The sequence below is a fragment of the Mycobacterium sp. IDUB_19 genome (assembly GCF_055419445.1).
In genome coordinates, this window is the sequence record NZ_JBVAXR010000005.1 from 1 (window position 1) to 57671 (window position 57671).

The 57671-nt window shown below is 65.0% G+C and carries 51 protein-coding genes and 1 tRNA gene (1 of these 52 running past the window's edge); 25 read left to right on the plus strand and 27 right to left on the minus strand.

Annotated elements, in window-relative coordinates:
• The first annotated feature begins 254 nt into the window (after positions 1-254).
• On the plus strand, positions 255-1085 hold the full coding sequence (locus ACZY0B_RS06305; protein WP_463763180.1) for an LLM class F420-dependent oxidoreductase: 831 nt from the start codon (positions 255-257) through the stop codon (positions 1083-1085).
• Positions 1086-1129: 44 nt separating this feature from the next.
• Here the strand turns inward: ACZY0B_RS06305 and ACZY0B_RS06310 are convergent, their stop codons facing one another.
• Complete coding sequence (locus tag ACZY0B_RS06310) at positions 1130-2908, minus strand: NAD-binding protein (RefSeq protein WP_463763181.1); 1779 nt, start codon at positions 2906-2908, stop codon at positions 1130-1132.
• Between the two features lie 313 nt (positions 2909-3221).
• On the opposite strand from ACZY0B_RS06310, the gene glnA reads away from it, so the two are divergent.
• Positions 3222-4658, plus strand: a complete 1437-nt coding sequence (glnA, locus tag ACZY0B_RS06315; protein ID WP_463763182.1) for a type I glutamate--ammonia ligase — start codon at positions 3222-3224, stop codon at positions 4656-4658.
• A 96-nt stretch (positions 4659-4754) separates the two neighbouring features.
• Positions 4755-5042 carry a DUF732 domain-containing protein gene (locus ACZY0B_RS06320; protein WP_463763183.1) on the plus strand — a complete coding sequence of 96 codons (288 nt, stop codon included), beginning with the start codon at positions 4755-4757 and terminating at the stop codon, positions 5040-5042.
• A gap of 42 nt (positions 5043-5084) precedes the next feature.
• Here the strand turns inward: ACZY0B_RS06320 and ACZY0B_RS06325 are convergent, their stop codons facing one another.
• Positions 5085-6407: a cytochrome P450 gene (locus tag ACZY0B_RS06325; RefSeq protein ID WP_463763184.1), complete on the minus strand. Its 1323-nt coding sequence runs from the start codon at positions 6405-6407 to the stop codon at positions 5085-5087.
• A gap of 214 nt (positions 6408-6621) precedes the next feature.
• On the opposite strand from ACZY0B_RS06325, the gene trhA reads away from it, so the two are divergent.
• From trhA to ACZY0B_RS06340, 3 genes are all read left to right on the plus strand, one after another.
• Entirely contained in the window at positions 6622-7314 is a 693-nt protein-coding gene (gene trhA, locus ACZY0B_RS06330; RefSeq protein ID WP_463763185.1) for a PAQR family membrane homeostasis protein TrhA, read from the plus strand.
• A gap of 82 nt (positions 7315-7396) precedes the next feature.
• A complete protein-coding gene (locus ACZY0B_RS06335; RefSeq protein ID WP_463763186.1) occupies positions 7397-9469 on the plus strand; it encodes a glycoside hydrolase family 172 protein in 2073 nt (690 codons plus the stop codon).
• Positions 9466-10359 carry a DUF808 domain-containing protein gene (locus ACZY0B_RS06340; protein ID WP_463763187.1) on the plus strand — a complete coding sequence of 298 codons (894 nt, stop codon included), beginning with the start codon at positions 9466-9468 and terminating at the stop codon, positions 10357-10359. The genes ACZY0B_RS06335 and ACZY0B_RS06340 overlap by 4 nt, the downstream gene beginning before the upstream one ends.
• Here ACZY0B_RS06340 and ACZY0B_RS06345 read toward each other — a convergent pair.
• A complete protein-coding gene (locus ACZY0B_RS06345; RefSeq protein WP_463763188.1) occupies positions 10356-10988 on the minus strand; it encodes a DUF732 domain-containing protein in 633 nt (210 codons plus the stop codon). The genes ACZY0B_RS06340 and ACZY0B_RS06345 overlap by 4 nt on opposite strands.
• 39 nt (positions 10989-11027) lie before the next feature.
• Entirely contained in the window at positions 11028-13913 is a 2886-nt protein-coding gene (locus ACZY0B_RS06350; protein ID WP_463763189.1) for an MMPL/RND family transporter, read from the minus strand.
• A 368-nt stretch (positions 13914-14281) separates the two neighbouring features.
• Between ACZY0B_RS06350 and ACZY0B_RS06355 the strand changes: the two genes are divergently transcribed.
• From ACZY0B_RS06355 to ACZY0B_RS06365, 3 genes are all read left to right on the plus strand, one after another.
• The gene (locus ACZY0B_RS06355; protein WP_463763190.1) at positions 14282-16579 is read left to right on the plus strand and encodes an SDR family oxidoreductase; all 2298 of its coding nucleotides are present in this window, start codon (positions 14282-14284) and stop codon (positions 16577-16579) included.
• A 9-nt stretch (positions 16580-16588) separates the two neighbouring features.
• Positions 16589-16984, plus strand: a complete 396-nt coding sequence (locus tag ACZY0B_RS06360) for a DUF4267 domain-containing protein (RefSeq protein WP_463763191.1) — start codon at positions 16589-16591, stop codon at positions 16982-16984.
• Positions 16985-17095: 111 nt separating this feature from the next.
• Positions 17096-17923, plus strand: coding sequence for an LLM class F420-dependent oxidoreductase (locus ACZY0B_RS06365; RefSeq protein ID WP_463763192.1), 828 nt, complete (start codon positions 17096-17098; stop codon positions 17921-17923).
• Between the two features lie 2 nt (positions 17924-17925).
• Here ACZY0B_RS06365 and ACZY0B_RS06370 read toward each other — a convergent pair whose 3' ends face one another.
• Together ACZY0B_RS06370 and ACZY0B_RS06375 are read right to left on the minus strand one after the other, a co-directional pair.
• Positions 17926-19326: a protein adenylyltransferase SelO gene (locus ACZY0B_RS06370; protein ID WP_463763368.1), complete on the minus strand. Its 1401-nt coding sequence runs from the start codon at positions 19324-19326 to the stop codon at positions 17926-17928.
• Positions 19327-19420: 94 nt separating this feature from the next.
• Positions 19421-20665: an HNH endonuclease gene (locus ACZY0B_RS06375; protein ID WP_463763193.1), complete on the minus strand. Its 1245-nt coding sequence runs from the start codon at positions 20663-20665 to the stop codon at positions 19421-19423.
• Positions 20666-20770: 105 nt separating this feature from the next.
• Here ACZY0B_RS06375 and ACZY0B_RS06380 point away from each other — a divergent pair, with 105 nt between their 5' ends.
• From ACZY0B_RS06380 to ACZY0B_RS06390, 3 genes are read left to right on the plus strand one after another with little or no spacing between them, the layout of a single operon-like run.
• Positions 20771-21643: an LLM class F420-dependent oxidoreductase gene (locus ACZY0B_RS06380; protein WP_463763194.1), complete on the plus strand. Its 873-nt coding sequence runs from the start codon at positions 20771-20773 to the stop codon at positions 21641-21643.
• A 35-nt stretch (positions 21644-21678) separates the two neighbouring features.
• Positions 21679-22305, plus strand: coding sequence for a GNAT family N-acetyltransferase (locus tag ACZY0B_RS06385; protein ID WP_463763195.1), 627 nt, complete (start codon positions 21679-21681; stop codon positions 22303-22305).
• Positions 22306-22330: 25 nt separating this feature from the next.
• Entirely contained in the window at positions 22331-23389 is a 1059-nt protein-coding gene (locus ACZY0B_RS06390; protein WP_463763196.1) for a hypothetical protein, read from the plus strand.
• A gap of 26 nt (positions 23390-23415) precedes the next feature.
• Here ACZY0B_RS06390 and ACZY0B_RS06395 read toward each other — a convergent pair whose 3' ends face one another.
• The 3 genes from ACZY0B_RS06395 to crcB (ACZY0B_RS06405) are packed head-to-tail and all read right to left on the minus strand — an operon-like array spanning position 23416 to position 25279.
• On the minus strand, positions 23416-24513 hold the full coding sequence (locus ACZY0B_RS06395; RefSeq protein WP_463763197.1) for a DUF190 domain-containing protein: 1098 nt from the start codon (positions 24511-24513) through the stop codon (positions 23416-23418).
• Positions 24510-24884, minus strand: coding sequence for a fluoride efflux transporter CrcB (gene crcB, locus ACZY0B_RS06400; protein WP_463763198.1), 375 nt, complete (start codon positions 24882-24884; stop codon positions 24510-24512). Before crcB (ACZY0B_RS06400) ends, ACZY0B_RS06395 begins: the two co-directional genes overlap by 4 nt.
• On the minus strand, positions 24881-25279 hold the full coding sequence (gene crcB, locus ACZY0B_RS06405; protein ID WP_463763199.1) for a fluoride efflux transporter CrcB: 399 nt from the start codon (positions 25277-25279) through the stop codon (positions 24881-24883). The genes crcB (ACZY0B_RS06400) and crcB (ACZY0B_RS06405) overlap by 4 nt, the downstream gene beginning before the upstream one ends.
• Positions 25280-25359: 80 nt before the next feature.
• On the opposite strand from crcB (ACZY0B_RS06405), the gene pgm reads away from it, so the two are divergent.
• Positions 25360-26991: a phosphoglucomutase (alpha-D-glucose-1,6-bisphosphate-dependent) gene (gene pgm, locus ACZY0B_RS06410; protein ID WP_463763200.1), complete on the plus strand. Its 1632-nt coding sequence runs from the start codon at positions 25360-25362 to the stop codon at positions 26989-26991.
• Positions 26992-27107: 116 nt separating this feature from the next.
• A tRNA-Ala gene (locus ACZY0B_RS06415) sits at positions 27108-27180 on the plus strand.
• 215 nt (positions 27181-27395) lie between these two features.
• On the opposite strand, the gene ACZY0B_RS06420 is transcribed toward ACZY0B_RS06415, so the two are convergent.
• A complete protein-coding gene (locus tag ACZY0B_RS06420) occupies positions 27396-28517 on the minus strand; it encodes an NAD(P)H-dependent amine dehydrogenase family protein (protein ID WP_463763201.1) in 1122 nt (373 codons plus the stop codon).
• Between the two features lie 59 nt (positions 28518-28576).
• Between ACZY0B_RS06420 and ACZY0B_RS06425 the strand changes: the two genes are divergently transcribed.
• Positions 28577-29011 carry a hypothetical protein gene (locus ACZY0B_RS06425; protein WP_463763202.1) on the plus strand — a complete coding sequence of 145 codons (435 nt, stop codon included), beginning with the start codon at positions 28577-28579 and terminating at the stop codon, positions 29009-29011.
• Between the two features lie 6 nt (positions 29012-29017).
• Here the strand turns inward: ACZY0B_RS06425 and ACZY0B_RS06430 are convergent, their stop codons facing one another.
• The 3 genes from ACZY0B_RS06430 to ACZY0B_RS06440 are packed head-to-tail and all read right to left on the minus strand — an operon-like array spanning position 29018 to position 31593.
• Positions 29018-29635, minus strand: coding sequence for a TetR/AcrR family transcriptional regulator (locus ACZY0B_RS06430; protein ID WP_463763203.1), 618 nt, complete (start codon positions 29633-29635; stop codon positions 29018-29020).
• 10 nt (positions 29636-29645) lie between these two features.
• A complete protein-coding gene (locus tag ACZY0B_RS06435; RefSeq protein WP_463763204.1) occupies positions 29646-30719 on the minus strand; it encodes an NAD(P)H-dependent amine dehydrogenase family protein in 1074 nt (357 codons plus the stop codon).
• A 10-nt stretch (positions 30720-30729) separates the two neighbouring features.
• Positions 30730-31593, minus strand: coding sequence for an SDR family NAD(P)-dependent oxidoreductase (locus ACZY0B_RS06440; RefSeq protein ID WP_463763205.1), 864 nt, complete (start codon positions 31591-31593; stop codon positions 30730-30732).
• A 101-nt stretch (positions 31594-31694) separates the two neighbouring features.
• Between ACZY0B_RS06440 and ACZY0B_RS06445 the strand changes: the two genes are divergently transcribed.
• From ACZY0B_RS06445 to ACZY0B_RS06465, 5 genes are all read left to right on the plus strand, one after another.
• A complete protein-coding gene (locus ACZY0B_RS06445; protein WP_463763206.1) occupies positions 31695-32858 on the plus strand; it encodes an NAD(P)H-dependent amine dehydrogenase family protein in 1164 nt (387 codons plus the stop codon).
• A 360-nt stretch (positions 32859-33218) separates the two neighbouring features.
• Positions 33219-34352, plus strand: a complete 1134-nt coding sequence (locus ACZY0B_RS06450) for a glycosyltransferase (protein WP_463763207.1) — start codon at positions 33219-33221, stop codon at positions 34350-34352.
• The gene (locus ACZY0B_RS06455) at positions 34349-35371 is read left to right on the plus strand and encodes a glycosyltransferase (protein WP_463763208.1); all 1023 of its coding nucleotides are present in this window, start codon (positions 34349-34351) and stop codon (positions 35369-35371) included. The genes ACZY0B_RS06450 and ACZY0B_RS06455 overlap by 4 nt, the downstream gene beginning before the upstream one ends.
• Positions 35368-36864: a glycoside hydrolase family 130 protein gene (locus tag ACZY0B_RS06460; RefSeq protein ID WP_463763209.1), complete on the plus strand. Its 1497-nt coding sequence runs from the start codon at positions 35368-35370 to the stop codon at positions 36862-36864. Before ACZY0B_RS06455 ends, ACZY0B_RS06460 begins: the two co-directional genes overlap by 4 nt.
• A 70-nt stretch (positions 36865-36934) precedes the next feature.
• Complete coding sequence (locus ACZY0B_RS06465) at positions 36935-37297, plus strand: hypothetical protein (RefSeq protein WP_463763210.1); 363 nt, start codon at positions 36935-36937, stop codon at positions 37295-37297.
• Between the two features lie 6 nt (positions 37298-37303).
• On the opposite strand, the gene ACZY0B_RS06470 is transcribed toward ACZY0B_RS06465, so the two are convergent.
• The 6 genes from ACZY0B_RS06470 to ACZY0B_RS06495 all read right to left on the minus strand — a co-directional run bounded on the left by ACZY0B_RS06470 (position 37304) and on the right by ACZY0B_RS06495 (position 44438).
• Positions 37304-38554 (minus strand): hypothetical protein, encoded by a 1251-nt coding sequence (locus ACZY0B_RS06470; RefSeq protein WP_463763211.1) that lies wholly within the window; start codon positions 38552-38554, stop codon positions 37304-37306.
• Positions 38554-39903, minus strand: a complete 1350-nt coding sequence (locus ACZY0B_RS06475; protein ID WP_463763212.1) for a hypothetical protein — start codon at positions 39901-39903, stop codon at positions 38554-38556. The genes ACZY0B_RS06470 and ACZY0B_RS06475 overlap by 1 nt, the downstream gene beginning before the upstream one ends.
• Positions 39903-41546 (minus strand): ABC transporter permease, encoded by a 1644-nt coding sequence (locus ACZY0B_RS06480; RefSeq protein WP_463763369.1) that lies wholly within the window; start codon positions 41544-41546, stop codon positions 39903-39905. Before ACZY0B_RS06480 ends, ACZY0B_RS06475 begins: the two co-directional genes overlap by 1 nt.
• 35 nt (positions 41547-41581) lie before the next feature.
• The gene (locus tag ACZY0B_RS06485; protein WP_463763213.1) at positions 41582-42976 is read right to left on the minus strand and encodes a condensation domain-containing protein; all 1395 of its coding nucleotides are present in this window, start codon (positions 42974-42976) and stop codon (positions 41582-41584) included.
• Positions 42977-43287: 311 nt separating this feature from the next.
• Positions 43288-44238: a pyridoxamine 5'-phosphate oxidase family protein gene (locus ACZY0B_RS06490; protein WP_463763214.1), complete on the minus strand. Its 951-nt coding sequence runs from the start codon at positions 44236-44238 to the stop codon at positions 43288-43290.
• 14 nt (positions 44239-44252) lie between these two features.
• Positions 44253-44438 carry a hypothetical protein gene (locus tag ACZY0B_RS06495; protein WP_463763215.1) on the minus strand — a complete coding sequence of 62 codons (186 nt, stop codon included), beginning with the start codon at positions 44436-44438 and terminating at the stop codon, positions 44253-44255.
• A gap of 203 nt (positions 44439-44641) precedes the next feature.
• On the opposite strand from ACZY0B_RS06495, the gene ACZY0B_RS06500 reads away from it, so the two are divergent.
• Positions 44642-45517 carry an HpcH/HpaI aldolase/citrate lyase family protein gene (locus tag ACZY0B_RS06500; protein WP_463763216.1) on the plus strand — a complete coding sequence of 292 codons (876 nt, stop codon included), beginning with the start codon at positions 44642-44644 and terminating at the stop codon, positions 45515-45517.
• Positions 45517-46323 carry an SDR family oxidoreductase gene (locus ACZY0B_RS06505; RefSeq protein ID WP_463763217.1) on the plus strand — a complete coding sequence of 269 codons (807 nt, stop codon included), beginning with the start codon at positions 45517-45519 and terminating at the stop codon, positions 46321-46323. The genes ACZY0B_RS06500 and ACZY0B_RS06505 overlap by 1 nt, the downstream gene beginning before the upstream one ends.
• Positions 46324-46343: 20 nt before the next feature.
• Here ACZY0B_RS06505 and ACZY0B_RS06510 read toward each other — a convergent pair whose 3' ends face one another.
• From ACZY0B_RS06510 to ACZY0B_RS06520, 3 genes are read right to left on the minus strand one after another with little or no spacing between them, the layout of a single operon-like run.
• The gene (locus ACZY0B_RS06510; RefSeq protein WP_463763218.1) at positions 46344-46847 is read right to left on the minus strand and encodes an SRPBCC family protein; all 504 of its coding nucleotides are present in this window, start codon (positions 46845-46847) and stop codon (positions 46344-46346) included.
• Positions 46848-46857: 10 nt separating this feature from the next.
• Positions 46858-48369, minus strand: a complete 1512-nt coding sequence (locus ACZY0B_RS06515) for a class I adenylate-forming enzyme family protein (protein ID WP_463763219.1) — start codon at positions 48367-48369, stop codon at positions 46858-46860.
• A complete protein-coding gene (locus ACZY0B_RS06520) occupies positions 48362-49180 on the minus strand; it encodes an amidohydrolase family protein (protein WP_463763220.1) in 819 nt (272 codons plus the stop codon). The genes ACZY0B_RS06515 and ACZY0B_RS06520 overlap by 8 nt, the downstream gene beginning before the upstream one ends.
• A gap of 163 nt (positions 49181-49343) precedes the next feature.
• On the opposite strand from ACZY0B_RS06520, the gene ACZY0B_RS06525 reads away from it, so the two are divergent.
• Positions 49344-51530: an acyl-CoA dehydrogenase gene (locus ACZY0B_RS06525; protein WP_463763221.1), complete on the plus strand. Its 2187-nt coding sequence runs from the start codon at positions 49344-49346 to the stop codon at positions 51528-51530.
• 204 nt (positions 51531-51734) lie between these two features.
• Positions 51735-51926 carry a long chain fatty acid-CoA synthetase Faa4p gene (locus ACZY0B_RS06530; protein WP_463763371.1) on the plus strand — a complete coding sequence of 64 codons (192 nt, stop codon included), beginning with the start codon at positions 51735-51737 and terminating at the stop codon, positions 51924-51926.
• A gap of 34 nt (positions 51927-51960) precedes the next feature.
• Here the strand turns inward: ACZY0B_RS06530 and ACZY0B_RS06535 are convergent, their stop codons facing one another.
• The 3 genes from ACZY0B_RS06535 to ACZY0B_RS06545 form a co-directional block, all read right to left on the minus strand.
• The gene (locus ACZY0B_RS06535; protein ID WP_463763222.1) at positions 51961-52566 is read right to left on the minus strand and encodes a hypothetical protein; all 606 of its coding nucleotides are present in this window, start codon (positions 52564-52566) and stop codon (positions 51961-51963) included.
• A gap of 42 nt (positions 52567-52608) precedes the next feature.
• Positions 52609-55098, minus strand: coding sequence for a glycogen/starch/alpha-glucan phosphorylase (locus tag ACZY0B_RS06540; protein WP_463763372.1), 2490 nt, complete (start codon positions 55096-55098; stop codon positions 52609-52611).
• Between the two features lie 186 nt (positions 55099-55284).
• The gene (locus ACZY0B_RS06545; protein ID WP_463763373.1) at positions 55285-55998 is read right to left on the minus strand and encodes a cysteine peptidase family C39 domain-containing protein; all 714 of its coding nucleotides are present in this window, start codon (positions 55996-55998) and stop codon (positions 55285-55287) included.
• 85 nt (positions 55999-56083) lie between these two features.
• On the opposite strand from ACZY0B_RS06545, the gene ACZY0B_RS06550 reads away from it, so the two are divergent.
• Positions 56084-57034, plus strand: a complete 951-nt coding sequence (locus tag ACZY0B_RS06550) for an alpha/beta fold hydrolase (RefSeq protein WP_463763223.1) — start codon at positions 56084-56086, stop codon at positions 57032-57034.
• On the opposite strand, the gene ACZY0B_RS06555 is transcribed toward ACZY0B_RS06550, so the two are convergent.
• Both ACZY0B_RS06555 and ACZY0B_RS06560 read right to left on the minus strand, forming a co-directional pair.
• A complete protein-coding gene (locus ACZY0B_RS06555; RefSeq protein ID WP_463763374.1) occupies positions 57006-57329 on the minus strand; it encodes a DMT family transporter in 324 nt (107 codons plus the stop codon). The genes ACZY0B_RS06550 and ACZY0B_RS06555 overlap by 29 nt on opposite strands.
• Positions 57330-57450: 121 nt before the next feature.
• On the minus strand, positions 57451-57671 hold the final stretch of the coding sequence (locus ACZY0B_RS06560; RefSeq protein WP_463763224.1) for an HD domain-containing protein. It continues 415 nt past the right edge of the window; only the last 221 of its 636 coding nucleotides appear in the window; the start codon falls outside the window, past its right edge; its stop codon occupies positions 57451-57453.

The following is a 57671-nucleotide window of genomic DNA, read 5'->3' on the forward strand; positions in this document are numbered from 1 at the left end:
TGAGACTGCAGAAATGTTTCGTAACGGCCAGCCCGAAGACATTTCCTTACTTCCGGACATCGGCGAAGCGCTGTAGTCCTCCCCTGAGTCGCTCTCTCGACCGGTGTCCACAACGAACACCCTCGCGCCAGAGGCCAGTGTGGCTAGTGTGACAACGGCAGACCAGCCGTTGGCCCCTCGGCGGAATTAGGGTCGTACGTGCGGGCGTTGGTTGTCGGCAGACGGCAGATCAACGGCGGCAGATAAGGGAGAGCATGAAATTCGGGATCGCGACCTTCGTCAACGACGACACTATCGACACGATATCCCTGGCACGCGCGATCGAAGAGCGGGGTTTCGCATCGTTGGTCATCGCCGAGCACACCCATATTCCGGCGAGCCGGGAGTCTGCCTATCCGATGGGGGGCGAGCTACCGTCGATCTACTACCGGACCCTCGACCCGTTTGTGACGCTGGCCGCGGTGGCTGCGGTGACCTCGTCCATCGAGTTGTTCACCGGGATCGCCCTGCTGATCCAACGCGATCCGATCATCACCGCGAAAGAGGCTGCCAGCATCGACCTGATCTCCGGCGGCCGCTTCGTGTTCGGCGTGGGCGCCGGCTGGAACATCGAAGAGTTGCGCGATCACGGCACGGACCCGAAAACGCGTGGCGCATTGCTCGACGAACGCATCGAGGCCATCAAGGCGCTATGGACAACTGAACCCGCCGAGTACCACGGCAAATACGTGAACTTCGACCCCGCCTACCTTCGCCCCAAGCCGGTTCAAAAACCGCACCCGCCGATCTTTATTGGCGGCGACTCGGATGCCACTGTCAAGCGGGTGATTCGCCATGGCGCGGGTTGGATATCCAACCCGCTCCCGATAGAGCACCTGACCAAACGCATTGATCAACTGCGCGAGGGCGCCGGACGCGATGTTCCACTGGCAATGTTCGGCACGCCGGCCGACCCCGACTATTGGCACGCTGCCGACGGCTTGGGTTTCGATCGACTAGCACTGCTGCTGCCCACCAAGCCGCTCGACGAATCGCTTCGGTTGCTCGATGAGTACGCCGCAAAGGTGGACAAGTACCGCGGGTAACAGTGGCATTCACGTCAGCTCGGCTGAGGACTGCTGCCAGTTCGTCAAGCGTCGGGGTCCGGCGCCCAGCGCGGCGGGCGTGCATCTGGCCTGGGTGACGACCGGGCGGCCGCCAGTGCCGCCGTGCGCTCACCGTTGATCGCGGTCAGCGGTGGAGGCTGGCCCTTGCGCAGCGTCGCGATCAACTCACGGTAAGGGCCGATGACGTAGACGGTGTCGCCGGCTTTCAGTCGGGCGTCACGACGAGGGCGTAGCCGAACCGGCCCTTCCGGTCGTGTGATCGCGATAACGCGCGTTTGGGTCGATAAATCGACCATCCGCAGCCCATCGAGCTCGCTGCCCGCCGCCACGAGCATCCCGCCCACCATGAAGGAACGCTGCCCGACCCAAAACGTTCCGAGCACCTGCAGGCCCATCGCGGCGCCGATGAACCAGGGAGCCGCGAGGTCGACGATCGACCGCACATTTTCGAAGCCGAACCGCCGATTTATCGCCGTGCCCAGCGCGCGGCCTTGAACGCGCATCACGATCGGCACCTTGGTATCGGATCCCAAGATCTCGAGCAGGACGATCCCGGTCTCGATGTTCTGCATGTCGTGATGGGTCACCACTGTCACCCCGCGGGCGCGTTCGACGCGCGCCGATTCCAGTGTCTGGCGCATCGTCGAATCTCCGAAGATCACCGGCACGTCGAGTTCGGCCACGGTCGACAGGTAGCGGTTGTTCTCGTCCTGCTCGATGACCAGGACGTCGTATCCGGCAGCGGTCAGATCCCGCACGACGCGGATGCCCACCGAACCCAGTCCGACGACGACGACGTGACCGCGCATATGACGCGCCCGTCGGAGTCCGGCCGTTTGAACGAAGCGGCGGGACAGCAATAGGTCCGCAAGGAACGCGACGATAATCGCGGTGACGATCGCGCCGCCGAACATCAACGCGACAGCGAACAGTCGTAGTAACGCGGGTTGGTGGGCGAAGCTGAAATCGCCATAGCCCACGGTCGTAATCGTCTCGGAGGCGAAGTACAGGGCGTCGATCCACGACATCCGCGGGTTCCGATAGGTGCAGAACAGTACGGCTGTCGAGCCGAGCGTGAAGAGCAGCGTCAATGCCAACGAGGGAAGAAGCAGTGGGTTCATATCTTCGCGCATCGCGCGCGCGGCATCGATCGCGCGTCGCACCCGCGACTGGCTGGAACGGGTCGGGGTCGGCGGAGGCACGGCAAGGCCTCGGGCCTCCAATTCGTCTTTGACGCCGATCATCGAGGTCCAGTCGCCCTTGTACACGCCCAGATCCCGTCCCGGACAGGGCACCACCTCGCCGGGGGAAGGCGAATTCTTGCCATGGACCACCGCCACCGGCGCCAGGTCGCCGTAGATCTCGCGCAGAGTCCCTTTATGTGGTGCCTCAGCTCCCCAGACAACGAACTCGATGCCGGCCGTTTGGAACTGGTGGGCGTTGCGCGACAGCGCGGCTTCGATGAGGGATGGTGCCGCCAGGTCGGCGACATCCAAGATCGCGCCGGGGCCGTTAACGGCGGTCACCGCTTCGCGCAGCACATCGTTGGCCAGCCGTGCGACGATGCGCACGGTGGAGCTATATTCCCTTGCTAGCAAAGCTATTTCGAGGTTAACCGCATCATTGGGCCCAGCGCAGACGACGGCGCGCGCGCGATGCACCCCGGCGCCCAGGAGATCGGCGGCCGTGTTGATCTTGATTATCCGCGCGCCCGCGCCTCTTAGCTCCTCGGCGATCATCTTCGACAGCGCGTCGTCACCGCTAACGATGATTTCGCGATGAAATTGAAAGATCTCGGCCATTTCGCGGGGTCGCTTAGTACGTTCGTCGCCAGGGTCGATCGCGACAACTAGCCGACAGAGAACTGCCGTAACTGGTCCGGCTGTTCGCCATTCTGCTGTGGCTTTGTGCTCTGCGCCATGAATACTCCGACCTCTGCTGACACCAGCGCCCGCTGGCTCATATGACTATCGAGCACAACGCCGGATAGTGCCACCGGAGAGCGCAACGGCGTTGTCCTATTGAGGCGCAACAGGTTCGACTTGGGCTTGTCACGCAAACGAAATAGTTGAGGCGTAGAAAGCGCTGTCGCGCTACTAAGCAAAGGAGCATTTCTTGTCCGAAAAGACGCCCGACGACATCTTCAAGCTCGCCAAGGATGACAACGTTGAGTATGTCGATGTCCGCTTCTGTGACCTGCCAGGCACCATGCAGCACTTCACAATTCCGATTTATGTCTTCGACGAGACCGTGTTCGAGGAAGGGCTGGCCTTCGACGGCTCCTCGATTCGCGGGTTCCAATCGATCCACGAGTCCGACATGCTGCTGCTTCCCGATCCGGAAACCGCGACCATCGACGCGTTCCGTGCCCGCAAAACGCTCAACGTGAACTTCTTCGTGCACGACCCCTTCACCCTCGAGGTGTACTCGCGTGATCCGCGCAATGTCGCCCGCAAGGCGGAGAACTACCTGATCAGCTCTGGCATTGCCGACACCGCGTACTTCGGCCCGGAAGCCGAGTTCTACATCTTCGACTCGGTGAGCTTCGACTCGCGCACCAACGGCTCGTTCTACGAGGTCGACGCGACGTCCGGGTGGTGGAACACCGGAGCAGCGAGTGAGCCCGACGGCAGCCCCAACCTCGGCTACAAGGTCCGCCCCAAGGGCGGGTACTTCCCGGTCGCCCCCACCGATCACTACGTCGACCTGCGCGATGAGATGCTCACCCACCTGACCAACGCCGGGTTTTCTCTGGAGAAGGGCCACCACGAGGTGGGCAGCGGGGGACAAGCCGAGATCAACTACAAATTCAACACGCTGCTGCACGCGGCTGACGACCATCAGATGTTCAAGTACATCGTCAAGCAAACCGCTTGGCAGGCCGGCAAATCCGTAACGTTCATGCCCAAGCCGCTGTTCGGTGACAACGGCTCCGGCATGCACTGCCACCAGTCGCTATGGCAGGACGGCGTCCCGTTGATGTACGACGAGACGGGCTACGCCGGCCTATCGGACACCGCTCGGCACTACATCGGCGGGTTGCTGTACCACGCGCCGTCGTTGCTGGCCTTCACCAACCCGACGGTGAACTCCTACAAGCGGCTGGTTCCCGGCTACGAGGCCCCGATCAACCTGGTGTACAGCCAGCGCAACCGCTCGGCATGCGTGCGTATCCCCATTACCGGCAACAACCCGAAGACCAAGCGGCTGGAGTTCCGCTGCCCCGACTCATCGGGCAACCCGTACCTGTCGTTCGCGGCCCAGTTGATGGCCGGGCTGGACGGAATCAAGCACAAGATCGAGCCGCCGCCGCCGGTCGACAAAGACCTCTACGAGCTGCCGCCCGACGAGGCCGCAGAAATCCCGCAGGCTCCGACCCAGCTGGCGGCGGTGATCGACCGGCTGGAGGAAGACAGCGAATATCTCACCGAGGGAGGCGTTTTCACACCCGACCTGATCGAGACGTGGATCAACTACAAGCGCGACTACGAGCTTGCGCCGTTCAATCTCCGGCCGACCCCATACGAGTTCGAGCTCTACTACGACGTATAAAGCACGTGTCGTCGACAGGACAACGACGGCAATCTGTAGGAAAATGGTCGGGTGCGGGGGATTCTTGTGCTTGCGATATTTGCTGCCGTAGTTGCCGTGGCCGTGCCGGCCCAGGCCGATCCGGGGCCGGATGCGAACTTTCTGGCCGAGCTGAACAAGGCCGGCATCACCTATCAGACGCCGAGCGTCGCCATCGGTGTCGGCAAGAGGGAATGCGCACTGATGGACCAGGGCATTCCCGAGGGTGACGTCATCAAGACCGTGTCGGAGAGCAATCCGGCATTCAGGGGGGACGCCGCCGCCGAGTTCACGAACATCGCGGTGAGTGTTTACTGCCCTCAAGATGCCGGGCAGCCAGCTGCGCAGCTAGCGCCGGCTGTGTAGCCAAGGCTGATATCGCTGTGCGGCAAAGTATTTCGTAACCTGCTACGGGGTGGGGCTGACGGATTGGGCTTCTCCGGCCGGCCGCGCGCGCAATTCGGCCGGTAGGCGTTTGAACCCGTGCAAGGTCACCAGCTCGAGTGGTTTGGGCTGCTCACGCAGGCTCAGACTCGGGAACCGGTCGAACAAGGTGCGCAGGGCGATGACGCCCTCTACTCGTGCCAGGGCCGCGCCGAGGCAACCGTGTATGCCGGAACCGAACGCCAGGTGTTCTCGCGCGTTGGGTCTGGTGATGTCGAACCGTCCGGGGTCAGTAAAGACGCCTGGGTCGCGGTTGGCGCCGCCCATCAAAAGCACCAACATCGTCCCGGCGCGGATGTGCTCGCCGCCGATCTCAACGTCGCGGCGTGCGGTGCGTACGAGCATCTGCACTGGGCTTTCGAACCTCAAAATCTCCTCGATTGCGGCGGGCCACAGTCCCGGATCCTCGCGCAACAAGGCTAACTGCTGGGGATGCTCGAGCAGCAGGACGATTCCATTGCCGATCAGGTTCACCGTCGTTTCGAACCCGGCGCCGACCAGAAGTGCTGCATTCGCGGCGAATTCGCGGTGGGTCAGTTCGCCGCCGGCGGCCACCCGGCCGAAGGGATCGTCGCCCGAGTCGCCCGCACGCGCCCGTTCGATGAATTGTGCGGCATAGCGGTCGACCTCGCGCAGACGGTCGATGGCGTCGCGAAATGTCTTCCAGCTGGTACCGAAATCCAGCAGCGGCGCCAAGCTGTAGCCCCATTCGCGCACTTGCGGTCGCGCATCGATTGGTAGCCCGAGGATCTCGGCAATGACGGCCACCGGCAGTTCCGTCGCGAAGTCGGCGACCAGGTCGGGTTGCGTTTTGCGCTCCAAACCATCGAGCAGTTCCGCCGTGATCTCTTCAACTCGAGCGCCGAGCCTGTCGATGGCTCGCGGTGTGAAGCTCTGTGCGAATAGGCGCCGGTAACGGGTGTGATCGGGAGGATTCGTCATCACCATCGCCGGCCGCTCCACCGGATTGGGCAGGCCAGGATCTGTTCGATCCAGCAACGCCGGAAACGGCTGGGGGAGAGGCGCGTTGACGAGGTTGGTGGCACCGAACGCGGCGTCACGCAACACCGTACGGCAGATTTCGTGGTCGGCGCTTACCCACACGAATGGCCGCTGCACCAGGCGGCCCTGAGTTCTGATGTCTTCGACCAGCCGATACATCTCGTCTCCGCTGGCGCGGCCCAGCAGAAACCGGGCCAGCGGCTGTCCGCGGCGAGCCTGCACCGCCAAGAATGCGCGCGGCGCACCGTACCTCGCCATCCAGCGAGCCCAGATGCTCGTCCGCACAGCGATCCCTTTCGCACCAACGGTGAATCTTTGCCGGAACATATCACCGGTGTTCGTTGCGTCGCACCGAGACCGCGCCATCGCGTCCGGCGGACGTATTTCACAGGTGGGACATAGCCGTTCCTCACGCTAGGGGAGCACACTGTCAGCAGATCCAGATTGGCCGGGGGATGAAGAACGCGTTACGACAATCGAGCCACGGATTGGGGGGACCATGAATTACCAGATCGATTCGGTTGCTCAGCACGAGTCCCGCGTACCGGTCGGCCAAGACAGGCCTCGGCTGCGCGGTTGGATCCACCTCTACTGCGCCGTCGGCGCCTTCTTTGCGGGTACTGCGCTGGTGGTGCTGTCGTGGGCGCTGGAGTCCAAGCGCGCCGGGCACTCGACGCTGACATATACCTTGGCGATTGTGGCGATGTTCGCCGTCAGCGCCATTTACCACCGCGTCCACTGGGAGTCGGCCACCGCCAGAAAATGGATGCGACGGCTGGACCACTCGATGATCTTCGTGTTCATCGCCGGCAGCTACACACCGTTCGCGAGGCTGGACATGCCGCGCGGGACGGGATACGTGGTGCTGGCGATCGTGTGGGGTGGTGCGGTGGCAGGGATCGCGCTGACGCTGTTTTGGCCGTCAGCGCCTCGGTGGCTGGGAGTAGCGCTGTACCTGCTACTTGGCTGGGTCGCGATCTGGTACACGCCGCTGATCCTGCATAACGCCGGAGTGGCCGCGACCGTGCTGCTGGCTGTCGGCGGCGCGCTGTACACCATTGGTGCGGTGTTCTACGGGCTGCGCCGTCCCGACCCGTGGCCGAGGACCTTCGGCTATCACGAGGTCTTCCACGCTTGCACCGCAGTGGCCGCGATCTGCCAGTACATCGCCATTTGGTTCGCCGTCTTCTAGAAACGCCACCCGGGTTAGGGAAGCGATATCGCGTTTCAGAAGTGGCCTAGCCCAACGATTGCGGCAAGTAGCCTCTGTTGCTATGCCGGTGGCTGCTCGGGCGTTGTCCGCGATCTGCACATTACTGCTGGCTATCACCGGTGTCGGGGCAACAGGCAAGGCGCGTGCCGAGCCCGGCAGCCCGGGAGTGAGCGACAGGGTGGTGGGCTGGGACACCTACCGGCGACTGGATCGGCTGCCGTATCTGAGCGCCGACGCGCAGACGCTGCAGGTGTCGAGCTTCGACCGCAGCGGTGGGGATTTCGACATCTCCACGGGCAATAAGAACGGCAACGGTGGATGTCTGGCGCCCGGTGGCGCCGGCTGTGTGGTCGCGGAGGATCACGGTGCCGGAGAGGTCGATTCGATCTGGTTCACTCGCGACGGCGGCAACGTGCGTGCGATCGGCGCGATTCGCATCGAACTGGATGGCCAGACGGTGGTCGACGCTCCATTGCAGTCGTTGGTCGACGGTGCGCTGGGTGCGCCATTCGTGTGGCCGCTGGTCGCCAACGCCGCGCAGTCGCCGGGCGGTGTCTACGTCAAAGTGCCGATGCCGTACCGGCAGTCGATGCGGATCAGCGTCGCATCGCATTTGGAGTACTACCACGTCGACTATCGCCAGTTCTCCACCGCGGACGGCGTGAGTACTTTCTCGCCGGCCGACCGCGCGCTCGATGTGGTGGCCACTCTGCGGGCCGCGGGGACCAGGGACCCCAAACCAGCAGAACCCGCTGCGGCGCATACCAATCAGACCGTCGAGGTACCCGCCGGTGCTGGAACGACGATCGCGGAAGCGGCTGGGTCGGGCATGATCTCGGCCCTGCGCCTGCAGCTGCCGGAACCGACCGATCAACTCTTGACAGGTCTGCGGCTTCAGATCGAATTCGACGGTCAAACCATGGTCGACTCGCCGCTCGGGGAATTCTTCGGCGCGGGCCTGGGCGCCAACGACGTGCGATCGCTGATGTTCGCCGCAACCCCACAACCCGATGGGTCGTTGTCGTTCTCATGTTGGTGGCCAATGCCTTTCGCCCGCACAGCACATGTCACCCTGGTCAACACCACCGGCGATCCCGTGTCCGGAATCGACAGCGAAGTCGTCACCACTCCCGACCCACAATGGGCGCCCGCGTTGGCCGGCGGCAGCGCGGGCTACTTCACCGCGCGCTCGCACGCCGGACCAACGACGATCGGTCAGGACTGGTTGTTCGCTGATGAACAGGGCCATGGAAAATTCGTCGGCGTCAGCCACACCATCCGTGGTTCGAGGATCAAGACGTCGTTCGGCGACGACGCCCCGTACTTTCTCGAAGGCGCCGAACGCGGCTACACGGACGGTTCCGCATCGCCGCAGTGGTACGGCACCGGCACCGAGGACTTCTACGAGGGCGGTTGGTATTTCAAAGACGGCACCCGGTACAGCGACCCACTCACCGGCCAACCCGATCGACGTACGGCGACTGGCGGATGCGCGGACTACTGTGTCGTGGTCTACCGGCTGATGCTCGCCGACGCTGTCGGCTACCATTCCGCGCTTCGATTCGGCATTGAGCACGGCAAGCGCAACATGGTCCAACCCGACTACAGCTCAACGGCATTCCTCTACGCCCAACCGAACGCCACCACTACTCCCAACGACGACGTCACTCCCGGCGATCCCGTGAGTCGATTCGTGCACGGCTACACCGACACCGACGCTGACGACCAAGTACTGATCAGCCAATACGAGGGCAGCGACGATACCCGCCCCATCGCCGGATTGGTCCGCGCCACCCACGCCGCGATCACGTTCGGTGTCCACATCGATCCGGACAATCGCGGCGTCCTGGTGCGCCGCACCTCGGACCAGGAAATCGGTTACCAGTCAGCCGATGTCGCCGTCGACGGCGTGCCTGCCCGAAATTGGTTACAGCCACGCAGCAACGATTCACACCGCTGGCTCGACGACACCTACTTCGTGCCGGAGTCCCTCACCGCCGGCAAAAACCTCGTCACGATCACGCTCACACCCACCCCGGACAGCCCGCCCTGGACCGCCAGCCGCTACCACGTCGACACACTGACGGGGCCATCCCAGCGGGTACCCTCCAACGCCATGGCGGGGACGCGATGAGTGCAGGTATCTTCGGGCTCCTCGACGACGTCGCGGTTCTGGCGCGACTGGCGGCCGCCAGTGGCCGCGCGACAGCCAAGGCGGCCGGCGTGATCATCGACGACACCGCCGTGACGCCGCAGTACGTTCACGGCATCGCCGCCGAGCGTGAGCTGCCGATTATCAAGCGCATCGCGATCGGATCCCTGCGCAACAAGCTCTTTTTGATCCTGCCCGTCGCGATGTTGCTCAGTCAGTTCGCGCCCCGTCTGGTGACCCCGCTCCTGATGCTCGGCGCGGTCTATTTGTGCTACGAAGGCGCGGAGAAGGTGTGGGCGAGCTTCCGCGGTCATGACGCCCACGCGGCGCCGGCGGCCGAGGATGTCCTGGTGGCCGGGGCGATCCGGACCGACTTGGTGCTGTCCGCCGAGATCATGGTGATCGCCCTCAACGAGGTCGCCGACCAGGCGTTCGTGCCGCGGTTGATCATCCTGATCGTTGTTGCCGTGCTCCTCACCATTGCGGTGTACGGCGTCGTGGCCGTCATCGTCAAAATGGACGACGTCGGCTTGCACCTCACGTCGACTGCATCTCGAATCGGCCGGCGGCTCGGCCGGGGCTTGGTCGCGGCGATGCCCAGACTGCTTTCAGCGCTCTCGGGCACCGGAATGGTGGCGATGCTCTGGGTCGGTGGACACATCTTGCTCGACGGCAGCGATCACCTGGGCTGGCACGCCCCGCGGGGCCTGGTTCACCACGCCGAGCACCAGGTTGGCCATGCCGTCGATTCCTTTGGTGGAGCGCTGGCCTGGCTGCTCAACGCCGCGGTGTCCACGGTGATCGGGTTGATCGTCGGATTCGGGGGATTCGCCGTCGTAGGGCTGCTGTCACTGGCCCGGCGAGGTCGTTAGGGCCCGCTACCGACCAGGTTGCTGTTCTGCGGGCAGTAGGCGTGGACGGAGATGGTCACGTACGTCTCGGCGTCTTTGGCCAGCCCGGGGTTGCTCGTCCGGAAATCTGCGATTATCTGCTGCACCGTCATGCCCAGACGGATGTTCTCGCACACCATCTTGCCGTTGTAGATGGCGGCGTCGGGATTGGCGAACGAGATTCCCCGGTCGTTGAGGGACTGAACGTACTTGTTGTCCTGATCCGGTGTCGACACGATCGATGACGGGGCCGCCGTCGCTACCGGGCCGGATGTCGTGGGAGCCGGACTCGCCTTTGACGTCGGCACCGCGGTAGGTGAGGGTGCTGCGGCTTTCGGATGCGAGGTCAACAGCGAACGCCCCAAGACGATCGCGCCGGCAACCACGAGCCCGGCCGCGAGCAGAGCGGCGGCGGTCCGCCACGTCGACCGCCACGATCGGCGCTGGTTGGCCGCCTCGCGCGGGGTCTCAACGTCGTCGTCGCGGGACCACGCGAGGCCGGCCGAGTTCGCGGAAGTAGCGGCCTCGGGTTCCGCGGAAGTGGGCGCGGCAACGGTCTCGTGACCGCCCAGCCCGGCAGTCTTGTCGGTAGCTGGTACCGGCTCGGACATGACGGCCATGGTAGCGGCCGTGGACGACGACTCGGGGTGCTAGTCGGGCGCCCGCGTGCCGAGTAGCTCACGGACCTGCGGACGGGTGCCCTCAGACCGAAGCAGGAAACTGGCCGGCCGCGGGCGCACTCGCAGCGGCCACCAGAACCAGCGTCCCAGCAGCGCGGCGATGGACGGCGTCATGAACGCGCGCACGATCAAGGTGTCGAACACCAAGCCCAGACCGATAGTGGTCCCGATTTGGCCGATCACCCGCAGGTCGCTGACGACCATCGAGGCCATGGTGACGGCGAAGACCAGGCCCGCTGCCGTGACGACCTTGCCGGTACCGCCCATCGCCCGAATGATGCCGGTGTTGATACCGGCGGCGAGTTCTTCTTTCATTCGGGAGACGAGAAGCAGGTTGTAGTCGGATCCGACGGCCAACAGAATGATGACGGACATCGGCAATACGAGCCATTCCAACCCCAGCCCGATAATGTGCTGCCAGAGCAGCACGGACAATCCGATGGATGCCCCCAGCGAAGTCACGACCGTACCCACGATCACCATTGCCGCCACAAAGCTTCGCGTGATCATCAGCATGATCGCGAAGATGAGGCAGAGCGACGCAATCCCGGCGATCATGAGATCGTATCGGGAGCCGTCGTGCAGGTCTTTGTAGGTCGCCGAGACGCCGCCGACATAAATGTTGGTGTTCTCCAGGGGTGTCGACTTAAGCGATTCCTCGGCCGCGCGTTTGATCTGCTCCACACGCGCGATGCCTTCGGGAGTGGCAGGATCGCCGCGGTCCGAAATGGTCATGCGCGCCGCTTTCCCATCCGGCGACATGAACAGTCCCATGACCCGCTGGAAGCTGGGGTTCTGGAAAACCTCGGGCGGCAGGTAGAAGGAATCGTCGTTCTTCGCTGCGTCGAAAGCCTCGCCCATCTCCGTCGAGATATTGCCCTGTGAGTCGGCCTGGCCGATGATCCCGGTCATGGTGGAATGCATGGTCAGCATCATGGTGCGCATGCTCTTCATGGTTTCGATCTGAATCGGAAGCTCGGCGGCGAGCTTCGGCATCAGCACGTCGATCTTGTCGATATCCACCACAAGTTCGCCCAGCTTGTCGTTGATCTCGTCGATACCGTCGAATGAATCGAACAACGATCTGATCGCAAAGCAGACGGGAATGTCGTAGCAGTGCTTTTCCCAGTAGAAGTAGCTACGGATCGGCCTCAAGAAATCCTCGAAATTCGAGATCTGATCGCGGATTTCGGCCGTGATTCCCTGAACGTCATGTGTTTTGCCGGCCAGGTCATGGGTGACGGCGTTCAGCTCAAGAATCAGGTGGTACAGCGTTGTCGTGATTGCGATCGTTTTGTTCAGTTCATCGGCCTGCTTGAGCATGTCGTTCATGCGGGCCTTTTGGTATTCGAGATTGACCATCTGGCTCGCGTTCATCACGCCCAACCTGAACGGAATGGTGGTGTGCGCCATGGCGGTCCCCGAGGGGCGAGTCACAGATTGCACTCGGGAAACACCTGGAACCGCGAGGACGCCCTTGGCCAATCGCTCCAATATCAGAAAATCGGAGGGATTGCGCATGTCGTGATTGGCTTCGATCATTACGAACTCGGGCAACATCCGGCCCAGCGGAAAGTGCCGATTTGCGGCCGCATATCCCTGGTTGGTCGGGAGGTCATCGGGCAGGTACACGCGGTCGTGGTAGTTGGTGGTGTATCCCGGCAGCGCGAGCAGGCCGACAAGAGTGACGGCGCACGCTGCGGCGAAAATTGGCCCCGGCCAGCGGACGACCGCCGTGCCGATCCGTCGCCAGCGCCGCACCGTGATCCTGCGCCGGGGCTCGAACATGCCGAATCGGCCGCCGATGGCTAGGACTGCGGGAACCAGCGTGAGCGCAATCGCCACCGCAACCAGCATGCCCACCGCGCAGGGGATACCGATTGTCTGGAAATAGGGCATCCGGGTGAAACTGAGGCAGAAGACCGATCCGGCGATCGTCAAACCGGAAGCTAAGACAACCTTCGCCGTTCCGCGGTAGGTCGTGTAGTAGGCCGTCTCCAAGTCTTCGCCGGCCTGGCGAGCCTCTTGATAACGGCCGACGAAAAAGATTCCGTAGTCGGTTCCCGCCGCGATCCCGAGAGTGATCAGCAGATTGACGGCGAAGGTGGAAAGGCTGATGGCGCCGGCATTCCCGAGGAATGCGACGATCTGGCGCGCGACTTGCAGCTCTATCCCGACCATCAGCAGCACCAGGATGACGGTGCCAACAGAGCGGTAGACGAGAAGCAGCATGGCGAAGATCACCACCAGGCTCACGATGGTGACCTTGAGGATTGTCTTCTGCCCGCTGTGATTCAGGTCCGAAATGAGCGGGGCGGGGCCGGTGACATAGACCTTGACCCCTGCCGGAGCGGGCGTGCGCTCCACGATGTCGCGGACGGCATCGGCCGACGCGTTCGCCATGCTCGTGCCTTGGTTGCCGGCCAGCTTCAACTGGACGTATGCGGCTTTACCGTCCTCGCTTTGCGCGCCACCCGCCGTGACGGGATTGCCCCACAAGTCCTGGATGTGTTGCACATGCTTCGGATCGTTTTCCAATTGACGGAGCAACTGGTTGTAGTAGTGGTGAGCATCGTCGCCCAGAGGCTGCTGGCTCTCCAACACGATCATCGCCAAGGCGTCCGAATCGGATTCCTTGAAGTCTTGGCCCATGTGCTGCATCGCCTTGATCGACGGCGCATCTTTGGGACTTAGCGATACCGAACGCTCCTGCTCCACTCGCTCGAGCGAGGGCACGCCGATGGTCACGATGACGGTGAGGGCCAGCCACGCCAGGATGATGGGCACCGACAACCGATGGATCGTCCGCGCGACGCGGGGCGTACGACGCCCGCCGTCCACGCGTTGATCGGTCATGCGGCCCTCAGGCGGCAGGAGTTGTCGGCGTTCACGTCTGGTGCGATCACGGTTGACCACGCCATCCACCCCAGTGCGCCAGCAGCTGCTGTCACTATTGCTCGTCTCCTCTGGTGATGCAGTCGCCCCGCCCCCGAGAGCAGGTGATGTCAGGCAAGGCTTCCAAAGTCTCTCATTGATGCATCGGCGGCAACACGAAACCTATTACACCTGACCGTAGCGGCCTGGCGTCCCCCGCGCCCCACGGGGCGATGACCTGCGGTAACCGTATATGTCGATGAGTGGGATGGCGGCACCCCTGATGGACAAGTAAGTTCGCGGGCAGGCTAATCGGGGCTGTTTCCGCGCGGAGTTTGCGCGAGGACGGGATGTCAATGCATTGGGCGATCACCGGCGCGACCGGGTTTCTCGGGGTTCACATCCTGAGCGAACTCCTCCGCGGGGACGACACGTTCACCTTGCTGACCAGGCCGAAATCCGACGCGATCACCCGCATCTGCAAGGCTCTCCCGCTCGCGGTCACCGACGGGAAGGGGTGGACCGAGGACGAGCTGCGCGAAAGATTCACCGTCGTGCCGGTGGACCTCGCCGCGCCCAATCTCGGGTTATCGGATCAGCAGTTCCAGGACCTTGCCGACAGCGCTGACGCGATCTTGCATTGCGCCGGGATCATCGAGCTGGACGCCGACCTTGCCGACCTTCGCTGTACCAACGTCGGCGGTACCACTCGGATCCTCGAACTCGCCGAGGCCGGATCGCGGGAGCCGGACCTGTTCCATGTGTCGACCGCGTTCGTCGCCGGCCGGCGCCGTTCGGGCCTCATCTACGAGACCGAGTTACGGGATGACCAAGGCTTCGAGAACAACTACGAGATGTCCAAATTCGAGTCCGAGACGCTTGTGCGGGACTGGGCGCGGCGCACCGGGCGCCGGGTCGTGGTGCTGCGGCCCAGCGCCCTGATCGTCGAGCGGCCGCCCCATCCGGACTTCCCGCTGCACCCGCTTTCCTTTCTTTCGACGTCGGCCGATAGCGGGATGCGGCTGTTCTCGGTGTCCGGACGGCCGTTGCGCACCAACCTGTCGATGCGCCTGCGAGGTGATCTCAACGGCCACTTGAATTACATGCCGGCCGACGAGGCCGCTGACGAGATGGTCCGCCTGATGCGGCTGGCACCCAATGGCCTGACTACCTACCACGTCGTTCATCATCACGACGTCGCAGTGCAAACCCTGGTCGAACTTTTCAACGCGGTGTCTCCGATCCCCTTGACGCTGGTCGAGGGCCCGATCGAGAACCCCAATCTGCTGGAACGGCGCCTGCGGTGGGCCAGCGGATTCATGCCCTACCTGGAGCACAGCCGGACTTACGACACGACCGATGCGCGAGCGGTGATCGGCGAGCCGCATCGGCGGACCATCGTCGACTTCGACTATCTGCTGGGAAGCGTGGGACGGTACAAGCGATACTTCACGGTCAAACCCGAACCGCGTCAACCCCGCGAATCGGCTCCGGCGCTTGAACCCCTGGTATCCGTCGGGCGTCCCTTCGATCTGACCGCCCACAGCGCGGACGAGGTTCGTCCCATACGAGGGCTGACATTCATCGTCACAGTCGGACGAAGCGGATCGACCGCGCTGTCGCGAATCCTCGGCGCCCACCCAGATGTGCTCAGCCTCAACGAGTTCTACCTGTCGGTGCGCGCTTCGTCGGCGGCCGACCACGCACTGTCGGGTGAGCAGTTCTGGCGGATGCTGGCCGAGCCGCACCCGATCTTCGACTCGATGGTCCGGGGTGGTTCGGCCATGCCGGAGTTCATTTACCCGCGACTGCAGGGAACCCGTTTCGACGCGAGCACAACCGGGATCCCCGCGATCTCGATGATGACACTGCCGCATCTGACGTCGGACCCCGACGGCGTTTTCGACGCCCTTGCCGCGGAGGTTCCGACGTGGCCACAACAAACCTCGCGGCTGCACTACGAACGCCTCTTCGCTTGGCTCGCAACATATTTCGGTGGGACTGTGGTAGTCGAGCGGTCAGCCATGTCGCTGAGCAGCGTCCCGTGGCTACGCGAGACGTTCCCGGATGCGAAGTTCGTGCACCTATTCCGGAACGGTCCGGACACGGCGGTTTCGATGAGCGACCACACCGGATTTCGCTTGATGGCGCTCATTCAGGACGCGCTGGAGCTGCTCGACCTCGACCCGGAGCGTCGACACCCCGGTTTGCGGCTGGACCCGACGGCGATACCGATCGAGCTCGCCTCTCTGGTCGGTGACACCTGCGACGTCGACTACCTGATGGGTCAGAACATGCCCGTCAGCAGATTCGCCCGTATGTGGGGCGAGCTGATCGTCACCGGTGAAGCCGAGCTCGCCGACCTGCGCGCAGACCGTTACCTCCCGCTGTCGTACGCCGACCTGGTCGCCGACACACGATCGTCGCTGGCGCGGCTGGCGAGCTTCCTGGACGTCGACGCGGACCCGAAGTGGCTCGAATTCGGCGCCAGCGTTATCGACCCGAGGTTTACCGGTGCCTCTAACCGGTTGTCCGCAGAGGAATTACGGGCGGTCATCGACAGCTGCGCTCCCGCGGCGGCCCGACTTGCCGAACATGCCGTGCTGCTGGAGCCAACGAAATCGGGGCGGCCGGTTAAGACGCAGTAGGCTGCGGCCATGGCGATCGACCGTGCCGCGCTCATCGCGGGCAGTATCCGACTTGCTTCAGGTGTCCACTTTCTCGTCGATCCGCTGGGTGCGAACCGGCTCTGGGGCGACCCCGGTGAGCCGACGCCGACAGCCCGACTGCTGCTGCGATCGATGGGCTACCGCGATGCGCTGATCGGCGGGCTACTCGCGACGGCGGCGCTGCGCGGCAAGAACACCCGCGGCTGGTTCCTGGCGTCTGGTGGGGCCGACGCGGCCGATCTGCTTGGCGGGCTGAGTGTCCATCACGAGCTCAAGCGTTCACAGCAGCTGATCGGCCTGGGCGGCGCCGTCGTCGGAATCGGCGTTGGACTGTGGGGCGCGGCGCGGCCCGCGCCTAAAGCGGCGGAGACGCCGGAGGGCTGAGGCCCGGCACCGCGGCTGTCGCATGACCTCGGCCCACCCGGTATCTGATCCGGTGACACGCAAGCCTGGATGCGGTTGACTGGTGACCGTCAATCGGAGAGGGGAGCAAACGTGGGTTTCGGTGTCCTGACTTTTGTGACCGACGAGGGAATCGGCCCAGTGGATCTGGGCAGGGGACTCGAGGAGCGTGGATTTGAGTCGCTGTTCGTCGCCGAGCACACCCACATTCCGGTCGACGCAAAGACCCCTTACCCGTTGGGCGGTCCGACCCCACGCAAGTACCACCGGACTCTGGATCCGTTTGTCGCGTTGACTGCGGCGGCGGTCACCACCGAAAAATTGGTTCTGGGCACCGGTATTGCCTTGATCCCGCAGCGGGACCCGATCCTGACGGCCAAGGAAGTGGCGTCGCTCGATCTGGTGTCGCAGGGACGGTTTCGCTTTGGAGTTGGCGTGGGCTGGCTGCGTGAAGAGGTCGCCAATCACGGCGTCGACCCCTCGGTTCGGGGACGCGTGGTCGACGAGCGGCTGCGCGCGATGATCGAGATCTGGACGACGGAAAAGGCGGAATTCCACGGTGATTTCGTGAATTTCGACCCGATCTACAGTTGGCCGAAGCCGCTGACGAAGCCGTATCCGCCGCTGTACCTCGGGGGTGGGCCGGCGAGTTTCAAGCGCATCGGCCGGCTGAAGGCTGGCTGGATCGCGATGGCCCCCTCACCGGACGTGCTGTCGGGTCAGCTCGAAGAATTGCGCGCGGTGGCCGGCCACGACGTGCCGGTAATCAATATTCATATGGGTGAATCGACGGCGAAAGCCGTTGAAGGTTACCGTGATATCGGCGTCGAGCACGTCTTGGTGGAGCTGCCGACCGAGCCCCGAGACGAGACGCTTCGTCACTTGGATGGGTTGCAGGCGGAGTTCGCGAAGTTGACGTAAGGCTAAGTGCCACAGAAGGTTTGGTAAGTGCCGAAGTCATCGGGAGCAGGACTGGCGTAGCGTTCGAGGCCCGGCCGCTCGTCGTAGGGGGCGGTCACGGCGTCCAGGAGCTGCTCAAGGGGACCGAGATCGCCCGTCGTCGCCGCGGCCAGGGCCTCCTCGACCAGGTGGTTGCGCGGGATGTAGATCGGGTTGGCGCGATCCATCGATTCGGCGTCGGGGCCCAACGCGCGCCAGCGCGACATCCAGTCGTCGATGCCGGCGAGGTCGATGAACACACCGCGTGCGGGTTCGGCGTCGCCCCGGGCCGCGCGGCCGAGGTGCCGGAAAAACGAGGTGTAGTCGACGTGGCTTTCCTTGAGCAGGCGCAGCAACTCGTCGACCAACGCCGTGACGGCTCCGGCTTCGACGTTCGCGGGTAAGCCGAGTTTTGCGCGCATGCCGGACGACCAGGTGGCGTCGTATTCGGTTTGAAATACGCCGAACGCCTGCTCGGCGAACGCGACTCCCTCCTCGACGTTATCGGCTAGCAACGGAAGCAGCGCCTCGGCGAACCGGGCCAGATTCCACCCTGCGATGGCGGGCTGATTGCCGTACGCGTAGCGCCCCCAATGGTCGATCGAGCTGAAGACCGTGTCGGGGTCGTAGGTCTCCATGAAGGCGCACGGACCGTAGTCGATCGTTTCGCCGGAGATCGTGGTGTTGTCGGTGTTCATTACGCCGTGGACGAATCCGATCAGCATCCAGCGGGCGATCAATGAGGCCTGGCCGCCGACCACCAATTCGAACAGCGCGCGATACGGGTTTTCGGCCTCCGCCGCGCCGGGGCAGTGGCGGGCGATCGCATGGTCGGCCAGACGCCGCAGCAGGCCGACGTCGCGGGTAAGGGCGGCATATTGGAAGCTCCCGACCCGCAGGTGACTGCTGGCAACGCGGACGAGCACCGCACCCGGCAGCAGTGACTCGCGCTGCACGGGGCGCCCGGTGGCGACCACGGCCAACGAGCGCGTCGTCGGGACGCCCAGGGCGTGCATCGCCTCGCTGACCACGTATTCGCGCAGCATCGGGCCCACCGCCGCGAGGCCGTCGCCACCCCGCGCGAATGGCGTCGCCCCGGATCCTTTGAGGTGGATGTCGCGAACGCGTCCATGCTCGTCGGCCAGCTCGCCGAGCAGTAGTGCGCGCCCGTCGCCCAACCGCGGGACAAGGCCGCCGAATTGGTGCCCGGCGTAGGCCTGCGCTACCGGGACCGCGCCGCTGGGCAGCAGGTTGCCGGCGAGAAAGCGCAGCCCACTGGAACCCCGCAGCCAAGCGGCGTCAAGACCGAGCCCGGTCGCCAGCGGCTCGTTGAGCACAAGCAGTTGCGGGGCCGGAGTCGTCTCGGCCTCCCAGCGCACACCCATCTCGGGCAGCTCGCGCGCGAAGCGATCTTGCAGGGGGACGCTGATCTCCGAAGCAACACTCACCTCATCCAGACTACGGAGAGTTCGTCGCGACCTATGCGGCATGCCGAGCAAGTGCGACCCCGACTCGGACCTCGAGGTCGCTGAGCGTGATCGTTGGCGCGCGCGGTGGGGCACCGGACCGATATTTACTGCCCGTGGGGGTGGTGAATTCAGCTGTGTGAGTCTGGCTTTCGTCGATACTAGTGCTGACCCGCCAGCCGTCGCACTCTTTCGTGTAGTTGCAGCGCTCGCACGAGCCGAGGCAGTTGTCGGCGGTGGTTGGGCCGCCTTGGGCCCACGGCCGCGCATGATCGCGGTGCCGGATCGGCGCGTCGCAGTAGGGAGTCCGGCAACCTCGATCACGCAGCTCGATGAAGGCGGCCAGACCGCGGGGGAAAAGCCGCGCCCGCGATTCCATCGCCACCAGCGCTCCGGCGCGAGGATGCGCGTAGAGCCGACGCAGCGTCGCCCGGGAGCGCCGGTCGGCGACAGCGCTGCAGACCATTGCGCGGGCGACCGCTGCCGGGATCGGGCCATGCCCGCAGATCTCAGCCGGCGCGCTGTCACCGCCGAGCAGCGTCTCGTCCGAGATGACCAGATTGACGGCGATCGGAGTTGGGACGGCGGCGTCACGACCCGTCACCCGTGCAACCAGGGTGTCTGCCATCAGCTGTCCGCGTGAGCGCCCGTCGCCGCGGGTGTCAGCCTCGCGTCGCAGTGCCGCATACACCGAAACTCCTTGGGCTACCGGCAACAACGCGGTCAGGTACGTCATGGTGTCGGGCGCAGGCCGGATGGTAACCGTGCGTTCGTTCTCGGCCTTGGCCGCACGGTCGACGACCGCGTGCGGGTCCAACCGATAGGCGATCGCCTTCGCGGCGGCGGCCACTCGCGCGTTGCCCATTCCGTCCAGACCGGCCGGGTCACCGCACAATTCGGCATCCAACCGGCGGCGATCCTCGACGTCCAGGCATGCGCTCTCGCGCACGATCAGGGTGGCACGCCACTCGGACAGCGCCCCGGATTCCAGCGCCGCCAAGGTGTGCGGCATCTCGTGCACCAAGGCTTTGGCAAAGCCCAGATGCCGGCCGCCGCACGCGGGTGACTCCCTTCGCGCCAGGGCGATCTCGCCGGCCACACCGCGTCCGCGCCGCGCGGCCGGCACGCCGGCCGCTGCTTCGGCGACTCGACGTGCGGCGTCCAGGGCGGCCGCAGCGCGCGCCTGCTCCGCTGCCGCCGCAGATTTGATTCTCTCCAGCTCCGCTATGCGCTCGATCAACGCCAAATCATCGAACATGTGTTCGAGTATAGCCGACCGGACTGACGGAAACTTGGCGGAATCGCTGGCTGTGGATAACCGTTACTCAAGGGCCGCTGAATCTGCGCGTGGCACGATCGTGCGATGCAGTTCGGATTGCACGCTTTGGGAATCGGGGCCGGCGCCGATCGGGCGGTGATCGATGCCGTCGCCTCCTCGGCCGACGAATGCGGTTTTGCCACCCTGTGGGCGGGTGAGCACGTTGTCATGGTGGACCAATCCGCCTCGCAATACCCGTACTCCGACGACGGCGCCATTGCCGTTCCGGCGCAGGCGGATTGGCTCGACCCGATGATCGCGCTGGCGTTCGCCGCGGCGGCATCGTCACGGATCACCGTGGCGACGGGCGTACTGCTGCTGCCCGAGCACAACCCGGTGGTGGTGGCCAAGCAGGCCGCGAGCCTGGATCGGTTGAGCGGAGGGCGGCTGACGCTGGGCGTGGGCGTCGGGTGGTCTAAGGAGGAATTCGCCGCTCTTGGAGTGCCTTTCGAGCACCGCGCGGCGCGCACGGCCGAATACGTGGCCGCGATGCGTACGTTGTGGCGTGACGACGTCGCGTCGTTCGACGGGAAGTTCGTCGGCTTCGACTCGATTCGGGTTAATCCCAAGCCTGTTCGCGATCGCCGCATCCCGATTGTGTTGGGGGGCAACAGTGATCCGGCGCTGCGGCGCGTGGCGAGCTGGGGAGACGGTTGGTACGGTTTCAACCTCGACGATGTGGCAGCGGTGCGCGATCGCGTCAGCCGACTGGATCGACTTTGCGCCGAGTCCGGACGCGACCGTGCTGAGCTGCGGTTGGCAGTGGCACTTCGCAATCCGCGCGATAGCGACGTCGGCGCGTTAGCTGAATTGGGGGTTGACGAGCTGGTTTTGGTCCAGACCCCGCCCGACCGTGCGGACACGGTCGCCGGATGGGTCGCCGCGCTGGCCGATCGGTGGATCACGAATCGCGGCTAGGCGCTGGGAGAATGGGGGTAGTCTCCCCGGAAGACATGAGTGATCCTGAAGTGATCCTGCCCCGGCAACTGACCGACATCAGCGCCGAGGTCCGCAATGTCGCGCCGCCGCCGATACCGCAACTGCCTGAGCCCTACGGCTTGCGTCTCGCCGATCCGGACGCCGATGCCGAGTTGATCTCCGAGTGGATGAACCGACCGCACCTGGCCGAATCATGGGAGTATCCCTGGCCGCCGGAGCGCTGGCGCCGTTATCTGCGTGCGCAACTCGACAGCGACTTCTCCCGCCCCTTCGTGGCCGGCCTGGACGGGGTAGACCGCGGATACCTCGAACTCTACAGGGCGGCAAAGGATTCCATTGCTGCCAGATATGACTACGACCCATACGATCTGGGCTTACACGTCGCGGTAGCCGACTTGGGGTATCTGAGTCAGGGGCACGTCAGCTACTTGCTGCCGCACCTGTTGGTCAGCATCTTCGAACTTGAACCGCAATGTCGCCGGATCATGTTCGATCCCGACCACCGCAACATCTTGGCGCGCAAGTTCTGTGAGCGCGGTGGCTGCGCGTACCTCGGCGAGCACGATATGTCCAACCGGCGGATGGCACTGTATGTGCTGCCTCGTACGCCCGATGATGTGCCCCGGTCCCGCGAGAGCTGACCCGTCTCTGCGAAAGTGGGTGGCCATGTGGGCTCGGCTGGTGGTTGCGCCGTGGTGGCTGCTCTGGCTGGTGAATGCGGCAACGTTCACGGTCACGCTCGTCGTGATCTGTGTGCTCGGCTTCTCCGGCTTTGCCGCGTTGGGCTGGACGTGGCCATTGCTGTCGGTCCTGGGCTTCAGTGTGGTCACGACCTTGCTGATAACGCTTTCCCGGCGCCCGATACAGCAAAGCTACGCGCGGACCGTGGCCGGATTGAGCCTGCCGCAACGCTCGCAAGCCGTCAGGGCGCTGCGGCGTGGTGAGGCCCCCTCCGATCCGGCGGTCTTGGCGGCCGCCATCCGCATCGGCAACCTCTCGATGGCTTACCAGCGGCGGGTGCCGCCGTGGCAGAAGAGGCTGGCCTGGTGCGTGCCGCTGCTGTGGGTGGTGGCGGGGGTGATGGAATGCATCGGCAACAATGCGCGCGGCGGGCTGACCTGGAGCTCGCTGGCGCTGCTGGTGGCGGCTCGAATGGCTTGGGCATCGCAGAAAGCGCGCCGGTTGCCGCAACGCCTCGAGCTACTGCGTTCGGCAGCTTCCTTGAGCCCGCAAGCACTTTCGGCGCTGGCTGACGCGCACGATTCCGCCGCGCCGCCGCCGAGCCGGCGATTTCGTCTGGCCTTCGCGACTCTTGTCAGCATCGCCGTCGCCGGCGCAATTGTCGCGGTGTACCAGCAAGGCCAGCCCAGCCGGGACTGCCGTACCGCCAATGCGGTCGTGGGGTTCATCCACGCCCATCCCGACATGCTCGATTCCTCGCTGATCACTCCGGGCGGCCCCGGCCTGGACAAGTACCAGGATTGGTCAGATCAGCTCATCGCCTACTCGCACGAGGTGTCGGCACCCGATCTCGCCCCGCACCTGCGCCGCATCGCCGAGCTCTCCGCAGCCGCGGTAGGGCTGGCGACCAACGCGCGACGTGACTCGTTCGCAACCCAGTCCACCGACGAAATACTCGCTCGGCAAGCTTCTTACCACGGCATCATCGGCCAGCTGATCGATGAGGACAAAGCCCTCATCCCCCCGTGCCACCTACACCGCTAAGCGGCTGTACACGAACAGGTTTCGGGTCAGTAGTCGTGCTGGGCCAACGAAATATCGCCCAGGCGTTGCGTCTCGTCCAGCGACAAGACGGCCGGAACCATTTCACTGGTAACCAGACCGTGGCGGCCGGTCAGCTCGTCGACGATATCGAAACTGCGCGAGATCGACTCCGGGGTGTCGACGATGATGGTTGTCACCGGAACCCGCCGCGCGACCTGAAATATCTTGTCCCCGTGTGGTTTATGATCGCCATGAAATCCCCACATGCCGCGCAGCACCGTCGCCCCGCGAGCCGTTCCCGAGTGGAGCAGTCGCTGCACGAGTGCGCGGTGTATCGGTAGTGCCTCGTGCCGGGTGGCTTCGGCGGTGTACACCATCAGCTTTTGCCACAGTGTGCGTCCCTGAGCATCCGTCATGGGGAGCTCTTGCGGGCGTGCGAACATCTCGCCGTCGCGTTTGCACAGTCGCACCCGTTCGAGCGTCATCAGCGGTTCGGCCAACATCTCGGCCAATTCCGTTGCTGCAGAACATGCCTGATCAGTTGACCCGATGCCGATGATCATCATCGGAACATTGACATTGCGGCCGAAGAACTGCGCCCGGTAGCGCTGTCCATGTGCCGTGCCATCGACGCCGAGAAGCACGATGGCACCGGCGAATCCGTGTCGATACAGCAAGTCGCATACCGCGTAGTACGCCGCCTTCGGACCGATGCGCTCTTGGCGGCCGACATACACGGTCAGTTTCGCGGCGTCCCCGTTGTGCGCCTCGAAGTCGCCGAACGCGTCGGTGCCCCGTTGCCGGGTGAAGAGCCGGGCCCGCTCCAGAGTCAGCAGCCCGTTGCCGGTCATCGCGGCCACCTCGTCGACCACGGAGCGGATCTTGGGCTCCACGTCGACCGCGGCGATCGCCACCGCGGGATCCTCGGACAAGCTCAACGACACGTCACTGCGCAGCTCGTGGCTCGACCCGAAACTGGCGATGCCGCGCAGCATCACGCTGGCCGCGACATCGTTGGCGCCGAACACATCGAACATCGCGTCGGCCAGGAAGGGCGCGCCGTCGCAGACGGCGCATTGGCGCTCGCCGAAGTACGCGGTCAATTTCAAGCAGGGCTGGTTCATAGCTGCTCCGCCAACCATTGTCCGAGTAATGCGGCGGCCACGCCAAGCACGACGCTGACCACGATGTTGGCGGTCGCCGCCCACGCCCGGCGCTCCTCGCCGAGTCGCTGCGTCTCCAGCATCCAGGTGGAGAACGTGGTGTAGGCGCCGACGAACGCGGTGCCCGTCAACAGCGCCGCGTCCTTGCTCAACGCGAGACCGCCGAGGAATCCGAGCAACAAGGCACCGCTGATGTTCACCGCCAGCGTGCCGACCGGAAATGGCCGTGCCACCCGGCGGGTGACCGTGCGATCCACCAGAAAACGCGCCACGGAGCCGATGCCGCCGATGAACACGACACCGGTCCAGACCAACACCGTCGACGCCGTCATGAACGAACCCGTACCCGGCGCACCAAAGCGGTGGCCAGATGCACTGCCAGCAGCCCCAGCACGATGCTGACGACCGTGTAGGTCACCGCCAGCATCCAGTGGCCGTGTTCGAGCATCTTCAGGGTCTCGACCTGCATCGTGGAGAAGGTGGTCAATCCGCCGCACAATCCGGTGCCCAGCACCGGACGTCGGTAACTCGACACCGGCAGCCGCTCCAGCAGTCGGGTGGTGAAGTAGCCGAGCAGGAAGGCGCCGACGATGTTGACGGCGAACGTCGGCCAGGGCCAGGCCGCGGGGTCGGGGACCGCAAGGGTGCTCAGGGCGGCGCGGGCCAGCGTGCCCAGCGCACCGCCGGCGAAAACCGCGGCCAACTCGCGATAGTCGGGTTGTGCCACTGGTTGGTTCCCTTTCGTTTGCCAATGCGCTACGCAGCATAGAGCGACGTGCGCGTCCGACACGGGCACAATCTGTAGACATGGCCAACCCGCGAGCCGGTCAGCCGGCCCAGCCCGAAGACCTCGTCGATCTATCCCATTTAGTCACGGCGTACTACTGCATCCAACCCGACCCCGACGACGTCGCCCAGCAGGTGGTCTTCGGCACGTCGGGCCACCGCGGTTCGGCCCTGTTCGGTGCGTTCAACGAAGCCCACATCCTGGCGATCACCCAGGCCATCGTCGAGTACCGCGCCGCCCACCGCACCACGGGGCCGTTGTTCATCGGCCGTGACACCCACGGTCTCTCCGAGCCGGCGTGGGTGACGGCCCTCGAGGTGCTGGCCGCCAACGACGTGGTCGCCATGATCGACTCGGCCGACCGCTACACGCCGACCCCGGCGGTCAGCCACGCCATCCTCACCTACAACCGCGGTCGCACCGAAGCGCTGGCCGACGGGATTGTCGTGACGCCGTCGCACAACCCACCGCCCGACGGCGGCTTCAAATACAACCCGCCCAACGGCGGGCCCGCCGACACCGACGCGACCAACGCAATCGCCAAGCGTGCCAACGAGATTCTGCGCAACGGCGGCTCGGGGGTCAAGCGGGTGCCGCTGGCCCGCGCGCTGCAGACCGCCCAACGGCACGACTACATGGACAGCTACGTCGCCGACCTGCCGAACGTGGTCGACGTCGACGTGATCCGTAAGGCCGGGGTGCGGATCGGCGCCGATCCGCTGGGCGGGGCCAGCGTCGATTACTGGAGCGCGATCGCCGAACGGCACAACCTGGAGCTGACCGTGGTCAATCCCCTGGTCGACGCGACATGGCGGTTCATGACGCTCGACCACGATGGCAAGATCCGGATGGACTGCAGTTCCCCGAATGCGATGGCCTCGCTGATCGCCAACCGCGATCGCTACCAGATCGCCACCGGCAACGACGCCGACTCGGACCGGCACGGCATCGTCACCCCCGACGCGGGGCTGATGAATCCCAATCACTATCTGGCCGCGGCCATCGACTACCTCTACACGCATCGGCCGTCCTGGCCGGCCGGCATCGCGGTCGGCAAGACCGCGGTCAGTTCGTCGATCATCGACCGAGTGGTCGCCGGCATGGACCGCAAACTCGTCGAGGTGCCCGTCGGCTTCAAGTGGTTCGTCGACGGCCTGATCGGCGGCACCATCGGCTTCGGCGGCGAGGAGTCGGCGGGGGCGTCGTTCCTGCGGCGCGATGGATCGGTGTGGACCACCGACAAGGACGGGATCATCCTGGCGCTGCTGGCATCCGAGATCCTTGCCGTCACCGGCGACACGCCGTCGCAGCGGTACCAGGCGCTGGCCGACACGTACGGCACGCCGTTCTATGCCCGGGTCGACGAACCCGCCGATCGCGAGCAAAAGGCCCGGCTGGCCAAGCTGTCGGCCGATCAGGTGACCGCGACGGAGTTGGCGGGGGAGCCGATTACCGCCAAGCTGACCGCCGCCCCCGGCAATGGTGCCGCGCTGGGCGGACTGAAGGTGACGACGGCCAATGCGTGGTTTGCTGCGCGGCCTTCGGGCACCGAGGACGTCTACAAGATCTACGCGGAATCCTTCAACGGGCCCGAGCATTTGGCCGCGGTGCAAGAAACTGCGCGCGAGGTAGTTAATAAAGTCATTGGGTGACTTGTTCCCGACGTCTCGCCCGCCCGGGGGCGCGGATTGCTTCAGCTCGATGCCGCCTGAGCAGCAACTTTGAAGGAAAGTGGCCGTTGGTGTAGCTTCGATGGGCACGACATCTAGGGGCTATGGCGCAGTTGGTAGCGCACCACACTGGCAGTGTGGGGGTCAGGGGTTCGAATCCCCTTAGCTCCACCGCGTTCGTTTCCAGGTCTTGTCTCGCCGCACTCCTGCAGCAACGCTAGGGGTCGGATTGCGTGCCGGGTGCGGGACGCCGAAGGATGGCCGTCTGCGGAGTCGGCAAACCAGTTATGGGAAGACTTTGGCGCTCCCGTGGGTGTATCCGGGCCTGGCGGGGAGGGCGCCAGTGGCTTCGTGGCTAATCCTGCGTCGATGACCGGTCGTGACCCTCAGAACGCGGGCACGCCGTCACGGTGCGGGTGCAATGCGCCGAGCGGCGACGTAAGTGGCAGGTGCAGGGCATCGACAATCCCTGCCGGCGCCTCGCACACCCACGGGATGGCGTTGACCGCCCGCATCCCGGTGGCGAGCAGGCCGTGGTCGCTAGCGCTTTCATCGTCGCGGTAACCGACTTCGAATTCTCCGTCGAAGGACGGCTCGCCATCGATGATGACGCGCCAGATGCCGTCGGTCCCGCCGGTGCGGCCCGTCGGCCAATCCGGCGCGAGATCGTCGGCCATCCGGTCGACGTGCTCGATCGTGATGACTTCTTGGCCGTCCACGACGCCGACGCAGCGCGCGTAGGTCGCGCCGACCGTTCCGGCTTCGATGATTCCGCAGGCGGTATCGAGTCGCCTTGGGGTGGGGAGGAACTCGCAGGTTTCTCGGATCTCGTCGAGCTCAACACCCAACGCGTCGGCCACCATCGTGACCGCGGCACCCCACCCCCACCTGAGCACCCCCGGGCGTTTGAGACCGCCCTGGTAGTCGAGCGGTTGGCCGAAACCGAACAACTCTCGGACATCGAATTCGACCGGATACTCCGAATAATTGGTGATCTCGATTCCGCGCACTGAATACACGCGGTGCGACATGGACAGTAGGGCGATGGGGAAGAGGTCGCACCCGAAGCCCGGCTCGATGCCAGACGAGTAGATCGAGCTGTTGCCCGCGCGGCAGGCTTCGCGGATGGGCTCGAGATACCGCTCGGAGAGCGACCCCTTCTCGTACACCAGGCCGGGCAGCGACGTCGTCACGATGTTCTTGCCCGCGGCCAGGATTCGGCAAAAATCGGCAAGCGCCTCTTTGGGCCGAGGGCCGGCAGGAGCGGCGTACATGATGCAGTCGGCATCCCCGTCGAGCACGGCGTCGACGTCGCGGGTAGCGGTGACGCCCACGGGCTCGATACCTGCCAAGGTCCCGATGTCCTGACCGTCTTTGGCGGCCGAGTGAACCCATGCCCCAACGAGTTCGAGGTTGGGACGGTCGGCCGCCGTGCGGATGGCATAACGCCCGACGCCGCCGGTCGCCCAGACCACAACCTTGTATGTCTTGCTCGTCGTCGACCTCATGGTGAACCCTTCCCGGGGTTGGTGACTCAGCTAAACGATAAAATGTGTAATGTTTTTGTGTGGCCGAATACGCGCACGGAACGAGTCGAGCAGCCAGCGTTCATCACGTGGTGTTTGCGGTGCCGCAAGAGCAGCTCTCGGATTCCGCGCAATTCTTCTCGGAGTTGGGTTTTCGTTTCCAGACCATCGAGCTCGAAGACGTGGGCCTGCGGGTGCTGCTGGACTGGGACGGTGGACTTGAACTGGTGACCCCACTGGCCACTGCACCTGACCTCGAAAATGCGGTGGCGAATTTCCTGCAGCAGAACGGCCCCGGCGTGTATTCGGTGGTGCTCCGTGTCGGCGACGCCCCGGCCGCTGGGCAGGTGGCGCAGCGATACGGCGCGCAAACTCGCTTCCATCAGCACCGCGGCGGTGACGGATACGAACTCGACGAGATCGAGATCTCGGTCCTCGGACTACCACTGACATTCTTGTCCACCGATCTGCCGTAACCTCGTTCAGCCGCCGCGCGATTCGACGTACGCGGTGATCACATCGACAAGCGCCTCGCGGTCCCGGGAGGAGTCCACCGGTTCTGGCCACACCATCTGAGCGACGACCATGCCGCGCAACGTCGCCCAGATGAGGTTGCCGATCCGGCCGGCGTGCGGCGCGGACAGGCCTTCGCCCATGTGTCGACCCAGCTTCGTCAGCGTGACCATCAGGTCGGCGAGGTGGGTGTTGGCGACGGCGTCGCGAAGGCCGCGTGTCGAGATGAGAATCTCGAGCGCAGCCATCGACGTAGGGCTGGAGAACGCGCCCCAGATCGTGTCGATGACGAACGCGGTACGCGCGCGCACGCTGCCCTTGCGGACGGCCGGCGGCGGAAGCTCGTCAAGGGCGGCGAGCAATTCGCCGAAGCCCTTGTCCACCAACGCCATCAACAAACCGTCCAGATTGCCGAAGTGGTATTGGACTACCCCCCAGGTCACCCCGGCGCGGTCGGTGATGTGCCGGACGCTGGGCGGGGCGAATCCCTCGTCGAGGATGCAGCGCACGGTCTCATCGATGACGACCGCGCGGGTGCGTTCGGCGCGGGCTTGGCTGCCGGTAGGCGGCCGACGGGGTGCGGTCATGGCGTTCGGGTTACCACAGCACGCCGCGCACGTGGTCGGTCGGCCGTAGATCATGCGCGGCAAGGATTCCGCTGGGAGCCCGGCAGGCGGCGTCGATGACGTTAACGGCGCGGGCCGCCGTGGCGATGACACCGCCCTGGTTATGGTCGATGCCCGATACCCCCACGTGGGTGTTGATCTCGATGCCCGGGCTCCCGTCGACTCGGACGCGGTGCACACCGGGATGTCCGTCGGGCGGATACGGCCAATCCGGCGCCGCCGCATCCGTCAGCCTGTTGATGTGTTCCATGGTGATGAGCACCTCGCCGCCTCGCACGCCTTCGACCGCGAAGCGGACGGCGGCCACAGTGCCCGGTTCGACGTTCATCATGGTGCACTCGATCAGGTCAGGCGTAACCCACTTGTCGTAGCGCTCCCGCACCTCGTCGAGTTCGATACCGAGATCGGTGGCCAGACTGCGAACCTGCGCGCCCCACATCGACGCGAGAACGCCGGGGGAGAAAAGGATCGGCTGGTGATCCGGCGCAGTCCCGAAACCGAAAGTCACACCGGTAAATTCGGCGTCATCGTAGGTTCCATAGTCGAAGATCTCCTGAACGGTGACGGCGGTGGCGCGCGCTGCCAAGCTCAACGCGGCGTAAACCAGGGTATCGCCGGAGAAGCCAGGGTCGATTCCGTTGATGTACAACGTCGTATCGCCGTCGGAACAGGCTTGTGCCAGTGGCTCGCGCAACCAATCGTCGGCCTGGTCCGGTGCCACCAGCCAGACGAATGACGTCCCAACGACATTCGTACCCGCCCGCAGAAATCTGATGATCTCGTTTTGCGCTTCGTGCGGGCGGGTCTCGGCTTGCGATGTGTACACCACGCAGTCCGCGTTCAGGGCTATTAGCGCGTCGATGTCGTCGGTCGCGAGCACTCCGCTGGGCAGGTCGAGCCCGCATAGGTCTGCGGCGTCGCGGCCGATCTTGTCCTGTCCGCGTGCGTGTACCCCGACGAGTTCCAGGTCGGGACGCTCGATGATGCTGCGCAACGCGTGGACTCCGACATTGCCGGTGGAGAATTGGACTACTCGACGGGTCACTGGAGTCCTTTCAGAGCAGATCGGTGATGGTCTTCAGCCCGGCGTCGTAGAGCACGCCCGGGAGCATGCCGCCGTCGATCTCGATGGTGGTGCCATTGATGAAATCTGCTGCGCCAGAGGCAAGGAACACACACGTGCGGCCGACCTCTGCCGGTTCGCCACCACGCTTTAGCGGCAGCGCATCGAAGTACGTCGATCCGGTTGGGTCGTCTTTGGGTAACACGAACGAGCGGAAGTTATCGGTGATCGTCGGTCCAAGCGCCACACAATTGACCCGGGCCGCCGGGCCCCACTCCTCGGCAAGCGAACGAGTGAGGTGGTTGAGTCCCGACTTGGCCGCGCCGTAGGACACCAGGGTCGGCGAGCCAGCGGGATGGCCCGCGCCGCTGGAGACATTGATGATGCAGCCGGTCCCGTCCTGCTCGCGCATCTGGCGGTACACGCGGATGGCGAACCACATCGGGCTGATGAGGTTCATCTGGATGGCGAAGGCATGAAACAACACGGTGCGCTCGAAGTCGTCTTCGGAGCGCGGTGCGCCCTGGATGCGCGAGACCAGTGCCGGAATGTCCTCGACGTGCGGGGCGGGGACAGTGCCGCCGGCATTGTTGACCAGGATGTCGACTCGGCCATAGCGCTCGACGACCGCAGTCACCAGGGCGTCGATCGCATGATAATCGCCCTGATCGCAGACCATTTGGGCGGAACGTTCCGCCCATTCCGGCTCACTGTCCACGCCGGGAATGGTGTCCAGCGCTGACCGCGAGCACCCGACGACCGTGGCGCCCGCGCGTAACAACTCGTGCGCGATGCCCACGCCGACGCCCCTGCTGGTCCCGGTGACGATCGCGATCTTGCCGTCCAGCACACCCATGGTCACTGCCCCTTGTAGATCGATGCCGGCGCCAGAAAAGCCTGTGACGAAAAAATTACATGTGTAATCATTACAGGACAAGAGCGAGAGGAGTCGCAATGATGCGGCAGGAACCCTTGGATCACCCCGAGCAGTCGTACAAAGTCGTGGTGTGGGCGACCGGACGGGTCGGACGGTTGGCCATCCGCGCAGTGGCGGACCGCCCGAACCTTGAACTCGTGGGCGTCTGGGTGCACTCGGAATCCAAGGACGGCAAGGATGCCGGCACGATCGCCGGCATCGATCCGTTGGGCGTGGCCGCGACCCACGACGACGGCGCCATTCTGGCCGGCGACGCCGACTGCATCATCTACACCGGGCCGGCAACCAGCCGCCCGCGCGAGGCGATCACCGACTTTTGCCGCATTCTGGAGTCAGGCAAGAACATCGTCACCACCTCCGTTCCGGGCCTGGTCTACCCGCGAGGATCCATCAAAGAGTCGACCGTGCAGCGCATCGTCGACTCGGCCATCAAGGGCGGCAGCTCGATCTATTCATCGGGCATCGAACCGGGTTTCGGTTGCGATCTGCTGGCCGTCGCGATGGCATCGATGTCGAACCGGATCTACTCAATCCGAGGCCTGGAGATCACCGATTACTCGCGTGACAACACCGTTTACGAAATGCGGGAGCTGTTCGGTTTCGGTCAGCCGATGGACTATCAAGGCGGCATCATGATGCCCGGCGTGATCAAGTACGGCTGGGGCGCGGCGGTCACCATGGTTGCCGAAGCACTCGGCGCGCAACTAGACGAGATTCGCGAAACGTGCGAGTTCGCACCGTCATCGCGGCGACTGGAGACCCTGTCCGGGGTGATCGAACCCGGCACCGTCGCAGCGGTCTGGTTCCGCTGCATCGGCGTGGTCGATGGCCAAGAAGTGATCACGATCGAGCACGTCGACCGGATGGCAGACGACATAGCCCCGGACTGGCCGAAGAGCCGCGCTGGCGGCATCGACGGCGTGTGGCGCGTGATGATCGAAGGCGAGCCCAGCTTCGATGCCGAATTCGAAACCGGATTCAACTCCGATGAGGACTCCACCGACCACGGCCTACTCGCGACCGGTATGCGCGCCATCAACGCCGTCCCGTGGGTATGTCACGCGGCCCCAGGTTTGGTTGATGCACTGCATATACCGCTAACGCCAGCGATCGGTTCGCTCCGCCCGCGCCGAGACGGAACCCCCACGATCGAAGGTCATCACGACGCCCGGATGGGAGCATAGGAGCCGCAAGCGCGGGAGAGATCGTCCGATTTGGTCGATGATCAGTTTGACGCCGTCAAGACCCCGACAACGAAACCGCAGGTGAACCAGCATTTTTCCTAGTAGAGGCAGGGGTTCGAATCCCCTTAGCCCCACTCAGGGAATACAGGCACTTCGGCCTCAGCGCGCGCGCGACCACGCCTTTCGGCCGGTGAGGGTGTAGCGTCAGGGTGCTGGTACTCCCAGCCCATCCGGAATGGTTCAGCTTCTGACGCTGATCTGCCCGAGCATCCGCTCACGCCGGACACATCGCTTTACCGTTTAGTCGGGATAAATTTGAATGCTCCATCGTTGTTTCAGTCATTGATCGCTCCCTTTGGGATGCAACACTTTTCGTACGTGCCGAGCTTTGGCATCCTCGGCACCTACTCGCCGACACTGTGCGGCCTGGCGACCTTTAGCGCGGCCCTGGCAAACGGGCTGACAGCCAGAGGCGCCGACGTCAACGTCGTGCGCATCGCTGACGGTGACGTCTCCGCGGACCCCAACGTCGCCGGCGAGCTCGTCAACGGCTCGGCTTCGTCCGTGGCGGCAGCCTCCGAGCTTCTCAACCAGAGCGACGTCGCCGTCATCCAGCACGAGTACGGCATCTATGGCGGCCCCGACGGAGACGAAGTCGTTCAGATCATGGCCGGATTGCGCATCCCGTCGATCGTCGTCGTTCACACGGTGCTCAAATATCCGACACCACACCAACTTTCGGTCCTCGAATCGGTCATGGCATTGGCCGACCAAGTGATCGTGATGTCGGAGGTGGCCCGCCAACGGCTGTGCGCAGGCTTCGCCGTCGGACGCCACAAGGTCACCGTCATCCCGCACGGCGCGGCACTTCCCAGCACCAACGGCGTGCAGCGTCCCGACCGGCCGACCATCTTGACCTGGGGCCTGCTGGGACCGGGCAAGGGCATCGAGCGGGTCCTCGGCGCCATGGCCTCGCTCAAGAGCCTGCCCAACCCGCCGCGGTACCTCATCGCCGGCCGCACTCACCCCAAGGTCCTCGCCGCGCAGGGGGAAAGGTATCGCGAAGCGCTTGCCGTGCAGGCGAAACGCCTCGGCGTCGCCGATTCGGTGTCCTTCGACGCCGTGTACCGCACCCCTGACGAGGTCACCGCGCTCATCCAGGCGGCTACCGTCGTCGTCTTGCCCTACGACTCGAAGGACCAGGTCACCTCCGGTGTGCTGGTCGACTCTCTTGCGAGTGGCCGCCCGATTGTCGCCACCGCTTTCCCGCACGCGGTCGAGCTGCTGGGCACCGGCGCGGGCACCGTCGTCGCTCACGACGATCCCGACGCACTGGTCGCAGCGCTGCGCGAGCTGTTGACCGATCCGCGCGTCGCCGATTCCATGGCCAGCGAGGCCCGCGGGCTGGCCCCGACGATTGCCTGGCCCGTCGTCGCCAACGCCTACGTCGGCGTGGCGCAAGGGCTGCTGGTCACCCAATCGGCATTGACGTGACCGGCGCCGCGCCCGCCCCGACGTTCGCTCACCTGTTGCGAATGACGGACCATCGCGCCACCTTCGAGCACGCCTGCATGGCCGAGCCCCGCCGTGAGCACGGGTATTGCACCGACGACATGGCCAGGGTGCTCGTCGTCACCACCCGCGAGCCCGATGCACCGGGTGCCGTGAAGGGCCTCACCCGCAAGGCCCTGCAGTTCTTGAACGACGCCCAGTCCTTCGACGGCTCCTGCCGCAACCGGATGGACCACGCCGGACATTGGACCGACCAGCCCACCACGGACGACCACTGGGGCCGCTGCCTCTGGGGGCTCGGCACCGCCGCCGCCCACAGCGGCGTCAGCCTGGTGCGCCGACTGGCCGTGATTCAGTTCGAGCGCGCTGCCAAGGCCAGGTCGCCGTGGCCGCGGGCGATGGCGTTCGCCGCCATCGGCGCCGCCGAACTCCTCAGCTACGAGCCCGGTAATTCTGCGGCCCTGCGACTCCTCGCCGACTACGCCGCCACCGTCGCGGCACCCGAGGCCAAGTCCGACTGGCCATGGCCCGAGCCGAGGCTCACCTACGCGAATGCGATTCTCCCCGAGGCGATGATCGCTGCCGGCGTCGCGCTGGACGACCCGGACCTGAAACGGCGTGGCCTGGATCTGCTGGAGTGGCTGCTCGACGGCGAAATGATTGACGGCCACCTGTCGCCCACCCCCGCGGGCGGGCGGGGACCGCAGGACAGCCGGCCCGCCTTCGACCAGCAGCCGATCGAGGTGGCCACCCTCGCCGATGCGTGCGCACGCGCCGCAGCTGCCGATCCGCGGGCGCTCTGGTCGGATGGGATCCGGTCGTGCGCCGCCTGGTTCCAGGGCGCCAATGACTCCGGGTTGCTCATGTGGGACAGGGAGACCGGTGGTGGTTTCGACGGGTTGCTCGCCGAGTGCGTCAACCTCAACCAGGGCGCCGAATCGACCCTTGCGATGATCTCCACCCTGCAGCACGCGCAGCGCTTTTCGCTTGTTCCGCAATGACTTTGATGCGCACCGGGCTCGTCACCCGCGACCCTCACCGCATCGCGGCCAATTCGGCGCGGGTGATCACCCGGCTCTTCGTGCCCGGCCAGGAGGGCTTCGAGCTTCAGGAGTCACGAGCGGGAGTGGTGCTCAAACGCATCCTCGCGCTGACCGACGACGACGTTGAGTCGTCCCTGGACGACGTCATCGCCCGCTTCGACGGACGCCACCGTGACCTCGTGGGCACATTCCGTCGGCACGCCCGCGAGCTCGCCGACCGCCTTAATCCCGATATCCACCTCTCCGATGCGCGAATACTGTTGCTGGGAGCGGCCTTTACCAGCGAGTACGCCATCGAGGGGGCGGCGCTGTGCAACCCCAGCATTGTGTCGCACCCCGACCAGACCGACACGGCGGCAGGCAGCCTGCGATTCGTGATGAGCGTGCGGGGGATCGGGGAAGGACACCGGTCGTCCATCGGGTTCCGCACCGGTGTCGTCGACGCCGCGGGCCGGGCCACGATCGACGAGCCGGCTCACTTCGCTACTACCGGAAGCGTATCGGGCGCGCTGCTCGAGGCCGCGGTGTTCCGCGGCGAACTCGACTGCGTCGGCGATGCCGGCGAGGCCGCGAACTACGTCCTAGACGGGCTCGGCGATCGCTTCACGCGAGCAGACCTCGATGCGCGACTCGACAAGCTCCGGGCCCACCTGAGCACCCGCGGGCACGGGGAGCGCACGGTCGCCGTGATCCGCGCCATCGCCGCTCGGTGCTATGCCGTCGAATTCCCCAGCGAGGTTTCGGTTTCCGAGCGCGTGCTCTGGCCGTCGATGGAGGCCGAGCAGGCCGGCATGGAAGACGCCCGCTTGGTTCGCTTTGTCGAGGACGACGGCTCGATCACCTACTACGCAACCTATACGGCCTACAGCGGATCCCACATCAGCCAACAACTGCTCGAGACCAAGGACTTTCAGTCCTTCACCTCCGTGCCGCTGGTCGGGAAGGCCGCGGCCAACAAGGGTCTGGCCTTGTTCCCCCGGCGAATTCACGGACGCTACGCCGCCATGTCACGATCGGACCGCGAGTCCAACACCGTCGCCCTCGCCGACCACCTTGCGGTCTGGACGAGCGCGTCGCCCTGCCAGCAACCGGCCGAGGCATGGGAAGCGCTGCAACTCGGAAATTGCGGCCCGCCAATCGAAACCGACGCAGGGTGGCTGGTGCTCACCCACGGCGTCGGCCCGATGCGCACGTATAGCATCGGCGCGATTCTGCTTGACCTCGACGATCCGACCCGGGTGCTCGGCCGGCTACGAAGCCCACTACTCAGCCCCGCCCACGACGAACAAAACGGCTACGTGCCCAACGTTGTCTACTCCTGCGGTGCGCTCGTTCACGCCGACACCCTGGTGATCCCCTACGGGATTGCCGACGGCGCGATCGGAATCGCCACTGCGCCAGTTGCGCAGCTGTTGGCCGCGATGGTTCAGAAACCAGATAGCCCGAGATGAGGTCACCATCAGCACAATGAGAGGCTCCAGCGACAGAACGCATAATCCGCTCGGCGAGTACGTTCTGCACATGGGTGTGGGATTCGTCGCCAAGGAACGTCCGCACGTGCTGGAGGCGTTGGCTACGCTTCGGTCGCACATGGGCCGGTGGGACCCGTCCGACGTCAGCTTGGAAGTCTCGTTGCAGGACCGCGGCCGCAAGGAGCAGCGCGTCACGTTGCGAACGACCTTGCCTGGTCTCCCGCCGCTCGTGGTCGTCGCCGAGAACCGCGACATCACACGCGCCCTTCACGAAGCCAAGCATGAGTTGATCCGACAGCTCGGACAACAGAAGTCGGCGCGCGAGCCCATGCGCAATCGCAAGCTCGGACACGACACGATCCGCCACCCGGGCACCTCGGCGCAGGGGCATCGCATCCCGCCTGCTCGGTAGTGACGGTTAGACCATCAGCGGTCCGCCGAATCCCGGGACGATTCCCACCGGGATCAGCGCGAACGCGATGACCAGAGAAGTGAACACCCGCCACGCTTTTGGCGTGGGTTCCTGCTCGATCTCCGGCCTACGCGCCGCGAAGAGGATGAACACCACCCCCACGTCGAACGCCACGATCGTCAGCCAGCGGGTCCAGTCGTAGCCGGTGAGGAATACCGGGACGATCAACAGCAGCCCCGCTATAACCCACGTCATCTTGCCCTGCACCGCCTCGATGAAGGCACGTACCGGCACGCCCGAAACGACGCTGACTCCCCACATCGTCACGAGTAGCGCCAAGGCGCCGAACATCAACGACACGGTGAGGCTGACCACTCCGATGTGGCCGACACTGTGGATGGCATCCACGATGCCGTGATCGAAGCTCGGCATCACGTTGCGGCACACCCAGTCGTGGTAGTCGGTTTGACGTGTTCGTCCGTCGAACACATACTGCAGCAGCGTCGGCGGTGACGTGATCGTGGCAAATGGGTTGGGCATCAAGTGATGCGGGACCGCCGAACACAGTTGGGGGGCGATGTCGTGACGACCGAACGCCGCCACCGCGGCGGCGGTCAATGCGCCCGGCGCCACCGCTAGCAGCGCGCCGATGCCCTGGCCGGCTCCCAGCGCACCGCCCAGGACGACGATCGCCAGCACTGCCCCCGACGCGAACTGCAGCCCGACCGCCTCGTGCACGAGCGTCAACGCCGAGGTCGCGGCGCCGTAGGCCAGGCACCAGGTGATCGCGATGGCGCGGGAACGTGCGAACACCAAGGCCGAGGCGAACAGCGCCATCACCGCCCCGCCGAACAGGTCCGGCCGGGCGGAGTAGGCCGCAAAAGAGACACCGAATGGCAGCAACGGAATCAGCATCGCGACCATCAGGCTGCGCTCGGACCGGCGTCGCCGCAAGAGCACCGCGGCCGCGACCGTTGCCAGGGCGCACAGGTAAACCGCCGTCGACAGCCACCGCAGACTCAGTGTGACCGCGAAGTAGTGTCCGGGGACCAACCCCACCAATTCACCGGCCAGACCGCGGCGGACGAAGCCATGCGCGTAGGTCGCCGAGTAATACGACATCCAGTACACGTCGAGCGGAAGGAGGTCTATGGCGAACCACAGCACGACTGCCGCCCAGACCGCAATCGCGACGGCGATCCCGACGTAAGCACCCCGGCGTGCAGGGTGATTCGCGCTGAGGACCAGGTTCACCATCAGGTCCCGCCGTCGTAGACGGTGGTGGCACGCAGGCCGACGTCGGCGAGCGCACCACATGCCAGCTCGCGCGTGGCTGCCGCGGTGTTGTCGGCGCCGCACTGGTAGGCGGCGATGCAGAGAAACCGGCTGCCGTTGATTGTTCCTGTGGCGCAGAATAATTGGCCACCATTTTGCTCGATGCGTCGGCGGGTGATGCCCTGCTCGACCAGCCGCACCGACACGTCGGTCGCATCCGCACCGTCGATGCGGCCAACGGCGGCATCGAAACTACCCATGTTGGAGCAGCCCACTGGCAGTCGGTCGGTCGACATGGCAATGCCTTCTGCCCGCCGTACCAGCCAGCGTGGGGTGAACGGGATGAGTGGCAGCCCGGCCAGCATCTCATTGGGCTGGTGTCGCAGCGACGTCAGCTGGCTCTTGACATCCGCGCGCACGCCACTCAAGTCGTCGACCGCCGCTCGGGCATCGACAGTAAGTGTGATGGAGGTCAGTGCGTTGGCACGGTCGTCGTTCGTGGCGGCGCGGTCGCTGACCGGAAGCACGACTGTCACGGAATCCCCGTCTGGTGCCACCCTGCCTATCCGGTGCGCCATGCGAGCCATGAAGGCGACGAAAAGCGTGTTGCTGCTTCCGTTGAAGCTGCGCGCCTGCGCTTCCCATGCCGCGGCATCGGTGTGCAGAGTCACCGCCGGGAGTGCGGTCCGGTCGTCGTCGATCCGTGTGGATGCCACGCGCCGCCGCGCTTCGGGCGCAGCCTGCGCGCCGGGCGAGGCCTTGAGCAATATCAGCAAAGTCGCGAACAGCGCGCGGACGACCGCGGGTAACGCGACGACGGCATTGGCCAGGTCCTCAGCCACCGCACGCCAACGACTGCGCGAATTCGGTTGTGAATAGCTGAGATTGCGCCGTTCCCCGTTGGCCGCTTCAGTTATGGCCGTCGCCAACGCAAGTCCATCGACAACGCAATGTGACGAAACCAAGGTGACCGCGGTGCCGCCGTCGTCCAACGGCAGCACGCCCAGATGAAACGTCGGCCCGTATTCAGGGTCGACGGGCACCCGTGCGCGTCGTTCAATCCACGCGCCGACGTGCGACCGCGGTTGTCGCGACTCGAGCGCAATCTCGGGTGAGCGGCCGTCGAGTACCCAGCGATGACGGCCGAACGGCAGCGGCGAGCACTCGATCCGGCGTCCGAGGAGGCCATGACGGAGCCGGACTTTGAAACTCCGCAATTCGTCGATGTTTACCTCGCGGTCGTACACCCAGGTGCATTGCACCGCGCTGCCTTGACCGGTGGCTCGCAGCCGCAAGAAGGCCGCTTGGTCCAGCAGCGCCAGCCTCGTCACTACCGCCCCGCTTCGGCTGCGGCGCGATACCCCCGAACGGCCACCGGCGTGAACACCGCGACCAGAGCAGCGGCCCACAGCACGGCCTGCCACAACGGCCACAGCACCGGCCCGGCGCCTGCGAGTGCGCGCATCGCCTCGATCGTCGGTGACATCGGCTGAAAGCGCACCACCGGTTGCAGCCAACCCGGAAACTTCTCGGAGGGGGCGACACCGGTGTTGAGGAACAGCAGCACCACAGATGCCGCACCCAGCCACGTCACCATCGCTTTGCCGTCCGCGCGAACGGCTATCGCGATGACCACGGTCGCCATCCCCGCCGAGATCGCCACCGGCACCAACACAAAGGCCAGCATCGCGATCCAGCCGTGACTGAATCGCAGGCCCATGGCGATTCCTACGATGGTGAGCGCAATGGTGGACGTGGTGGTTCGTGCCGCGTCGGCGAGCAGGCGGCCCGCCAGAGCGCTCGCCCGATGCACCGGTTGCAGCCATAGCCTGGCCAACAGACCGGACTCCCGTTCTTCCGGCAAAGCCATGCCGACGCCGAGGGTTCCGAAAATGGCGCCGGCCACCGCACACATCGGTACCAGCCCGTACAGGCTGTCGTGCCCGGTGACGGCAAGGACGGTTTTGCCGATCAGCAGTTTGTAGAGGATGAGCAGCAGCGTCGGAAACACCAGCGCCTGAACCGCGACGACCGGCTCGCGTCGCCAGCGGCGCAGCAGCCGCCCCGCTTCCGAAGCGCTTTGCCCGACGAACGCTGTCAGCGATGTCCTGTGCGAAATACTCTGCAGTACAGCTGAATTCGTCACCACTCGCGGCGCCTCACCCGCATCGTCAGCCAACGGTGCAGCACGGGTAGACCTGCCTCGGGGCCGGGGCGCGCCGGAAAGTTTTGCGCCGTAGCGTCGCTGCATCCGCAACGCGAGCCCACCGAACAGCGCCAGCAGCCCTAGGCACCATGCCAACGTCGCCGCCAGATCCTCACTGGTGACGTGTCCGGCGGCAAGCCCGCGCAACGTCTCGGTGACCTGCGACACCGGCTGGTATCGGATGAACGGGCCGAGCCATGCCGGAAACGATTGCGCCGGAGCGATACCGGTGGACAGCAGGACGAGTACCAGTTGGGGGAGGAGCAGTACCTGGCTGGACGATTCGACGGAGCCGACCCGGGAGCCGAGCGCGTCGGCGCCCAAGCACACGGCCATGGCGAACGCCACGACGATTACCACGAACAGAACCGCGTCGCCCGGGCCGCCGGCCATCCGAAAGCTAAACAACCGCGCAACCGTGACCGCGGCGACCAACGCAATCGTGGCGCGTATCAAGCAATAGAGCATCCGTGCGGCTAGCGGCAGCACCGCCGGAACCGGCTGAGTGTGAAGCCGAGATCCGAAGCCGGACAGCCGGTCTCGTGCCGCGCGGTCGGCTGTGGTCATTGCGCCGAACAACATCGCCTGCACGATGACCACCGGAAGGATGTACTGCGGGTAGGTCATCGGACCGGGGTTGATGAGAGTGCCTAATACCAAGGTGAATCCAAGGAAACAGCCCACGGGTGCCAGCACCGCGAAAAGCAGGTCGGCATCGCGCCGGGCACCCGACATCGTGCGCCAGGTCAGCGCCCCTAGGGCACTCAGATAGAGACCCCCGGCGCTAGCGGAACGGGACCGCATCAGGCATTGGTGTGCGGCCCGGCGCCGGCGACTACCCGGGTGAACTCGGCACGCATCGTGTCGACGTAGCGCAGGACTGACCTGCGGGCCCGGGCGGTGCCAGGGTAGGCGACCACCAACTGCGTTTTGTCGCGCATCCGATTGACCCACATGCACACCGTCTCCGACAGCCGGTTGTCACCCCAGATGCCGGCACGCAGACCGTCGAAGTCGTCGCCGAACGGCAGCTTGCGGATGTCGATATAGGACAGCATCGGGACGGGACGGTCCGGAACCTCGATGCCACCCGAGGATGGGTGCCGCGTTTCGAGCAGGTGATAGAACGGCACCGCGCCGAGTGCGGTGTTCGCGTCGAAGGACGCCTGGGCGGCGTGGGCGACCTCGTCGAACGACGCGCCGGCAACGGGGATCGCCAACGGAATGAAACTGGCCAACCAACCGACGGTGAGGGTGTGGGCGGGGTTGCGACGGTTGTCGAACGGTGTGAGTCCGAAATACGTGGCGGCGCCGGTCAACCGATGTTCGGCCAGGGCGGCGCAGGCGAACACACCACCGCTGAATCGCGCGCCCGCCGCGCGGCACGCCGCTTCGAAACGTCGGCCCTGATCCTCGTCGATCAGGTCGAACACGTCGATGGCCCCGGGCGTATCCGGGGTCGCCTCGCCCAGCTCCAGTGGGAACGTCGGCAACACACCGTTGTTCGCCGCGAGAAAGGCCCGCCAGGACTGGATTTCGGGTGACGCTTCATCCAGGCTTGCGGTGTACGCACGCTGATTTGCGCTGTACTCGCGATGGCTGGCCGCGGGTATCGGCGGCGCTCCCGCACTCTGCAGCGCGCTGAAGTACGTCGTCTGGATATCGAGGAAGATCACACCGGCCGACATTCCATCGGCGCGCAGGTGATCGATGGCGATGAAGACGGTGAACCGGTCTTCGCCCTGAACGATTCCGAAGGTGAAGCAATCCCATTGCAATGGATCGGGCGTATCGAGAAGTAATTTCCGGATCTCGGCCGGCGTCATCCTGCCGAGATCGGTTGGCGCCAAGGTGATGACGCACGGGTCGGCGATGACGTAGCGCTGGATTTTGTCGTTGTCGCCGAAGGCAAACCAGTCGTGGTAGGTGTCATGTCGGCGCACGTGGCTATTCACCGCGTGCGTCATCGCGTGGACATCGCAAGTGCCCGCAATCTCCCAAGCTCCGATGCACAACCGCGGGATATCGCGGCCGAGGCCGACTTGACGCCGGTAATACTGAAGATGCTGCGACTGCTGGTAACTCACCGGGGCGGGGTGGGATTGCGCTTCGTCCGCGCACGCATAGGTCGTCGCCGTAGGGGACCAGGACACAACCGTTCCCTCGGCTGTCCAGTCGTCCACCGTACCCAAGAACATGGCCCCACCCTTCGTTCGACAACGAGCGACGTCACCCCATCCCCGGGATGACCTTAACGTGACCGCAGCTGTGTTGCCGAGTGGCGTGGAGTCTGAAGGGGTGCGTAAGGAGACGGTGCCGTCTCCTTACGGCCACCACGTCTTTGCGCGATGCCAGCGTGGCGGGATAGCTCCACACAAAGGGGAACTCGCTCCGACCATGGGTCGAGCCGGGATTCTTGGTTTGCGGACTGGGTCGCGCGGCGGGCGGTTCGTCCTAGCTGTGTCATGCGTGCAGTCGCATTTGAATTTTTCGCCAACCGGTTGGCCGATCAGCGACGCAGATCTCCTAGCGCGACCGCAGAACCGACCGAGAATGCGACGCGGCGTCCCACACCGCCGTCGTCACCGTCCGCGCCGGGGTTGGTCCACTCCACCTGAGCCGTACCGGACAGCTGAAGGCTTGCGCCGGTAGCAAAATCGACGAACAACAGGGCAGCCTCGTCGTCGACCGCCAGGTTGCCGAAACTGTTGAACATGTTGTTGCCCGGGTAATCCGGCCACCACAGCCGTCCGGGGGAGTCGATCCGGACAAATCCGGCCGGACCCCCGCGATGCGACGCGTCGCTGCCCCGGGAAGGATGCGTGGTTCCCAGGAAGAACGTGTCCGCGGCTTCGATCATCGCTTGATCGTCGGCATTCAAAGATGTTGCATGCCTTGATTGTTCCGAAGGCGCGGCGACCGCGGGGACATTGATGTCGCGCCGGTGGATGTACTGGGGGCAGTTGCCGTATGCCTGGTCGACGCGCACCGTCATGCCCGCGTTGTCGCTCTCGATGAGGCTGCCGTTGATGCGCATTCTGCGCCGGGCGGCGAACTCGATAGCGATCAACCCGATCTGTTGGCCGACGGGCATCGCGTGTAGGGGATCACCCTCGCGCGGAAAGGCGGCAATCCGCAACATGTCGTCGGCGCCGTGCAGGAACCCCGGCTGCCCCGACAGTGGGGAGATCCACAGCACCCCCTCGCGGTCATGCCCGGTCAGCGCGGCAAACCGCTGCTTTGTCAGGAATTGCGCAGTGCCCGCAGACAAGCGGTCCGCGCCGAGCATGTTCTCCAGCCGTTTTGCGGCGGCTTCGACGCCGGCTCGGCGCTGGGTTGCTACCTCACCCTCGTGAAAGCCCGTTGCGGTCACGGAGTGGTCAACGCCGGCGGCGCTCCAAAACTTCCCGTTGCCCGCGGGTTCGGCTATCGCCGCCAAAGCACCTACCGCGTGCCGCATTCGGCCGCATTGGTTTAGTGCCTCCGGGGCTTGTGGGAGCTCACCACGTCGCGGACGACCAACCCCACCAAGGCGGCTACGCACAGTGGCACGTACAGCCTGAAATTGGGTGATGCGTGGTCGTACAGCGCGATGTAGGCGATCGTTGCGATCGCCACCATGGTGAGCAGGATGCCGCGATTAACCTTGTCCGTGCTCATGCTTCGACCTAACTTTTCGGTCGGCATTATGCCGCGAATATGAGCATAAACCTCGCGACCCCATTTGCCACGAACCTATTTAGCGCGCCCCCGAAATGACGAGAATTGCGCGACACACGGATCATCACTTTTGCCGACCCCCGATGTCGAGGAAAGCGACTACCACCTCCGGGCGGGCGAGGCTGAAGCTCTACGCTGGCCCTATGGCACCGACGCCGCGCCCGCGCCGATCCGCTCTCTACCTCCCCGGCAATAAAGATCGAGCACTCGAGAAGGGGAAATCGCTACCGGCCGATGTGTTGATTTTCGACCTCGAGGATGCGGTTGGCCCCGACGCCAAAGCCGATTCCAGAACCAGGGTGTGCGACGCGGTCTCGTCGGAGGGCTATCGGCCTCGCGAGATTGTGGTGCGCATCAACGGGGCAGGGACCGACTGGCATGACGACGATCTGGCCGCCGTCGCCGGTTCGGCCGCCGACGGGGTGCTCGTGCCGAAGGTCGAGACGGGCAAAGAGGTCCAGGCGCTGGCCGACGCGCTCGACGCGCTCGATGCGCCGCAGTCGTTGTCGCTGTGGGCGATGATCGAGACGCCGCGGGCCATATTGCGGGCGGAGGAGATCGCCGCGGCCAGCGATCGGTTGACCGTGCTGGTGGTCGGCACCAACGACCTGGTGAACGATCTGCATGGCCTGCACGTACCCGGGCGTGGGCCGATCGTGCCGGCGTTGTCGCTCGCGGTATTGGGTGCGAGGGCAGCGGGGAAAGCCATCTTGGACGGGGTGTTCAACACCATCGCCGACGAGGCCGGCTTCCGGGCCGAGGCTCAGCAAGGCCGCGAGATGGGTTTCGACGGCAAGACTCTGATCCATCCGTCCCAGGTTGCCCCGGCGAACGAACTGTTCGGCCCCTCGGAAAAGGAGTTGGCCGACGCACACAAGATCGTCTCGGCTTACCAGGAAGCCGAGGCCGCGGGGAACAGCGTCATCACCGTCGATGGCCGCATGATCGAGAGCCTGCATGTGCGCGACGCTCAGCGGATCCTCGCACTCGCCGACCTTATTTCCGAACTGGAATCCTAATGACGTTCCGCCCGAGCCCATTCCGGGCCGATCTACTGCAAGGGAAGGTCGCGCTCGTCACCGGTGGGGCTACGGGACTCGGTCAGGAGATCGCGCGGGTGTTGGGCGGTCACGGCGCGCGCGTGGCCATCTGCAGCCGAAAAGAACCCAACCTCCAAGCTGCGGTTGCGGCGTTGCGGGAACAGGGCATTGAGGCCATCTACGGCGTATGCGACGTTCGTCGTAGCGACGAGGTCACGGCCGTCGTCGAGGAGGTGTTGGCCACCTTCGGCCGACTCGACGTCGTCATCAACAATGCCGCCGGAAACTTCCCGGTGCCGATCGGTGAACTCAGCGTAGGCGGATTCAAAGCGGTGGTCGACATCGACCTGGTGGGAACGTTCAACGTATCCAAAGCGGCGTACGAACTTTGGCTGCGCGATCACGGCGGCGCCGTGGTCAACATCAGCGCGGCGATCCAGTACCGCGGCATGGCCCTGCAAGCGCACGTCGTCTCGGCCAAGGCCGGCGTTGACGCGTTCAGCCGTGCCTGTGCGATCGAATGGGGGCCCAACGGTGTTCGGGTCAATGTCGTTGCCCCCGGCGCGATGTCGGGAACCGAGGGGGTCAGGAGAATCGCCGGAGACGACCAACACCGGGCGATCCAGAATCCGCTGCGGCGTTCCGGCTCGACCACCGAGGTCGCCGAGGCGGTGATGTTCCTGGCCAGCGACGCCGCGTCATACGTGACGGGAGCGGTGCTGGTGGTCGACGGCGGTGGCTGGCTGACCGCCAGCGGTGTGCCGGATCTGCCGGGCTATCACTGACTACGGGTAGATCCGCATAGTCAGGCCGCCCCCTCGGGGCCACTCTCCTTGCGCGCGTGGAGCCTTTGCAGCGATCGCACCAATCCCGCCTCGATCAACTTGTCGTTGCCGTCGGAGATGAAGTGGTGCACCCGCTTCTCGAGTAGGGCACGCATCAACGGGTTGAACACTTCGTAGGTCTCACGGAAGTAGACCCGCGTCCTGCCGCCTCCGAGATTCTCCAGCCGGGTCCAGCCCGAGGCCTTCGACCACAGCGGCTTGCCGATGGCGTCGTACCGCCACGACACCGGTCGCCGGGCCTGGGTGATCCACTCCCAGGACTGGGCCTTGCCGCCGGAGAGCAGATACCCCGGCACGGGAAAGTGGCAGTGCCGCACCAGCCCGTTGCCCTGCTCGTCCCCGGGATGCAAGATCTCGATCTTCACGGTGTCAGTCTCGATGCCCGCCCGGGTTTGCTTCCACATCACGTCCCACACCTCTTCGGGCGTGCCGTCGACGACGAAATCAAATCTGTGGTCCTGCACAGCCTCTCCTCTACTCGTGGCTCAGTTGCGACTTCAACACCTTGCCGCCGGGGTTGCGCGGCAGTGCCGCAAGGTAGTGGACCTGGCGGGGCACCTTGTAGTCGGCGAGGCGCTCGCCGGCAAAGCCCTGGAGCTCGGCAGTCGATAGTGTCGCGCCCGGTCGCACAACGACATAGGCAGCGATGTCCTCACCCAGCACCTCGTGAGGAATGCCGACCACCGCGGCCTCAACCACGTCCGGGTGGGCCTGCAGGACCGCCTCGACGTCGTCTGCGTAGATGTTCAGCCCCCCTCGGACGACCATCTCCTTCTTGCGCCCGACGATGAAGAGATAGCCGTCGGCGTCGAGGTAGCCGAGGTCACCGGTGTGCAACCAGCCGCCGTCCCACATGCGTGCGGTGGCCTCGGGGTTGCGGTAATACTCGCGGTGTCCGCCCGGGTTTCGGGTGATGACTTCACCGATTTGCCCTGTGGGCAAGACCTTTTCGTTGTCGTCGACGATGCGCACTTGCACGGGCGGCGTGGGTCGCCCGACGGCACCCGGTCGCGTGCGGGCTCCCTCGGGATCCATCGTGAAGGTCGCATGCCCGCCTTCGGTCATGCCGTAGCTGTTCAGAACGGCGGCTCCGGGCAGCCGGGTCTGCAGGCGCTCCACCGTATCCGGGGACAGCGGTGCACTTCCCAGGATGAGCCGCTTGAGGCTCGAGAGGTCGACCGAGTCGAACTCGGGGTGGTGGATCAGGAGCCTGGCCATGGCCGGCACCACAAAGGCGATCACCGGTCGCTCGCGCGCGACGATGTCGAGCCATCGCCCGGCGTCGAATTTGGGCAGGTACAGCAGTGTCATGCCCGCCTTCATCGGGTTGTAGATGAAGCCGAGGCCGGCGAAGGTGAACACCGGGGTAGCGCTGAGCCACTTCAATCCGTTCCATCGCGGAAGCGCGTTGGGCAGCATGGCGACGTTGCCGTGCCGCACGGCAACACCTTTCGGCATGCCCGTCGTCCCGGATGTGTACATGACGTCAGCCAGATCCGTCTCGTCGAGGGGTACCTGGATGGCCGCGGTGTCCGTGCTCTTCACCTCTTCGAGGTCGATGAAGCGGCGGCCCTCCGACGGGCCGACGGTGGAAACCACAGTCAGGGACGGCAGCGACGCCGACAAGGGGGCGACGGCGTTCTCAAATGCGCCACTGCAAACGACCGCGCTGACCTCGGCATGCTCGAGGATGGAGCGCATCTCGGGAGGAGACAGCCGGTTGTTGAGCGGCACGGACACGGCGCCGATCTTGTGAACCGCGCTGTAGGTGACGATGAAGTCGAGGATCTGGTCGGCCTCGAGATCGATGGCGACCAGGTCCCCTTTCCTGACGCCCTTGTCCTGCAGACCGTGGGCCAACCGGTTTGACTCCCGCTCCCAACCGCCGAACGTGATCGACGACCCGTCGCCGAGATTCCGGTACGCCACCTCGTCGGGATAGGCCGATGCCATCAGCCGCAGCTGGTCGGGCAGAAGGTCAACCATGGGGCCGCTTTTCGAGCAGGCGCTCGGCGGTGCCGCCCAGGAAGTCGGCCATGGGCCCATCGTCCAGGGCAAGCGACCGGGCGGCCGCAAGGGCCCGTTCCATGGGGAGAAACGGATGGTCCGAGGCGAACAGGACCCGGCCCCTGCCGCGGCGCGACCCCATGAACTTGATCAACGAAGGACGCATGTACTTGGCCAGGAAGGCCGAGTTCGAAAGATAGAGGTTGGGCCATTTCAGCATGTACTCGATGAGCAGGTCCTCATACGGGTGGCCCATGTGGGCGCCGATGACGACCAGATCGGGGAAGTCGATCAGCACGTCCTCGAGGAGTACCGGGTCCTGACACCGGGACCGGACCCTCGGTCCGGGGATGCCGATGTTGATCGAGACGGGGAGGCCCAGCTCTTCGCAAGTGGCGTAGATCGGGTAGTAGAGGGCGTGGTTGAGGGGGTACTGGTCGACTAACGGCGACACCCGGACGAGATCGACTGTTCCCTCGGTGGCCCGCCGGCGGACGGCCACGGCCTGCTGCCTGGGCCGGGCGGGGCGGTCGACCGACGTGGCCACATATAGCCGGTGGCGTTGCTCGGCGGCAAAAGCCAGGATGTCCTCGTCGGCCGTGGACAGCGAGGTGCTCAGGACCGCCCGGTCTACGCCGACCCGGTCCATCTCGGCTATCAGGTCGTGCGGGGTCATCCCCTCCCGCACATCGACGCCGAAGAACCCCTCGACCGACCCGAAACCCGACTTGCCCAAAAAGGCGGCAGCATCCTCTTTGGCAAGCGAATTCACCCAGAGATCGATGACCATGTGTCCTCCTCGAATCCGGGGCCATCGCGGAGCGTACCGCCAGGCGTTGCGCGCGGACATGAAAAACCGGGCATGACAAATCGAAGCTTCCGCGTAACGTCGTTCCCGACCAATCCGTCGCCGGACAAGGCTTCGGCCGAACGCACGAGGGAAGGGCACCATCATGCCCATTGCGATCACTCCTGAACACCAGGACCTCGCCGACTCGGTGCGGTCACTGGTGGCGCGGATGGTGCCGTCGGAAGTGCTGCACCAAGCGCTGGAGACGCCGATCGCCACGCCGCCACCGTATTGGCGGGCAGCCGCGGATCAGGGGCTCACCGGTGTCCACCTGGCGGAGTCGGTTGGCGGGCAAGGGTTCGGCATCCTCGAGTTGGCGGTGGTCTTGGCCGAGTTCGGCCGCGGCGCGGTGCCGGGCCCGTTCGTCCCGTCGGCGATTGCCAGCGCTCTGATCTCGGCGCACGATCCCGACTCGAAGCTGCTCGGCGATCTGGCGTCGGGCGCGGTGATCGCCGCGTGCGCCGCGGAGTCATCGCTGACGGCCACCCGGCAGGGCGATGTGCTCGTGGTCCGGGGCCGAGCGCGTTCGGTGCCTGCGGCTGCACAGGCAACGCTGCTCGTATTGCCGGTGTCCACCGACCCCGGCACCGTTTGGGTGGTGCTGGACGCCGGCCAACTCGAAATCGAGCAGGTCGCAAGCGTCGACTCGCTGCGGCCGGTGGCTCATGTTCACGCGGGCGCCGTCGAGGTCGGCGAGGACCGCGTGCTGAGCAACCTGAGTATCAACGCCGCGAAGGCCATTGTGTCTACGCTGCTGTCGGCCGAGGCCATCGGCGTCGCCCGCTGGGCCACCGACACCGCGTCCGCCTACGCCAAGATCCGTGAGCAGTTCGGTCGGCCCATCGGGCAGTTCCAGGCGATCAAGCACAAGTGTGCGGAGATGATGGCCCGCACCGAACGTGCGACCGCGGCGGTATGGGACGCCGCGCGCGCCATCGACGAAGGGATCGAAAATCCGCAATCCGCAGCGGAATTCGCTGCCGCCGTGGCGGCGACGTTGGCCCCGGCAGCCGCCCAAAGCTGCACCCAGGATTGCATCCAGGTGCACGGCGGTATCGGCTTCACCTGGGAGCATGACACCAACGTTTATTACCGTCGGGCGCTCGGGCTGGTGGCCGCGTTTGGCCGCGCGGCCGACTATCCGCAGCGCGTCGTGGAGACCGCCACCACCACCGGCGTACGCAAGCTCGATATCGACCTCGATCCCGAAACCGAGCAGCTGCGTCAGGAGATCCGCGCGGAAGTCGCTGCGCTCAAGGCGATTCCATCCGATCAGCGCACCGAGGCGATTGTCGAGGGTGGCTGGGTGATGCCGTATCTGCCTAAGCCGTGGGGCCGTTCGGCCACGCCGGTCGAGCAGATCATCACCGCCCAGGAATTCAGCGCCGGCCGGGTCCGGCGCCCGATCCTGGGCATCGCCAGTTTTCTCGTCCCATCCATCGTCGCGTTCGGCAATGAAGGCCAGAAGCAACGCTTCCTGCCGCCGACACTGCGCGGTGAAATGATCTGGTGTCAGCTGTTTTCCGAGCCCGGCGCCGGCTCAGACCTGGCGGGCTTGTCCACCAAGGCCGTTAAGGTCGACGGCGGCTGGCGCATCACCGGCCAGAAGATCTGGACCACTCTCGCGCAGTACGCGCAGTGGGGTGCGCTGTTGGCGCGAACCGAGCCAAACGCTCCAAAACATAACGGCATCACCTACTTCCTGCTGGATATGGCCAGCGAAGGTGTCACCGTGCGCCCGTTGCGCGAGCTCACCGGCATCGAGTTCTTCAACGAGGTATTCATCGACGACGTGTTCGTGCCGGACGACATGGTGCTCGGCGAGGTCAACCGGGGCTGGGAGGTCAGCCGCAACACGCTGACCGCCGAGCGGGTGACCATCGGCAGCGCCGAGAACCCGAATCTCGCCAGCCTGAACCGTCTGGTCGATCTCATGCGCGACGGTCAGTTCGACCAGATTGCCCAAAACCGGGCCGGCCAATTGATCGCCGAAGGCTACGCGGCCAAAGTGCTCAACCTGCGTTCGACGCTGCTGACGCTCGCCGGTGGTGATGCGCTGCCGTCGGCCGCGATATCCAAGCTGCTCTCGATGCGCACCGCCCAGGGCTACGCCGAATTCGGGTTGGCGACGTTCGGCGTCGACGGCGCCATCGCCGATACCGCTGAGCTGCAAGGCGAGTGGGCTCAGTACTTGCTGACCAGCCGCGCTACCACGATTTACGGCGGTACCTCGGAGGTGCAGCTGAATATCATCGCCGAGCGGTTGCTGGGGTTGCCGCGCGACCCGTGACTCCGGGCCATCACTGACTACGGCCACGCAACGGTGAGATCACAGTCGTGCCGTCATCGTGCCCGGCCGATTAGGTGTTTTGCCCCGACTCGCATTATTCTTGCCCGCGGCTCATTGTCGACTCAGGAAAAGCAGATGCTTATTCAGCCCACTCTGCGACGGGCACAATCGCCGCGCAGCGCTCAACGTGTGACCTTCCCGAAGATCGGTCAGTGCTTCGACATCGAAGTCACTCGCGAGACCGATGGGTGGCTCGTCCAGATTCCCGAGATCGCTGCGATGGCCCGCACCGGCCGCCGCTCCACGATCGAGTTGGTGGCGCGCGAATGCATCGCCACCCGCACGGGCATCCCGATGGGTTACATCAGCGTCTTCGTCACGAAAGAGACCCGCTAGTCCCGCTCGGTGGTCACCAGACCCGCATGTCGCCTTACGCGACGTACCCGCGGGGCAACACCGAGAAGTCAACGCACGCCGCGGCCATGATGTCGCCGAATTCCGGGGCGACCGGTGCGCGGAGTTTCAGCAGCGCACCCGCCGACGGCAATTTCTGGGCGTTGACGTTGTAGTCGTAGAGCAATTGCATGGCCTCGGAGTCGATATCGTGCCAGCCGGTGTGAACCGTCATCAAAGTGAGGACACCGATTTCGTCGCCGGCGGGGGACAGGATCCGGTGCTGCCAGGCGCGATCGGCCTTGAAGCCGGAGTGCGGCTCGACGACCGCCAAAACGGTTCCGCCGCCGTCTTCCAACCTCGCCGCGCCATCGGCCGGCACGATTCTGCCCACGGGTGAGTTCTGTCTGGTGATGGTGGTTGTTCCCGCTACCGCGATCTGGAGCTCATCTCCCGCGGCGCTGGACAGTACGTAGTCGCTCTTGCCGCCGTTCTTGAACCCGAACAGTACGGCCGCACCGCCCTTTTGCTGGGCGCGCCCCAATTCAGTGCCGTCGGGAGTGGCGAGTTGGACCCTCAATGCGTTGGACGCCGCTTTCGTCAAACGCGCTGTGACCGTGGTTGCGTCTCCAAGAATCGGCATGCCGAAAGCGTAGACGCCCGCGCGGGTACCGGGGCGAACGGCTCAGATCTTCACCGTCAGCGGCCAGACCTTCCAGATGTCGTCGCAGTACTCCGCGATGGCGCGATCCGACGAGAACTTGCCGCTGCGCGCGGTGTTCAGGATCGACATCTTGGTCCACGACTCCCGGTCCTGCCACGCGGCACTGACGCGCGCTTGGCATTCCACGTAGGAGGCGTAGTCCGCGCACACCAGGAATGGGTCGTCGTGGCGGAGGTTGTCCACCAGCGGCCGGAACACCTCGGTGTCTCCGTGTGAGAATGTGCCGCCGGCAATCAGATCCAGCACCGCGCGCAGCTCGTCGTTGCTGTCGATGTAGTCCGCCGGGCAGTAACCGCTCGCCTTGAGTGCCTCGACCTCGTCGACGGTCAGGCCGAACAGGAAGAAGTTCTCTGCCCCCGCCTCTTCGCGAATCTCGACGTTAGCCCCATCGAGGGTGCCGACCGTGAGGGCGCCATTGATCATGAACTTCATGTTCCCGGTGCCCGATGCTTCCTTGCCGGCGGTGGAGATCTGCTCGGACACATTCGCGGCCGGATAGATCAGGTGTGCGTTCTGCACGTTGAAGTTCGGTATGAACGCGACCTTCAGGAACTTGCTGACCTCCGGGTCACTGTTGATCGTCTCCCCAACGGCATTGATCAGCTTGATGATTCGCTTGGCCAAGAAGTAGCCAGGAGCCGCCTTACCGCCAAAGATGAAGGCCCGCGGTGGAATTGAGAGATCGGGGTTTTGCTTGAGCCGGTAGTACAGCGCGACGATGTGCAGCAAGTTGAGATGCTGGCGCTTGTACTCGTGAATGCGCTTGACCTGGATATCGAAAATCCATTCCGGGTTCAGTTCGACACCGGTCGCCGAGCGGATGAAGGAGGCCAGCCGGGCTTTGTTGGTGCGCTTGATATCGCGCCACTGCGCCAGGAACGAGGAGTCGTCGATGAACGGCTCGAGCCCACGCAGCCGCCCCAGATCGGTCAGCCAGCCCTCGCCGATCGTGCGGTCCAGCAGCTCGCGCAGCCCGGGGTTGGACAGCGCAAGGAACCGCCGCGGCGTCACGCCGTTGGTCTTGTTACTGAACCGCTCCGGCCAGAGCTCGTAAAAGTCTTTGAGCACACTGGCTTTCAGTAGGTCCGAGTGCAGCGCGGCGACACCGTTGATGGCGTGGCTGCCGACGGTGGCCAGGTGGGCCATCCGGACGTTCTTGCCGCCATCCTCACCGATCAGCGACATACGGCGGAGCCGGTCCTCATCGCCGGGAAACCGGGTGCTTACCTCGTCGAGGAAGCGGCGGTTGATCTCGTAGATGATCTCGAGGTGGCGGGGCAGCGATTCGGAGAACATTTCCAGCGGCCAGGTCTCCAGCGCCTCGGGCAGCAAGGTGTGGTTGGTGTAGGCGAATGTCGCGACCGTGATTTCCCACGCCTCGTCCCACACCAGGTCGCGCTCGTCGATCAGCAACCGCATCAGCTCGGCAACCCCGATCGACGGATGGGTATCGTTGAGCTGCAAGGCGAATCGCCGGGGCAGCTCCCTGACGGACACGTCGGCGAGATCGTCCATGATGTGCAGCACGTGCTGCAGCGAGCAGGACACGAAGAAGTACTGCTGAAGTAGGCGCAGCTGCTTGCCCGCCTCCGGCTCGTCATTGGGGTAGAGCACCTTGGTGACCGTCTCCGACATGACCTCGTCCTCGACTGCCCCGTAGTAATCGCCGGTGTTGAAGGCGTCCAACGCGAACGACTTGACGGCTCGCGCGCTCCACAACGTCAGCACGTTGCAGGTGTTGACGCCGTAACCTTGGATGGGCGTGTCGTAGGCGGTGCCTTTGAGCAGCCGGCCCGGCACCCATCGGACGCGGTCGTGGCCGGCTTCGTCCGTGTAGTGCCCGGCGTAGCCGCCCCACTTGACCAGATAGTTGACGTCGGGTTTAGCTATCTCCCAAGGGTTTCCGCGATCCAGCCAATTGTCGGTCTGCTCGACCTGCCAGCCGTCGTGGATCTCCTGATCGAATATGCCGAATTCGTAGCGGATGCCGTAGCCGATCGCCGGGCGCTCCAGGGTGGCCAGCGAGTCCAGGTAGCACGCCGCCAGCCGACCGAGGCCGCCGTTGCCCAGTCCCGGTTCCTCCTCGCATGCCAGCACCTCGTCGAGCTTCTGGCCCATTGCGGCCAGCGCGGACTTCGCCGCGCCCTCCAAGCCCAGGTTGAGCAGGTTGTTGCCCAGCTGCGGACCCATCAGGAACTCGGCCGACAGATAGCACGTCACCTTGCGTCCGAGATCGAGCGAGGTCTGCGTCGACGCCACCCGGCGGTCCTGCATGCGGTCGCGCACGGCCAGCGCCAGCGCCCGGTAGTAGTGCTCGGGCCGCAGCGCCGCGGCCGGACGGCCGATCGAGTAGCGCAGGTGATCGGTGATCGCGCGCTGCAGCGCGGGCGCGCCCATCCCGGTGCGGGAGTGCTCGGCCAGTTCGGCCGGTCGGGAACCGGTGGCAGCCATTCCGTCCGAGGGGGTCTGATCGAGATCGGTCATGTGAGTCCTACTCCCTAGATTTGGTGGCAGTATCGCATCCATCAGCCCAGCAGCGCAGTTCGTCAGTCTGGCAGCGGCGCTTGCACATCAGGCGCGAAGCGGACGACCGTCACATGAACGCAACCTCACGCACTGGCGACGAACCGGCGTTGCCTAGCTGGTGACCGTCATCTGGTCACCACCGCCTTCCCACGATCGGACGAAGACGTCGATCGGAACCTGCTCGTCGCGGCCCTGCTCGCTGCCGCTGTCGTTGAGGTGCACGATGCCGGCCGCGGTGTCGACACCGGTCACCACCACGGCGTGGTTCGACAAGGGTTCCCCGTCCGAGTTCTTGTCTTCGACGGGCTGACCCCAGATGACTTCGGCGTTAACCCCGGCAATGACCTTGCGGCCCTTGGCTAGATCCCGCTGCAGGGCCACTACGCCGGTCGGGACGTGTGTCGTTGCGGCGCTGTCCTTGTCGGTGCTCACTGCACGGATCCCGTAGTGCGCCAGCAGCGCCGGCTCGTCGTCGAATGAGGTGCCCTCACCACTCTTGTGCTTCTTCGGCTCGGTGTAGATCGGTCCGGGGTGAACGCTGCTGGGAGTCGATTGAGCCAGCTTGACGATCTCGTGCTCGGAGGGCTGCTTGCCGGTCCATTCACCAACGACGTCGGCGACCGCCATCTCCACGCAGTCGTCGTCGTATTCCTGGTAGCGCCAGAACGGCGCGGCCGCGGTCGGGTCGCCGTAGAGCGTGCCGGCGCCACTGGGCGGGCGGGGGGAACCGGGAGCGGCCTGGGCCGCGCCCACCGCCAACCCCAGAGCGGCTACGCCGGTCAGCACCGCAACGGCTGTGGTGCGGGCCACGCTCGCAATCCTGATCACGGGAAAATGGTCTCTTGCCGGCCTCTGCGAATTCTTGAAGTCCTGGTCCGGATATGTCGCCGCGCGCGTTAGGGTCTGCTCCATGGCTTCTGCCCACTTCCAAACGCCCATGCGTTTCGACGTCAGCGAGGTGGTCGGGGAGCGGGCCTTCTTGGCCGCGACTTACTACCCCGCGCGCAACGACAGTGCGGCCCCCGCGCTGCTCGTCTGCCTGCCGGGTGGCACCTACAGCCGCGAATACTGGGATCTCAACATGGTCGGTCACAGCGGATACAGCTTCGCCGAATTCGCCACCGACAACGGCTATGCCGTCCTGACGGTCGACCCCTTGGGCACTGGCGAAAGCTCAAAGCCCGCACGCGATTTCGACTTCACCGATATCGCCGCCGCGCTCGCCGACGCGGTCGCCGCGGTACCCGCCGCGACCGGCAACCACGCGCCGCCCATCGCCGTCGCGCATTCGCTGGGCGGTTACCTGGCGATCACCCAGCAAGGGCTGTTCCCCAGCTACGCGGGGCTGGCGATTTTCGGATGCACCAATCAGCATGTCGCACCGCTGAACCTGGATCCGGTGTTCATTGCCCGCGCGGCCACCGAGGACGGCCGCGCCGAGCTTGCGCAGGAGATCCTTTCGGCTCTTCCCGAAGCGTATTTCGAAGGTCCTCGCGAGTATTTACAGAGTTGGTTTCATCTCGACGACGTTCCCGCCGATGTCGTGGAGGCCGACTGCGTGACCGCGAAATCGGTGGTACCGCGGGTATTCGGCACGGCCCTGATCCCCGGCGTCGTCGCCGAGCACGCCGCGCTGATCGACGTCCCGGTGCTCCTCGGCTACGGGGTGGTGGACGTCTCGCCAAACCCGCGCGCCGAGGTCGCGCTGTATTGCAATAGCCCCGACATCACCACGTTGGTGTTGGCCGACAGCGCACACTGCCACAACATGGCATCGAGCCGGCGTCGGCTCTGGCAGCGCCTGCTCGCCTGGACGGAAGTCGTCGTCGCGGTCAATGGGCGCCGGACAGGTTCAACGTGACCACGCCGACGATGATCAGCCCGACGCCGACGACCTTCGCCACGGAGATCGGGGAGCCCAGAAACAACACCGCGATCAGCACGATGGCCGCCGTGCCAATCGCCGACCACAGCGCGTAGGCGACGTCTGTTTGCATACCGCGCTGGATCGACCACGCCAGCAGCGCGAAGGCGGCGCCGTAGCCGACCAGACAGATCACGGTGGGCCAGAGACGAGTGAAGCCTTCGGTGCTCTTGAGCAGGCTGGTCGACACCACTTCCGCGATGATCGCGCCGAACAAAAGCAGGTACGTCAGTGCGCCCGCGTGCATACGGATGTGTTTACACCACCTGTTTGGACGGCGGCCTTAACGTGGTGCTGTGACGCACCAGCCACGGTCGCAGTTTGATCGACGCCTGGCGCCAACGCTGATCGGATCAGTCGCCCCACCGGCCATGCGAGGCCGCGAGTTCCAGCAGGGTGATGCCGTCGGTCTGGCGCTCACGCAGCACCTGGCTGGGAAATGTGTAGGGCGGCGCCGCCTCTGGGCTGCGCTCTGCCTGCGCGACGATCGCGTCCAGCAGCGTGCGCGCCATCGCCAGCCGCGGATAGCGGGCGTGGATCGTGGCGGCGATTTCGTCGTCGATGAATTCGGCGT

Coding starts and splice junctions, on each gene's coding strand:
- ACZY0B_RS06305 (WP_463763180.1), top strand. CDS start 255: ATGAAATTCGGGATCGCGACCTTCGTCAACGACGACACTATCGACACG.
- ACZY0B_RS06310 (WP_463763181.1), bottom strand. CDS start 2,908: ATGGCCGAGATCTTTCAATTTCATCGCGAAATCATCGTTAGCGGTGAC.
- trhA (WP_463763185.1), top strand. CDS start 6,622: ATGAATTACCAGATCGATTCGGTTGCTCAGCACGAGTCCCGCGTACCG.
- ACZY0B_RS06335 (WP_463763186.1), top strand. CDS start 7,397: ATGCCGGTGGCTGCTCGGGCGTTGTCCGCGATCTGCACATTACTGCTG.
- ACZY0B_RS06340 (WP_463763187.1), top strand. CDS start 9,466: ATGAGTGCAGGTATCTTCGGGCTCCTCGACGACGTCGCGGTTCTGGCG.
- ACZY0B_RS06345 (WP_463763188.1), bottom strand. CDS start 10,988: ATGTCCGAGCCGGTACCAGCTACCGACAAGACTGCCGGGCTGGGCGGT.
- ACZY0B_RS06350 (WP_463763189.1), bottom strand. CDS start 13,913: ATGACCGATCAACGCGTGGACGGCGGGCGTCGTACGCCCCGCGTCGCG.
- ACZY0B_RS06355 (WP_463763190.1), top strand. CDS start 14,282: ATGTCAATGCATTGGGCGATCACCGGCGCGACCGGGTTTCTCGGGGTT.
- ACZY0B_RS06360 (WP_463763191.1), top strand. CDS start 16,589: ATGGCGATCGACCGTGCCGCGCTCATCGCGGGCAGTATCCGACTTGCT.
- ACZY0B_RS06370 (WP_463763368.1), bottom strand. CDS start 19,326: ATGGGTGTGCGCTGGGAGGCCGAGACGACTCCGGCCCCGCAACTGCTT.
- ACZY0B_RS06375 (WP_463763193.1), bottom strand. CDS start 20,665: ATGTTCGATGATTTGGCGTTGATCGAGCGCATAGCGGAGCTGGAGAGA.
- ACZY0B_RS06380 (WP_463763194.1), top strand. CDS start 20,771: ATGCAGTTCGGATTGCACGCTTTGGGAATCGGGGCCGGCGCCGATCGG.
- ACZY0B_RS06385 (WP_463763195.1), top strand. CDS start 21,679: ATGAGTGATCCTGAAGTGATCCTGCCCCGGCAACTGACCGACATCAGC.
- ACZY0B_RS06390 (WP_463763196.1), top strand. CDS start 22,331: ATGTGGGCTCGGCTGGTGGTTGCGCCGTGGTGGCTGCTCTGGCTGGTG.
- ACZY0B_RS06395 (WP_463763197.1), bottom strand. CDS start 24,513: ATGAACCAGCCCTGCTTGAAATTGACCGCGTACTTCGGCGAGCGCCAA.
- crcB (WP_463763198.1), bottom strand. CDS start 24,884: ATGACGGCGTCGACGGTGTTGGTCTGGACCGGTGTCGTGTTCATCGGC.
- pgm (WP_463763200.1), top strand. CDS start 25,360: ATGGCCAACCCGCGAGCCGGTCAGCCGGCCCAGCCCGAAGACCTCGTC.
- ACZY0B_RS06420 (WP_463763201.1), bottom strand. CDS start 28,517: ATGAGGTCGACGACGAGCAAGACATACAAGGTTGTGGTCTGGGCGACC.
- ACZY0B_RS06430 (WP_463763203.1), bottom strand. CDS start 29,635: ATGACCGCACCCCGTCGGCCGCCTACCGGCAGCCAAGCCCGCGCCGAA.
- ACZY0B_RS06440 (WP_463763205.1), bottom strand. CDS start 31,593: ATGGGTGTGCTGGACGGCAAGATCGCGATCGTCACCGGGACCAGCAGG.
- ACZY0B_RS06445 (WP_463763206.1), top strand. CDS start 31,695: ATGCGGCAGGAACCCTTGGATCACCCCGAGCAGTCGTACAAAGTCGTG.
- ACZY0B_RS06450 (WP_463763207.1), top strand. CDS start 33,219: ATGCAACACTTTTCGTACGTGCCGAGCTTTGGCATCCTCGGCACCTAC.
- ACZY0B_RS06460 (WP_463763209.1), top strand. CDS start 35,368: ATGACTTTGATGCGCACCGGGCTCGTCACCCGCGACCCTCACCGCATC.
- ACZY0B_RS06465 (WP_463763210.1), top strand. CDS start 36,935: ATGGGTGTGGGATTCGTCGCCAAGGAACGTCCGCACGTGCTGGAGGCG.
- ACZY0B_RS06470 (WP_463763211.1), bottom strand. CDS start 38,554: ATGGTGAACCTGGTCCTCAGCGCGAATCACCCTGCACGCCGGGGTGCT.
- ACZY0B_RS06485 (WP_463763213.1), bottom strand. CDS start 42,976: ATGTTCTTGGGTACGGTGGACGACTGGACAGCCGAGGGAACGGTTGTG.
- ACZY0B_RS06490 (WP_463763214.1), bottom strand. CDS start 44,238: ATGCGGCACGCGGTAGGTGCTTTGGCGGCGATAGCCGAACCCGCGGGC.
- ACZY0B_RS06495 (WP_463763215.1), bottom strand. CDS start 44,438: ATGAGCACGGACAAGGTTAATCGCGGCATCCTGCTCACCATGGTGGCG.
- ACZY0B_RS06500 (WP_463763216.1), top strand. CDS start 44,642: ATGGCACCGACGCCGCGCCCGCGCCGATCCGCTCTCTACCTCCCCGGC.
- ACZY0B_RS06505 (WP_463763217.1), top strand. CDS start 45,517: ATGACGTTCCGCCCGAGCCCATTCCGGGCCGATCTACTGCAAGGGAAG.
- ACZY0B_RS06515 (WP_463763219.1), bottom strand. CDS start 48,369: ATGGTTGACCTTCTGCCCGACCAGCTGCGGCTGATGGCATCGGCCTAT.
- ACZY0B_RS06520 (WP_463763220.1), bottom strand. CDS start 49,180: ATGGTCATCGATCTCTGGGTGAATTCGCTTGCCAAAGAGGATGCTGCC.
- ACZY0B_RS06525 (WP_463763221.1), top strand. CDS start 49,344: ATGCCCATTGCGATCACTCCTGAACACCAGGACCTCGCCGACTCGGTG.
- ACZY0B_RS06535 (WP_463763222.1), bottom strand. CDS start 52,566: ATGCCGATTCTTGGAGACGCAACCACGGTCACAGCGCGTTTGACGAAA.
- ACZY0B_RS06540 (WP_463763372.1), bottom strand. CDS start 55,098: ATGGCTGCCACCGGTTCCCGACCGGCCGAACTGGCCGAGCACTCCCGC.
- ACZY0B_RS06550 (WP_463763223.1), top strand. CDS start 56,084: ATGGCTTCTGCCCACTTCCAAACGCCCATGCGTTTCGACGTCAGCGAG.